The 57671-nt window shown below is 48.5% G+C and carries 52 protein-coding genes; 20 read left to right on the top strand and 32 right to left on the bottom strand.

Annotated features, from left to right (window positions below):
• Positions 1 to 29: 29 nt before the first annotated feature.
• The 4 genes from AC2A1E_RS02450 to AC2A1E_RS02435 form a co-directional block, all read right to left on the bottom strand.
• The gene (locus AC2A1E_RS02450; RefSeq protein ID WP_484382395.1) at positions 30 to 857 is read right to left on the bottom strand and encodes a DUF6708 domain-containing protein; all 828 of its coding nucleotides are present in this window, start codon (positions 855 to 857) and stop codon (positions 30 to 32) included.
• Position 858: 1 nt separating this feature from the next.
• Positions 859 to 1755: a hypothetical protein gene (locus tag AC2A1E_RS02445; protein ID WP_484382396.1), complete on the bottom strand. Its 897-nt coding sequence runs from the start codon at positions 1753 to 1755 to the stop codon at positions 859 to 861.
• Positions 1756 to 2095: 340 nt separating this feature from the next.
• Positions 2096 to 2923: a DUF6708 domain-containing protein gene (locus AC2A1E_RS02440; protein ID WP_484382395.1), complete on the bottom strand. Its 828-nt coding sequence runs from the start codon at positions 2921 to 2923 to the stop codon at positions 2096 to 2098.
• 1 nt (position 2924) lies between these two features.
• Entirely contained in the window at positions 2925 to 6044 is a 3120-nt protein-coding gene (locus AC2A1E_RS02435) for a T6SS effector BTH_I2691 family protein (protein WP_484382394.1), read from the bottom strand.
• Between the two features lie 589 nt (positions 6045 to 6633).
• On the opposite strand from AC2A1E_RS02435, the gene hemF reads away from it, so the two are divergent.
• The 4 genes from hemF (at position 6634) to mmuM (ending at position 10633) form a co-directional block, all read left to right on the top strand.
• A complete protein-coding gene (gene hemF, locus AC2A1E_RS02430; RefSeq protein WP_484382393.1) occupies positions 6634 to 7554 on the top strand; it encodes an oxygen-dependent coproporphyrinogen oxidase in 921 nt (306 codons plus the stop codon).
• Positions 7554 to 8009 carry a YaiI/YqxD family protein gene (locus tag AC2A1E_RS02425; protein WP_459401820.1) on the top strand — a complete coding sequence of 152 codons (456 nt, stop codon included), beginning with the start codon at positions 7554 to 7556 and terminating at the stop codon, positions 8007 to 8009. The genes hemF and AC2A1E_RS02425 overlap by 1 nt, the downstream gene beginning before the upstream one ends.
• A 280-nt stretch (positions 8010 to 8289) precedes the next feature.
• Positions 8290 to 9705, top strand: coding sequence for an S-methylmethionine permease (mmuP, locus tag AC2A1E_RS02420; protein ID WP_484382392.1), 1416 nt, complete (start codon positions 8290 to 8292; stop codon positions 9703 to 9705).
• A complete protein-coding gene (gene mmuM, locus AC2A1E_RS02415; RefSeq protein ID WP_484382391.1) occupies positions 9695 to 10633 on the top strand; it encodes a homocysteine S-methyltransferase in 939 nt (312 codons plus the stop codon). The genes mmuP and mmuM overlap by 11 nt, the downstream gene beginning before the upstream one ends.
• A gap of 47 nt (positions 10634 to 10680) precedes the next feature.
• Here the strand turns inward: mmuM and maeB are convergent, their stop codons facing one another.
• From maeB to AC2A1E_RS02380, 7 genes are all read right to left on the bottom strand, one after another.
• Positions 10681 to 12960, bottom strand: a complete 2280-nt coding sequence (gene maeB, locus AC2A1E_RS02410; protein ID WP_484382390.1) for an NADP-dependent oxaloacetate-decarboxylating malate dehydrogenase — start codon at positions 12958 to 12960, stop codon at positions 10681 to 10683.
• Between the two features lie 267 nt (positions 12961 to 13227).
• Positions 13228 to 14190 carry a sugar-binding transcriptional regulator gene (locus AC2A1E_RS02405; protein WP_484382389.1) on the bottom strand — a complete coding sequence of 321 codons (963 nt, stop codon included), beginning with the start codon at positions 14188 to 14190 and terminating at the stop codon, positions 13228 to 13230.
• 105 nt (positions 14191 to 14295) lie between these two features.
• The gene (dhaL, locus tag AC2A1E_RS02400; protein ID WP_484382388.1) at positions 14296 to 14952 is read right to left on the bottom strand and encodes a dihydroxyacetone kinase subunit DhaL; all 657 of its coding nucleotides are present in this window, start codon (positions 14950 to 14952) and stop codon (positions 14296 to 14298) included.
• A gap of 3 nt (positions 14953 to 14955) precedes the next feature.
• Complete coding sequence (locus AC2A1E_RS02395; protein ID WP_484382387.1) at positions 14956 to 15957, bottom strand: dihydroxyacetone kinase subunit DhaK; 1002 nt, start codon at positions 15955 to 15957, stop codon at positions 14956 to 14958.
• Between the two features lie 18 nt (positions 15958 to 15975).
• Positions 15976 to 16734, bottom strand: coding sequence for an SDR family oxidoreductase (locus AC2A1E_RS02390; RefSeq protein ID WP_484382386.1), 759 nt, complete (start codon positions 16732 to 16734; stop codon positions 15976 to 15978).
• 22 nt (positions 16735 to 16756) lie between these two features.
• Complete coding sequence (locus AC2A1E_RS02385) at positions 16757 to 18025, bottom strand: MFS transporter (protein WP_484382385.1); 1269 nt, start codon at positions 18023 to 18025, stop codon at positions 16757 to 16759.
• A gap of 58 nt (positions 18026 to 18083) precedes the next feature.
• The gene (locus AC2A1E_RS02380; protein WP_484382384.1) at positions 18084 to 19196 is read right to left on the bottom strand and encodes an MDR/zinc-dependent alcohol dehydrogenase-like family protein; all 1113 of its coding nucleotides are present in this window, start codon (positions 19194 to 19196) and stop codon (positions 18084 to 18086) included.
• Positions 19197 to 19512: 316 nt separating this feature from the next.
• Between AC2A1E_RS02380 and rpiB the strand changes: the two genes are divergently transcribed.
• Positions 19513 to 19971 (top strand): ribose 5-phosphate isomerase B, encoded by a 459-nt coding sequence (rpiB, locus tag AC2A1E_RS02375; protein ID WP_459401807.1) that lies wholly within the window; start codon positions 19513 to 19515, stop codon positions 19969 to 19971.
• Positions 19972 to 20216: 245 nt separating this feature from the next.
• Entirely contained in the window at positions 20217 to 21167 is a 951-nt protein-coding gene (gene tal / locus AC2A1E_RS02370) for a transaldolase (RefSeq protein WP_484382383.1), read from the top strand.
• A gap of 16 nt (positions 21168 to 21183) precedes the next feature.
• Here the strand turns inward: tal and AC2A1E_RS02365 are convergent, their stop codons facing one another.
• The 9 genes from AC2A1E_RS02365 to napF form a co-directional block, all read right to left on the bottom strand.
• On the bottom strand, positions 21184 to 22884 hold the full coding sequence (locus AC2A1E_RS02365) for an SWIM zinc finger family protein (RefSeq protein WP_484382382.1): 1701 nt from the start codon (positions 22882 to 22884) through the stop codon (positions 21184 to 21186).
• Between the two features lie 77 nt (positions 22885 to 22961).
• Positions 22962 to 23537 (bottom strand): GDP-mannose pyrophosphatase NudK, encoded by a 576-nt coding sequence (gene nudK, locus AC2A1E_RS02360; RefSeq protein ID WP_484382381.1) that lies wholly within the window; start codon positions 23535 to 23537, stop codon positions 22962 to 22964.
• Positions 23538 to 23660: 123 nt separating this feature from the next.
• Positions 23661 to 24278, bottom strand: coding sequence for a cytochrome c-type protein NapC (napC, locus tag AC2A1E_RS02355; RefSeq protein WP_459401803.1), 618 nt, complete (start codon positions 24276 to 24278; stop codon positions 23661 to 23663).
• An 11-nt stretch (positions 24279 to 24289) separates the two neighbouring features.
• The gene (napB, locus tag AC2A1E_RS02350) at positions 24290 to 24739 is read right to left on the bottom strand and encodes a nitrate reductase cytochrome c-type subunit (RefSeq protein WP_484382380.1); all 450 of its coding nucleotides are present in this window, start codon (positions 24737 to 24739) and stop codon (positions 24290 to 24292) included.
• Positions 24736 to 25644, bottom strand: a complete 909-nt coding sequence (gene napH, locus AC2A1E_RS02345; protein ID WP_484382434.1) for a quinol dehydrogenase ferredoxin subunit NapH — start codon at positions 25642 to 25644, stop codon at positions 24736 to 24738. Before napH ends, napB begins: the two co-directional genes overlap by 4 nt.
• Entirely contained in the window at positions 25644 to 26396 is a 753-nt protein-coding gene (gene napG / locus AC2A1E_RS02340) for a ferredoxin-type protein NapG (RefSeq protein ID WP_484382379.1), read from the bottom strand. Before napG ends, napH begins: the two co-directional genes overlap by 1 nt.
• A 10-nt stretch (positions 26397 to 26406) precedes the next feature.
• Positions 26407 to 28893 carry a nitrate reductase catalytic subunit NapA gene (gene napA, locus AC2A1E_RS02335; RefSeq protein WP_484382378.1) on the bottom strand — a complete coding sequence of 829 codons (2487 nt, stop codon included), beginning with the start codon at positions 28891 to 28893 and terminating at the stop codon, positions 26407 to 26409.
• Complete coding sequence (gene napD / locus AC2A1E_RS02330) at positions 28890 to 29156, bottom strand: chaperone NapD (protein WP_459402739.1); 267 nt, start codon at positions 29154 to 29156, stop codon at positions 28890 to 28892. The genes napA and napD overlap by 4 nt, the downstream gene beginning before the upstream one ends.
• Complete coding sequence (gene napF / locus AC2A1E_RS02325) at positions 29146 to 29640, bottom strand: ferredoxin-type protein NapF (protein WP_484382377.1); 495 nt, start codon at positions 29638 to 29640, stop codon at positions 29146 to 29148. The genes napD and napF overlap by 11 nt, the downstream gene beginning before the upstream one ends.
• A gap of 365 nt (positions 29641 to 30005) precedes the next feature.
• Here napF and narQ point away from each other — a divergent pair, with 365 nt between their 5' ends.
• Positions 30006 to 31688, top strand: a complete 1683-nt coding sequence (gene narQ, locus AC2A1E_RS02320) for a nitrate/nitrite two-component system sensor histidine kinase NarQ (protein WP_484382376.1) — start codon at positions 30006 to 30008, stop codon at positions 31686 to 31688.
• A gap of 137 nt (positions 31689 to 31825) precedes the next feature.
• A complete protein-coding gene (gene narL / locus AC2A1E_RS02315; RefSeq protein WP_484382375.1) occupies positions 31826 to 32458 on the top strand; it encodes a two-component system response regulator NarL in 633 nt (210 codons plus the stop codon).
• Positions 32459 to 32484: 26 nt separating this feature from the next.
• On the opposite strand, the gene AC2A1E_RS02310 is transcribed toward narL, so the two are convergent.
• The gene (locus tag AC2A1E_RS02310; RefSeq protein ID WP_459401796.1) at positions 32485 to 32763 is read right to left on the bottom strand and encodes a winged helix-turn-helix domain-containing protein; all 279 of its coding nucleotides are present in this window, start codon (positions 32761 to 32763) and stop codon (positions 32485 to 32487) included.
• A 202-nt stretch (positions 32764 to 32965) separates the two neighbouring features.
• On the opposite strand from AC2A1E_RS02310, the gene acrD reads away from it, so the two are divergent.
• Positions 32966 to 36103 carry a multidrug efflux RND transporter permease AcrD gene (gene acrD / locus AC2A1E_RS02305; RefSeq protein WP_484382374.1) on the top strand — a complete coding sequence of 1046 codons (3138 nt, stop codon included), beginning with the start codon at positions 32966 to 32968 and terminating at the stop codon, positions 36101 to 36103.
• A gap of 120 nt (positions 36104 to 36223) precedes the next feature.
• Here the strand turns inward: acrD and ypfM are convergent, their stop codons facing one another.
• Complete coding sequence (gene ypfM, locus AC2A1E_RS02300) at positions 36224 to 36283, bottom strand: protein YpfM (protein WP_100396732.1); 60 nt, start codon at positions 36281 to 36283, stop codon at positions 36224 to 36226.
• Positions 36284 to 36501: 218 nt separating this feature from the next.
• Between ypfM and AC2A1E_RS02295 the strand changes: the two genes are divergently transcribed.
• The 3 genes from AC2A1E_RS02295 to AC2A1E_RS02285 all read left to right on the top strand — a co-directional run bounded on the left by AC2A1E_RS02295 (position 36502) and on the right by AC2A1E_RS02285 (position 38654).
• Positions 36502 to 36981 (top strand): tetratricopeptide repeat protein, encoded by a 480-nt coding sequence (locus AC2A1E_RS02295; protein ID WP_484382373.1) that lies wholly within the window; start codon positions 36502 to 36504, stop codon positions 36979 to 36981.
• Between the two features lie 9 nt (positions 36982 to 36990).
• Complete coding sequence (locus AC2A1E_RS02290; protein WP_484382372.1) at positions 36991 to 37422, top strand: GNAT family N-acetyltransferase; 432 nt, start codon at positions 36991 to 36993, stop codon at positions 37420 to 37422.
• Between the two features lie 170 nt (positions 37423 to 37592).
• Positions 37593 to 38654 (top strand): hypothetical protein, encoded by a 1062-nt coding sequence (locus AC2A1E_RS02285; protein ID WP_484382371.1) that lies wholly within the window; start codon positions 37593 to 37595, stop codon positions 38652 to 38654.
• 439 nt (positions 38655 to 39093) lie between these two features.
• Here AC2A1E_RS02285 and AC2A1E_RS02280 read toward each other — a convergent pair whose 3' ends face one another.
• Positions 39094 to 39315 (bottom strand): DUF2188 domain-containing protein, encoded by a 222-nt coding sequence (locus AC2A1E_RS02280; RefSeq protein WP_223499424.1) that lies wholly within the window; start codon positions 39313 to 39315, stop codon positions 39094 to 39096.
• Positions 39316 to 39931: 616 nt separating this feature from the next.
• Between AC2A1E_RS02280 and AC2A1E_RS02275 the strand changes: the two genes are divergently transcribed.
• The 3 genes from AC2A1E_RS02275 to AC2A1E_RS02265 all read left to right on the top strand — a co-directional run bounded on the left by AC2A1E_RS02275 (position 39932) and on the right by AC2A1E_RS02265 (position 41553).
• Positions 39932 to 40510 (top strand): hypothetical protein, encoded by a 579-nt coding sequence (locus tag AC2A1E_RS02275; protein WP_484382370.1) that lies wholly within the window; start codon positions 39932 to 39934, stop codon positions 40508 to 40510.
• A 29-nt stretch (positions 40511 to 40539) separates the two neighbouring features.
• The gene (locus AC2A1E_RS02270) at positions 40540 to 40956 is read left to right on the top strand and encodes a hypothetical protein (protein WP_484382369.1); all 417 of its coding nucleotides are present in this window, start codon (positions 40540 to 40542) and stop codon (positions 40954 to 40956) included.
• 159 nt (positions 40957 to 41115) lie between these two features.
• On the top strand, positions 41116 to 41553 hold the full coding sequence (locus AC2A1E_RS02265; RefSeq protein ID WP_484382368.1) for a lysozyme inhibitor LprI family protein: 438 nt from the start codon (positions 41116 to 41118) through the stop codon (positions 41551 to 41553).
• A gap of 157 nt (positions 41554 to 41710) precedes the next feature.
• Here AC2A1E_RS02265 and AC2A1E_RS02260 read toward each other — a convergent pair whose 3' ends face one another.
• Together AC2A1E_RS02260 and AC2A1E_RS02255 are read right to left on the bottom strand one after the other, a co-directional pair.
• Positions 41711 to 43000: a hypothetical protein gene (locus AC2A1E_RS02260; protein ID WP_484382367.1), complete on the bottom strand. Its 1290-nt coding sequence runs from the start codon at positions 42998 to 43000 to the stop codon at positions 41711 to 41713.
• A 129-nt stretch (positions 43001 to 43129) separates the two neighbouring features.
• A complete protein-coding gene (locus AC2A1E_RS02255) occupies positions 43130 to 43699 on the bottom strand; it encodes a recombinase family protein (protein WP_484382366.1) in 570 nt (189 codons plus the stop codon).
• 259 nt (positions 43700 to 43958) lie between these two features.
• On the opposite strand from AC2A1E_RS02255, the gene AC2A1E_RS02250 reads away from it, so the two are divergent.
• The gene (locus AC2A1E_RS02250; RefSeq protein WP_484382365.1) at positions 43959 to 44987 is read left to right on the top strand and encodes a phospholipase D-like domain-containing protein; all 1029 of its coding nucleotides are present in this window, start codon (positions 43959 to 43961) and stop codon (positions 44985 to 44987) included.
• Positions 44988 to 45085: 98 nt separating this feature from the next.
• Here the strand turns inward: AC2A1E_RS02250 and AC2A1E_RS02245 are convergent, their stop codons facing one another.
• The 6 genes from AC2A1E_RS02245 to AC2A1E_RS02220 all read right to left on the bottom strand — a co-directional run bounded on the left by AC2A1E_RS02245 (position 45086) and on the right by AC2A1E_RS02220 (position 54535).
• Positions 45086 to 47212 carry a DNA methyltransferase gene (locus AC2A1E_RS02245; RefSeq protein WP_484382364.1) on the bottom strand — a complete coding sequence of 709 codons (2127 nt, stop codon included), beginning with the start codon at positions 47210 to 47212 and terminating at the stop codon, positions 45086 to 45088.
• Positions 47213 to 47238: 26 nt separating this feature from the next.
• Entirely contained in the window at positions 47239 to 48009 is a 771-nt protein-coding gene (locus tag AC2A1E_RS02240) for a hypothetical protein (RefSeq protein ID WP_484382363.1), read from the bottom strand.
• A gap of 610 nt (positions 48010 to 48619) precedes the next feature.
• Positions 48620 to 48778, bottom strand: a complete 159-nt coding sequence (locus tag AC2A1E_RS02235; protein WP_484382362.1) for a hypothetical protein — start codon at positions 48776 to 48778, stop codon at positions 48620 to 48622.
• Complete coding sequence (locus tag AC2A1E_RS02230; RefSeq protein WP_484382361.1) at positions 48775 to 48957, bottom strand: hypothetical protein; 183 nt, start codon at positions 48955 to 48957, stop codon at positions 48775 to 48777. The genes AC2A1E_RS02235 and AC2A1E_RS02230 overlap by 4 nt, the downstream gene beginning before the upstream one ends.
• 99 nt (positions 48958 to 49056) lie before the next feature.
• Complete coding sequence (locus tag AC2A1E_RS02225) at positions 49057 to 51996, bottom strand: DEAD/DEAH box helicase family protein (protein WP_484382360.1); 2940 nt, start codon at positions 51994 to 51996, stop codon at positions 49057 to 49059.
• A gap of 805 nt (positions 51997 to 52801) precedes the next feature.
• Complete coding sequence (locus AC2A1E_RS02220; protein ID WP_484382359.1) at positions 52802 to 54535, bottom strand: recombinase family protein; 1734 nt, start codon at positions 54533 to 54535, stop codon at positions 52802 to 52804.
• On the opposite strand from AC2A1E_RS02220, the gene AC2A1E_RS02215 reads away from it, so the two are divergent.
• Genes AC2A1E_RS02215 through AC2A1E_RS02200 form a run of 4 tightly spaced genes read left to right on the top strand, consistent with a single transcriptional unit; the run spans position 54534 to position 56900 of the window.
• Complete coding sequence (locus tag AC2A1E_RS02215; protein ID WP_484382358.1) at positions 54534 to 54920, top strand: ArsC family reductase; 387 nt, start codon at positions 54534 to 54536, stop codon at positions 54918 to 54920. The genes AC2A1E_RS02220 and AC2A1E_RS02215 overlap by 2 nt on opposite strands.
• Positions 54917 to 56044 (top strand): succinyl-diaminopimelate desuccinylase, encoded by a 1128-nt coding sequence (dapE, locus tag AC2A1E_RS02210; RefSeq protein WP_459401790.1) that lies wholly within the window; start codon positions 54917 to 54919, stop codon positions 56042 to 56044. The genes AC2A1E_RS02215 and dapE overlap by 4 nt, the downstream gene beginning before the upstream one ends.
• On the top strand, positions 56041 to 56712 hold the full coding sequence (locus AC2A1E_RS02205; protein ID WP_484382357.1) for a M15 family metallopeptidase: 672 nt from the start codon (positions 56041 to 56043) through the stop codon (positions 56710 to 56712). The genes dapE and AC2A1E_RS02205 overlap by 4 nt, the downstream gene beginning before the upstream one ends.
• A gap of 2 nt (positions 56713 to 56714) precedes the next feature.
• A complete protein-coding gene (locus AC2A1E_RS02200; RefSeq protein ID WP_459401788.1) occupies positions 56715 to 56900 on the top strand; it encodes a YpfN family protein in 186 nt (61 codons plus the stop codon).
• 31 nt (positions 56901 to 56931) lie between these two features.
• Here the strand turns inward: AC2A1E_RS02200 and ypfH are convergent, their stop codons facing one another.
• Complete coding sequence (gene ypfH / locus AC2A1E_RS02195; RefSeq protein WP_484382356.1) at positions 56932 to 57621, bottom strand: esterase; 690 nt, start codon at positions 57619 to 57621, stop codon at positions 56932 to 56934.
• Positions 57622 to 57671: the final 50 nt, after the last annotated feature.

The following is a 57671-nucleotide window of genomic DNA, read 5'->3' as shown; positions in this document are numbered from 1 at the left end:
TTTCACTTCGCGCTAATATTTACCGTAGGTCATGGTGCAGTCGTAGATTCCCTGTCCAGGTCTTCGGGCCAGCGGTACTGATACTCTTCAGGTGTCCAACTTACCGGACTGTCTTTGAACATCGGCGTGGCGGGTACATTACGCCCTTGCATATACTGGCAGATATGGCTCCACTCGGCCCAAATCATGCGGATATCACCAACTACGCTGGTCACGTTAAAGCGGTGGAGCACCTGATGAGAACCCGGGCTGCACACGGCGCAGGACAGTTGGCTGCCGAAGGTGTAACGCCCGCTCCAGAATAGCCGTTCACCGTAGATGTCTTCCCAGTCAAACACCTTTACAATGACAGGCCAGTGTTTCCAGGGATTCCAGCTACGCTGATATTCATACACGTAGACCTTCTGCCGCTTACGGTTAAAACGTATGGGGGTTGAGCGAGGGCTGTACATCACTGCTCGAAATGCAAAGACAATCAAAGATACGAAAATAAAAAGGCTACATAAAGTCACAACGAATGTTGGTACATATAGAAACATTCCAGACTTAATCGTAACGCAAAGTAGAGTAATTACATAAATTGAAAGCAATATAATCAGAAACCACAACACCCCCCAAGACTTATTGGTGTAGCAGGGAATTTCCATCCAGGTGCCGTTCATTTTATTCACCCAGATGAGTTGTGGTTTATAGGTCTGCAATTCATCACGCCCCGGCAAGTCCTCTTCCCAGTAATCCGCCTGCGGTTGCAGTATCGAATGTAACGGACGGTGACGCTCTGCCAGTTCAATGGCGGCCAGCTCTTCTGCCGTAATCGGCGGCAGCTTATTGCTCTTTCGTTTTTTCTGCATGCTCATTCTACCATTGCGCCTTAACGGTTAATCCTTCCCGATACTCAGTATCCGTTATATCCGGCCAGAAGCTGACAGTCAGTGTGGCGGATTGGCACAGAGACTCCTTTACAGTGAAGCTAACCAGTAGGAGTAGCCCCTCATCCGTCACTACCCGTTTGGCTTTCGGGCTCTGACAGAATGGACTCACCGTGGTGCTGTCTGAAGCTCCATTGACATGCCGTGACTCCGCGACCAGTTCTGCCCCATCTCCGGCCAGACGGTATTGTAACGCGGAAGTCCCTTCCTGATACCCTGGTAGCACCAGCTTCACCTTCACTTCACGGTAATACTCACCATAGATAATGGTCGGAGCACTGAAGGCCACTTCAGCCACCATACCTGACATCACTGCATACCAGGCGTCCAGCATTCTGGCCAGATCCTCCTTAGCTCCGGGATGCCAGACAATATCACTGCCGTGGCGGTCTTTTCCGAAGCAGCTACATCGCAGCCAGACTTCCAGCGGCGTGCTGCGATATTGCCCGGCAGCATAAGCAATTCCAGCTCCAACCAATATCAGTAGCGCGCCTAGCCCAGCCATGCCCCCCAGAGCAAACACGCCATTCCATGAACTGATAACCCCTAAAGCTCCTCCGGTTATGGTACTAATGCCACCAAACAAATATAAGCCAGAGGATATGTAATCCCCTGATTTATATGAGTCATAGGACTGTACAAACATCCTCACACCATCAAGCACCGCAGCCGCCCCGGCAATAATCCCGCCCAATCTAATCAGGGGATGCACGTAGCCCTGTTTTTCCAGCACCTTCCAGCTCATTCGGGTTGCCAGCATATCGCTGAATCCTGCGATTTCAGACAAGGCGCTCAATACCATCAGACGGTTAATCGCCAGAGTCATTGAGGCATCGGTGTGATGGCTGACGGCCTGTTCGAGATTCTGTGTATTCTGCCCCCAGTCACGGTGATGAATATAACGGCATGTTACCTAGGCGAAAATCAATTGGAATGTGAGTTCCCCGCACCATTACGATGGAGTGATCGGTTTCTTCAGTTATTATGACGCCCATGAACGAAAGCCGCGCTGAGTCTGAATCACACCCTCGATAGCGCGGCTGCCGATACCTCCGCTGCTGATGATATTGACCTAGGCAACGTTGCCAGCAGACCTGCGCCTTGAAAACCATGCTCCCCATTCAGCATCCGTTCCATTTTCACTTCGCGCTAATATTTACCGTAGGTCATGGTGCAGTCGTAGATTCCCTGTCCAGGTCTTCGGGCCAGCGGTACTGATACTCTTCAGGTGTCCAACTTACCGGGCTGTCTTTGAACATCGGCGTGGCGGGTACATTACGCCCTTGCATATACTGGCAGATATGGCTCCACTCGGCCCAAATCATGCGGATATCACCAACTACGCTGGTCACGTTAAAGCGGTGGAGCACCTGATGAGAACCCGGGCTGCACACGGCGCAGGACAGTTGGCTGCCGAAGGTGTAACGCCCGCTCCAGAATAGCCGTTCACCGTAGATGTCTTCCCAGTCAAACACCTTTACAATGACAGGCCAGTGTTTCCAGGGATTCCAGCTACGCTGATATTCATACACGTAGACCTTCTGCCGCTTACGGTTAAAACGTATGGGGGTTGAGCGAGGGCTGTACATCACTGCTCGAAATGCAAAGACAATCAAAGATACGAAAATAAAAAGGCTACATAAAGTCACAACGAATGTTGGTACATATAGAAACATTCCAGACTTAATCGTAACGCAAAGTAGAGTAATTACATAAATTGAAAGCAATATAATCAGAAACCACAACACCCCCCAAGACTTATTGGTGTAGCAGGGAATTTCCATCCAGGTGCCGTTCATTTTATTCACCCAGATGAGTTGTGGTTTATAGGTCTGCAATTCATCACGCCCCGGCAAGTCCTCTTCCCAGTAATCCGCCTGCGGTTGCAGTATCGAATGTAACGGACGGTGACGCTCTGCCAGTTCAATGGCGGCCAGCTCTTCTGCCGTAATCGGCGGCAGCTTATTGCTCTTTCGTTTTTTCTGCATGCTCATTCTACCATTGCGCCTTAACGGTTAATCCTTCCCGATACTCAGTATCCGTTATATCCGGCCAGAAGCTGACAGTCAGTGTGGCGGATTGGCACAGAGACTCCTTTACAGTGAAGCTAACCAGTAGGAGTAGCCCCTCATCCGTCACTACCCGTTTGGCTTTCGGGCTCTGACAGAATGGACTCACCGTGGTGCTGTCTGAAGCTCCATTGACATGCCGTGACTCCGCGACCAGTTCTGCCCCATCTCCGGCCAGACGGTATTGTAACGCGGAAGTCCCTTCCTGATACCCTGGTAGCACCAGCTTCACCTTCACTTCACGGTAATACTCACCATAGATAATGGTCGGAGCACTGAAGGCCACTTCAGCCACCATACCTGACATCACTGCATACCAGGCGTCCAGCATTCTGGCCAGATCCTCCTTAGCTCCGGGATGCCAGACAATATCACTGCCGTGGCGGTCTTTTCCGAAGCAGCTACATCGCAGCCAGACTTCCAGCGGCGTGCTGCGATATTGCCCGGCAGCATAAGCAATTCCAGCTCCAACCAATATCAGCAGCGCGCCTAGCCCAGCCATGCCCCCCAGAGCAAACACGCCATTCCATGAACTGATAACTCCTAACGCTCCTCCGGTTATGGTACTAATGCCACCAAACAAATATAAGCCAGAGGATATGTAATCCCCTGATTTATATGAGTCATAGGACTGTACAAACATCCTCACACCATCAAGCACCGCAGCCGCCCCGGCAATAATCCCGCCCAATCTAATCAGGGGATGCACGTAGCCCTGTTTTTCCAGCACCTTCCAGCTCATTCGGGTTGCCAGCATATCGCTGAATCCTGCGATTTCAGACAAGGCGCTCAGTACCATCAGACGGTTAATCGCCAGAGTCATTGAGGCATCGGTGTGATGGCTGACGGCCTGTTCGAGATTCTGTGTATTCTGCCCCCAGTCACGGATTTGTAGCCCCAGCATGACCGCCGAAAGCACCAGACCGACACTGCTACCGCTGAGGAAACGGCGACTACGCTCCGTCAGCAGGTTTTCCGGGCTTACCGATGTTACACGGGCACCGACATCCTCCCGTAACGAGATAGCGGAAATTCGCAGATCGTTAACCGCCGACACCATTCGTGGGTCTGTGACTGGTAATGCAGCGCCGCCAGTGGCCGCCTCAAGAGCCGCTTTACCCTGGGCAAAATCAAATGCCGTAATATTGAGTCTGACAGGCAAGGCCAGAATTTTCGGGTCATTGATGTTCGTTATCCCCCCTATCGCAGCAGCGTATCCACCCGACCCGTTTCGCGTGAGGGCCCCACCAAATGCGGCATTATTCTCAGCCATGGAAAAAGCACCAAAAGAGGCCCCGTTCAGCCTGATGAGGCGCTGAGCGCCCCTGACGGTGGTGTCCAGTTGTAAAAGCGCAGGGGATGCCCCTGTTGTGCTGTACGCTGTCCCCTGAAGCATCCGGCCATATCCATCGCGGGCAGCATCGTCCAGTTGATTCATTAAGCGGCTGAATGCGGCATTCAGTGCCATAATGCGTCCGGTGATAAGCTGTTGAATAGGTTCATACTTCAGGAAATCGGCAAACTCATCCGATGCCCCAGCCGTTTTCAGATAGGAATAACCTGCTGCACCATCGAGAATAGACGCGGTATTTGGTGCCAGCTCTTGCAGAGCGTCAGCACCTTTCAGATCTTTATAACTTGCCGAGCCGTCAAAGATGGCGGGAGCCTTTGTGGGGTTGCGGGCCAGCAGGCCAATATAGGCCAGAGAGTTTGCCGTCTTCATCCATCCCAGCCAGACTTTATCACTGTGCTTGCCAACGGGGCCGCCCTGAAGGCAGACGGTCAGGGTTTTCATGTGCAACAGCCAGTCCCGAGCATGCTGCTCTGGGGCATAGTCGTGTGCCATGACCGTCAGCCAGTCCTTGCTCAGATACCAGGCGGATAAATCGGCATCCACCGCCGTGATTTTCTTCTGCCAATTATCCACGTAACGCTTGTACGTCTGCTCAAACGCCACCCGGTCGGCTTCACTGTAACAAGTATTCAATCTGGCAAACTCGAAAGCTGAATTCCTTGCAGCCACTTCTTCAGCCGAAGCGCTCTGGTGCATCGCCATAGGATAGCCAGAGTCTGGGCGTCCGAATTCAGGCTGGCTGTTTTTCTGAATCGCTTCCTGGATGAGTTCCATGGTACGGGAAATCGCCCCGGCGGTCATATGCTGGTGGCGGATTTCAGTGCGTGAGGTATAGGCATGACAATCCTCTATCAGTTGCAGACGGCCACTGTTCAGTTCCTGAATCACCCCCACTGTATCATCAAGAATAATGGCTCCCGCACTGCCATACAGCCTGATAATATTCGCCACCTTGTCACGCATGGCATTAAGCTTTTTGACTTCCTTGCGGGGGTAAAATCCGTGTATCGCATCCACAATCGGCTTGCTGTACGGGCCTACCGCCGCCCCCGGAGACGGGTAAAGTTCAGTCTTAAACTCCAGCACTCGCTCCGTCAGTGATGACAGGCTGGCGTCCAGCGCTACACCACAGGGTTGCCCACCAGGGGCGGTCTGAAAGGCTTTCAGGTCGATATGCGTAAAACGTCCTGCCGGGCGTTCAGTCTGGTACTGTTGTAATACTGCCGGGCTCCACGGATCGCTGCTGAAGGCTAGCTCTGCCTGGCTGTATTGCCTGGTATCGATATTGATGAAGCTCGCGATAATGTCATGGTTCTGTGTCCGGCACGCTTCGGCAAGGGGGACGGCGGTTTCACTTTCGGGTCGGTGCCCGTAGAAGAACGACCGCATATGACCTTCTGCGGTGACCTGATACGCCTGCCAAACGCGGTTATCCAACAGGACATACAGATAGCCTTCACGTAGGGTACGCAGGGCATACTTGTACTCACCCCCTGTCAGCTTGATTGTCTGCTCCGGCACTTCGGGTTGCCACGATGAAACACCTGCCATTCTCGGCACGGCTGCTACGCGTAGTGGGAAGATAGCTAATCCCTCCCGACGACAGGCTTTGCAGTCAGAGGGAAGAATGCCGGCCTGCTGGCTTAGTTCAGCATTACGTGCAGTTTGTTCACGGATCGTTAGATTTTCCATCTCTTACTCACTTTGATTAGTCCCTGATACCGTCGCTTGAAGCGTTTGTATAAAGCTACGTGTCGCGCGTGTATACACCAGAGCTATTTGGGAGAGAACTGAGTGGGATAGCAATAGCGTGGAGTTCTTGGCAGCGGATAGTCTACAGACCGACAGCGTAACTGGCGATACTAACCAACTGAAATCGCTATGTGGAATCTGAAAAGGCGCGTAAATCAAACGAATTACACCCAGAGTGTAGTCAGTAGCGGTAGCGCTATCCCCACTCAGGCTATCCATTCTGGTCAGGGACAAGGGACGGTGCAGCAAAGTTGACCATATTCAGTTCGACCTCAATCACCGACACTTATCCAAAAGTGTGCTGTGCGGCAATAAACAGCGGTGACAGATTGTCGCGGTGAGTAGCAGCATGGCGAATACAGAAGGGTAGACACTACCGCTTTCCATGAGCTGACGGGATGGTAGACACGTTGATCAGCAAATTGCAGTTTCACGGTTTGACTGCCAGCAAGGAGGCACTTGCTGCAACCCCAATGACTTTATGTATATACTTAGCGCCCTGTTCCGCCACCCGTTGTGAATAACCTGTATGAGTTTACCCACCATTGCCGCAGTAAAATCCTTTCTGCTGGCGCTGCAAGATCACCTTTGTGAACAATTGGCACAGGCCGACGGCAGCGCCAATTTTCATGAAGACCGTTGGGAACGCGCAGAAGGCGGCGGTGGCCGCAGCCGAGTGCTGACCAAGGGCGCGGTGTTTGAGCAGGCCGGGGTTAACTTCTCCCATGTTTCCGGTGCCGCGCTGCCCGCCTCTGCTACTGCCCATCGCCCTGAACTGGCCGGGCGCAGCTTCCAGGCGATGGGGGTTTCGCTGGTGATCCATCCCCTCAGCCCTTACATCCCCACCAGCCACGCCAACGTGCGGTTCTTTATTGCCGAGAAAGCGGGTGAAGAGCCGGTCTGGTGGTTCGGCGGCGGTTTCGATCTGACGCCGTTCTATGGCTTTGAAGAAGACGCCATCCACTGGCACCGCACGGCGCAGCAGCTCTGCGCGCCATTCGGTAACGATGTTTACCCGAAATACAAAAAATGGTGCGACGACTATTTCTTTATCAAACACCGTAGCGAAGCACGCGGCATTGGCGGCCTGTTCTTTGACGATCTGAACACGCCAGACTTTGACAGCTGTTTCGCCTTTACCCGCGCGGTGGGCGAAGGCTTCCTGGATGCCTATCTGCCGATTGTGGCAAGGCGTAAAACATTGTCGTGGGGCGAAAGCCAGCGCCAGTTCCAGCTTTACCGCCGTGGCCGCTATGTGGAATTCAATCTGGTGTGGGATCGCGGTACGCTGTTCGGCCTGCAAACCGGTGGCCGCACCGAATCGATTTTGATGTCCATGCCACCGCTGGTGCGCTGGGAATATAACCATCAACCGAAAGCAGGTAGCCCGGAAGCCGCACTGTATAGCGACTTCCTGCCGGTACGCGACTGGTTGCAGGAGAAACAATAATGCAGATTTGGGTCGATGCGGATGCCTGTCCGAACGTGATTAAGGAAGTGCTGTTCCGTGCCGCAGATCGTGCCGCCATGCCGGTCACGCTGGTGGCTAACCAGCCGTTGCGCACACCACCGTCTAAATTCATCCGCACCTTGCAGGTTGCTGCGGGTTTTGACGTGGCGGATAACGAAATCGTACGCCGCTGCGAGCCGAACGACCTGGTGATCACCGCCGATATTCCACTGGCGGCCGAGGTGATAGAGAAAGGGGCGATCGCGCTGAATCCGCGCGGTGAACGCTACACACCAGATACCATCCGCGAGCGCCTGAATATGCGTGATTTTATGGATACCCTGCGCTCCAGCGGCATCCAGACCGGTGGGCCAAATACCTTAAACCAGCGCGATCGCCAGCAGTTTGCCAACGAACTGGATAAGTGGCTGCAACAGGCGAAACGGGCGCAGTAACGCCGTAATGCCGGTCAGTTAAGTGCAAAACTGCATAATCATGCACAATTGCTAAAGGAGTTGCCTCCTCTCCCTGTGGAAGAGGGCCTGTAGCACGCTGATCGTCCCTAACCCTCCCCAAGAGAACTGGTTAGCCTTAACTGACAAGCATTACGCAATAACTCAGCCGGTTATTTCTACCGCGGCTATCCTATATTTGGCATCACGTTGATTTTATCCACTATTGGGGGTATAACCATTAGCCATCTGGCTATTTAGCCGTCTATATGGATATAAAGTCATGCAAACAGCGCCTCCTGTTGAAGGGCAATTCAAGCGCACCATGAAGGCCCGGCATCTGGTGATGCTGTCATTGGGTGGCGTGATCGGCACCGGGCTGTTTTTCAATACCGGCTACATCATTGCCACCACCGGGGCCCTCGGCACTCTGCTGGCTTATCTGATCGGCGCACTGGTGGTCTATCTGGTGATGCTGTGTTTGGGTGAACTGGCGGTCGCCATGCCGGAAACCGGCGCATTTCACGTCTATGCTTCGCGTTATCTGGGCCCGGCAACCGGTTATACCGTGGCCTGGCTGTACTGGCTGACCTGGACGGTCGCCCTCGGCTCCAGCCTAACCGCCGCCGGATTCTGTATGCAATACTGGTTCCCCCAGTCACCGGTCTGGTTGTGGTGCCTGATCTTTTGTCTGGCGATCTTCCTGCTCAATATCATCACCACCCGTTTCTTTGCCGAAAGTGAATTCTGGTTCTCACTGATCAAGGTGATCACCATTCTGGCGTTTATCGTGCTGGGCGGTGCGGCTATGTTCGGACTGATACCGATGAAAGACGGTACGCCAGCACCATTTCTGCATAACCTCACCTCATCCGGTTGGTTGCCGAACGGCACGTTACCAATCCTGATGACCATGGTGGCGGTTAACTTTGCCTTTTCGGGAACGGAGTTGATTGGTATCGCCGCCGGTGAAACGGAAAACCCGGAGAAAGTGGTGCCTTGGGCGATCCGTACTACGGTGATCCGCCTGATGCTGTTCTTTATTGGTACGGTGTTTATTCTGGCAGCGCTGATCCCCATGGATCAGGCCGGGATCGTCAAAAGCCCGTTTGTGCTGGTGTTTGAACGTATCGGCGTGCCTTATGCCGCCGATATTTTTAACTTCGTGATCCTCACCGCAATTCTTTCTGCTGCCAACTCTGGCCTGTATGCCTCGGGCCGCATGCTGTGGTCGCTGGCCAATCAGCGCACGCTGCCAGCGTATTTTTCGCGGGTCAATGCGCGCGGTATCCCGATCAACGCACTGACCTTCAGCATGCTCGGCGGAGTCTTGGCGCTGCTGACCAGCGTGATCGCTCCCGATACGGTGTTTGTGGCGTTATCGGCCATTTCTGGCTTTGCGGTCGTCGCGGTCTGGTTAAGCATCTGTGCGGCGCATTATGCTTTCCGCCGCCATTATCTGCGCAGCGGCCAGCCGCTGGCTGGGCTGAAATATCGCGCCCCCGGCTATCCGTTGACGCCAATTGCTGGCTTCCTGCTGTGCCTGCTGGCCTGCGTTGGCCTGGCGTTTGATCCTGAACAGCGCGTGGCCTTGTACTGCGGCCTGCCGTTTGTCGCGCTGTGTTACCTGCTCTATTACCTGACCCACCGGGCCGGGCAGAAAACCTTACTGAAGACCGGAGAAGACCATGTCGGTTAATAATCCTATCGCTCCTCTGTTGGCAAATAACCGCACGTTGATTCTGGACGGAGCCTTGGCTACCGAGCTAGAAGCGCGTGGCTGCGATCTGACCGATCCGCTGTGGTCAGCCAAAGTGCTGATCGAGAACCCGCAACTGATTTATCGCGTCCATCTGGACTATTTCAACGCCGGGGCACAGTGCGCCATCACCGCCAGCTATCAGGCAACGCCGCGGGGTTTTCTGCGCCGTGGGCTTGATGAGCAGCAATCACTCGCGCTCATCGCTAAAAGCGTGCAGTTGGCACAGCAGGCGCGCGCGGATTACCTGGCCAAGCACCCGCAGGCCGCGCCGTTGCTGGTTGCCGGTTCGGTCGGCCCTTACGGTGCCTATCTTGCCGATGGTTCTGAGTATCGTGGGGATTACCATTTACCGCAGGAAGAGATGATCGCGTTTCATCGCCCGCGCATTGCGGCCTTAGCCGCCGCAGGGGTCGATCTGCTGGCCTGTGAAACCCTGCCGTCTTTCGCCGAATTGCAGGCATTGCTGGTACTGTTGCGGCAATTCCCGACGCTGGGTGCCTGGTTCTCGTTCACACTGCGTGATAGCCAGCATCTGAGCGACGGTACCCCGCTGGTTGAAGCGATCGCCGCGATGCAGGGCAACCCACAGGTATTAGCGATCGGGATTAACTGTATTGCGCTGGAAAACGTTACCCCGGCGTTGCAGCAGTTTGCCGCGCTGAGCGATAAACCGCTGTTGGTTTATCCTAACTCCGGTGAGCACTACGATGCGGTGAGCAAAACCTGGCACCACTGCGGCGATGAGCAACATCATCTGATCAATCAAATCGTAGACTGGCAACGCAACGGTGCCCGCCTGATCGGTGGTTGCTGTCGAACCACCCCTGCTGATATTCAGGCGATTGCCGAACGCTGCAAAGCATAAAAAAACGCCCCCTGCTGTCACAGCAACAGGGGGTTTTTATTACAGCCTTATAGCGGTTCGGTCTGCGCTTCTACCACCGCCAGCGCCACCATGTTCACGATGCGGCGTACTGAAGCGATCGGCGTCAGGATATGCACGGGTTTGGACACCCCCATCAGCACCGGCCCTACGGTGACGCCTTCAGAAGAGGAAACGCGCAGCAGGTTATAGCTGATACGCGCCGCTTCCATATTCGGCATAATCAGCACGTTGGCAGAACCTTTGAGCGGGCTATCCGGCATCAGATCGTGGCGAATGCTTTCCACCAACGCCGCGTCGCCGTGCATTTCACCGTCAATCTCCAATTCCGGTGCCATCTGATTCACCAATTCCAACGTTTTGCGCATTTTCTGCGCCGTTGGGCTATTGGAAGAACCAAAGCTGGAATGGGACAGCAGCGCCACCTTGGGCTCGATGCCGAAGCGGCGCACGGTTTGTGCGGCCATCACGGCGATTTCTGCCAGCTGTTCCGGCGTCGGATCGTCGTTAACGTAGGTATCGGCAATAAAGGTGTTGCCGCTCGGCAGCAGTAAGGCGTTCATTGCCCCGGCTACGTGTACCCCTTCACGGAAACCGAACACTTTCTCCACCACCTGATAATGCTCATGGTAGCTGCCGATAGTGCCACAAATCATGGCATCGGCTTCACCCCGGTGCAGCATAATGGCGGCAATCAATGTTGGATTGCCGATCACCGCACGGCGTGCCTGCTCCTGCGAAACGCCACGGCGCTTCATGATCTGGTAGTACTCACCCCAGTATTCCTTGAAGCGCGGATCGGATTCGTTGTTCACCACTTCGAAATCTTTACCCGGCGTCAGCTGCAAGCCCAGTTTCGTCAGGCGTTTTTCAATCACGCTCGGGCGGCCAACCAGAATCGGATAGGCCAACCCTTGCGATACCAGCTCCTGCGTGGCGTGCAGTACGCGCTCCTCTTCCCCTTCCGCCAGCACAACGCGTTTCATCTCTTTTTTCGCCTGGGAGAAGATCGGCTTCATAAACAGGTTGGTTTTGTAGACGAACTCGCTCAATTTCTCGATGTAGGCATCAAAATCTTCAATCGGACGCGTCGCCACGCCGGAATCCATCGCCGCCTTGGCTACCGCCGGGGCGATTTTCACAATCAGGCGCGGATCGAAAGGTTTTGGAATGATGTATTCCGGGCCAAAGGAGAGCTCCTGGCCGCCATAGGCCGAAGCCACCACATCGCTCTGCTCTGCCAGCGCCAGATCGGCGATCGCATGCACACAGGCCAGCTTCATCTCTTCGTTAATGGTCGTCGCGCCCACATCCAGCGCACCACGGAAGATGAACGGGAAGCACAGCACGTTGTTAACCTGGTTCGGGTAGTCGGAACGCCCGGTACAGATAATCGCATCTGGACGCACCGCTTTAGCCAACGGCGGCAGGATTTCCGGTTCCGGGTTAGCCAGCGCCATGATCAGCGGATCTCTGGCCATGGTTTTCACCATTTCCGGCGTCAATACGCCTGGGCCGGAGCAGCCGAGGAACATATCAGCATTGGGTATGGCATCCCCCAGCGTGCGCTGGCCGTTGTCTTCGATCGCGTAGGCCGCTTTGGTCTCCTCCATGTGGGCATCGCGACCTTTGTAGATCACGCCTTTGGAGTCACAAACGGTAATATTCTGCTTGCGCAGCCCCAGTGCTACCAGCAGGTTCAGGCAGGCAATTGACGCCGCGCCCGCGCCGGAAACCACCAGCCGCACGTCAGAGATATTCTTTTTCACCACCCGCAGGCCGTTCAGCGCTGCGGCGGTGGTGATGATCGCGGTGCCGTGCTGATCGTCGTGGAATACCGGAATTTTCATGCGTTCGCGCAGTTTTTTCTCAATGTAGAAACATTCCGGCGCTTTGATATCTTCCAGGTTAATCCCGCCGAAGGTCGGCTCCAGCGAGGCAATAATGTCGATCAGTTTGTCAGGATCATGCTCATCAACTTCGATATCGAATACGTCAATACCGGAAAACTTCTTAAACAGCACACCTTTGCCTTCCATCACCGGTTTACCGGCCAACGCACCGATATTCCCCAAGCCCAGCACCGCAGTGCCGTTAGAGATCACCGCCACCAGGTTCCCGCGCGCGGTATATTTGTAAGAGGCGAGCGGATCGGCCGCAATTTCCAAGCAAGGTGCAGCCACGCCTGGCGAATAAGCCAAGGCCAGATCGCGCTGCGTTGCCAGCGGTTTGGTCGGTGATACCTGGATTTTCCCTGGAATAGGAAACTGATGGAAATCAAGAGCACTCTGTTTGAGCTGTTCGTCCATTATGGGTTCCTTTACTTGCTACTTTTTATGTTGAGGTAAGACGTTAAGGCTGAACCAGTATAGTGAGAGAATCGTCACAAACTTTGAACCGTGCCATAACCTTGATTGAAACTAACAAATAAAAGTTAAAAAGGCATTTCATTGGATGAAAAAGCAGCAGAACTAGCCAATTCCCTAAACCGGATTCGCTATCTCACTGAACGCCAGCCATAAAAAAACCCCGCGCTATCAGCAACGGGGCTTAAGATTAACAACCAGACAGTGCAGTTACTGCGACATATTAAGAATGGTGCGGATATTCAAGGCGCTGGTGGCGATAATATCGATCGCCCCGGTACGCAGCGCGCCCAATATCGCCAACGCCTTGGTGTTTTCCGACGCAATGGCAATCACGCAAGGGATACGGCGCAGTTCATCGATACTCAGGCCGATAACGCGATCGTTCATTACCGTATCCACATGCTGCCCCTGCGCATTAAAAAAGTCGTAACCGGCGATATCGCCGATCACTCCTTGATTCAGGCTAGCATCAATAATCTCATGCGGCGTAAACCAACCCAACTTCACCATATAGCTGTTCTCGTTCATATCGCCAATGCCCACCAGCGCCACGTCCGCCTTGCGTGCCCGATCGAGGGTTTCCTTGATGGTGCCGTTCTGCATAAAGGCTTCTTTTAGCGCCCGGTTCTCGACATAGGCCGGGGCGTACAGCGTTTCGCTGCTGCCGCCGAATTTCTTCGCTAAGCGGCGGCTGATATGGTCGGCGTTAATCGCATCACCGGGGCGGTGCGTGCCGCCAATGCCACAGATAAACTTGCAGTTTTTCTGTGCCACGCTGCCGATGTGATCGGCAATCGCCGCCACATTGCGCCCCTGCCCGACCGTCAACACCATATCGTCTTTCAGCGACATCGCCAGATAGCCAGAAACCAAGGCCGCCACCTGACGCCGCTGTTCTTCTTCGTCCTGATGATCGAGTGCAATCAGCGCACGGCTGATGGGGAAACGCTCCAGCATCTGCTGTTCCAGGCGGGTGCTAAAGACGGGATGGTAGCGCACGGTGATCTCAACAATGCCCTCTTCTTTGGCACGCTTGAGCAAACGCCCCACCTTGATGCGTGAGATACCGAATTTTTTTGCAATCTCTTCCTGAGTAATTTCGTCCTGATAATAGGCAACGGCAATTTCAGTCAGCAGTTCGTTATCTTGGGACACAGTGTGTTTTTCCATCCGTTATACATTTCCCCACGGCAAGTGTGAGCGGTTATCCCCTTGGTCGAACTGCAGTATATACCCAATGGATTTCCAGATGCAGCAAGCCAAGGGGACAGCCATTCACGCACTCACGGTATTTAAGCCTTGTGTGACCTGATCGGCCAATTGACACAACAGCAGGCAGCAGGAAACCGCACCGGCATCCAGTGCGCCGCGCGAACGCTCGCCCAACCGGCTGGCGCGGCCAATCTTCGCCACCAGATCGCGCGTGGAATCACGCCCGGCAATCGCCGCCTGCTTCATCTGTGCCAAGGCATCGCTGAAGCTCTCCCCTTGCTGAACCGCCTGCTCGAAACGGGCGATTGCCGGGAGCAAGGTATCCATCAGGCATTTGTCGCCGACGCCTGCGCTGCTGATGTCTTGCAGTTCACTCAGGCCATGTTGCAACATAGCTAAAAATGCCTGCTTATCCAGCACCGGTTGATCACGCACGCTGTCGGCCATGCCCATAAACAGGCTGCCATACAGCGGCCCCATTGAACCGCCAATCCCTTCCATAAGCGCGTCAGAAACCGCATCAAACGCCTGTGCCAAGGTCAGTTGCCGGCCTTTGATAGCCTCACCACACATGGCAAAGCCTTTCGCCATATTAATGCCGTGATCGCCGTCGCCAATCGCGCCATCAATTTCACTGAGATACTCGCGATTGCTGACGATCACCCGCACCAGGGCGGCCACGATGTCATTGCCGTGCTGCGTCGAAATATGTTCTTCCATGGTTTACTCCACCTGAGTTAAGCCTAATGAATGGGCGGGCATGTCGATTAGGGTTTTCAATTCATCGTCGAGCTTCATTAACGTCAGCGTCACCCCCATCATTTCCAGCGAAGTAAAATAGTTGCCCACATAGCAGCGATGCACCTTCACACCTTGCGCGGTCAGGCGCTTTTCGATCTCGGCATAATAGATGTACAGTTCCATCACCGGCGTCGCCCCCAGCCCGGAGACCAACACCACCGCCTCCAGCCCTTTAGCCAGCGGCATATCGTTAAGCACGAAGTCGAGCATCGTGCCGGCCATCGCCGCCGCGGACTGGATCGGCGAAACCTCGATCCCCGGCTCGCCGTGGTGACCAATGCCGATCTCCATCTTGCCGTCTTCGATATGGAAATTCGGTTTACCGACAGCCGGGATGGTGCAGGAACTGAGGCCAACGCCGATCGAGCGGCAATTGCCGATAGCCTTTTGCGCAGCACCGATCACACCGTCCAGATCGTAGCCTTGCGCCGCAGCGGCTGCACCCACCTTCCACATCAGGATCTCACCGGCCACGCCACGGCGCTTTTCAATTTCGCTGGCGGGTGCCGAGGCCACATCGTCGTTCGCTACCACGGTTTTCACCGCCATACCGGCCACTGCTGCCTTTTTCATCGCCATTTTGACGTTCATATTATCGCCAGCGTAGTTGCCATACAGGCAGGCAACGCCCGCACCGCCGTCGGCCGCCTTGAACGCATCCAGAAATGCTCCGGCGGTTGGGGAGGAGAAGATTTCCCCAATCGCTACCGCATCCAGCATGTTTTTGCCGATATAGCCCAGAAACGCCGGTTCATGCCCTGAACCGCCGCCGGTGACGATCCCCACTTTGCCCTTAATCGGAGCCGCCGGGTATTTCAGCACCCGCGCATTGTCAGTGGCGGAAAAATAGTTCGGATGAGCTAGCAAGTAGCCTTGGATGGCGTCTTCCACCACGCGATCGGGATCGTTAATGATTCTGTTCATCGTTGCCTCTCTTGCGGATTATTGAATGGTGTAACCGCCGTCAACCAGCAGGTTGGCACCGGTGATCATGCTAGCCGCATCGCTGGCCAAAAACAGCGCGCTGGCGGCAATGTCCTGCGGTTCGGCAAAGCGCCGCAGCGGGATTTTCTGTTTCATCTGCTCGGCCACATCGCCCGACCAGGCTTTACGCCCCAATTCGGTTAACACCACGGTGGGAGAGATGGCGTTGACCCGCACGTTGTGCGGCCCCCATTCCAGGGCCAATACTTGGGTTAAGCCGATCACTCCGGCCTTGCTGGCGCAGTAAGCCAGGTGATTGGGTAACGCCACCACACCGGCTTGCGAAGCCAGGTTGATAATGCTGCCGCTCCCCTGACGGAGAAAATAGTGGCCCGCCACCTGGCTGGCGAGAAACACGCCTTTTAGGTTGACCGCCATGGTGCGATCCCAGGCTTCTTCCGGCAGTTCTTCTGCCGGGTGCAGCGCGACGATCCCGGCGCTGTTGACCAACACGTCCAAGCGGCCAAAATGGGCCTTCGCCTGGGCAACGGCCTGCGTTAGCGCAGCCTTGTCGGTCACGTCCGTCACTATCCCCAATGCTGATACGGCATCCAACTGTTGGGCGATCGCCACCACCTGCGGCGTGCGATCCAGTAATACCACCCTGGCACCGCTTTGCAGATAACGTTCGGCGATGGCAAAGCCGATGCCTGCCGCGCCCCCGGTGATCAACGCCACTTTTCCTTGCAGGGAAAATTCATTGCTTTCAGTCGACATGATTTGCTCCTTATCCCACGAGTCAGGATATGTTTGCCAAACGGGGGTTACCCTCTTCGGTGGTTGCGGCGCGCTCTTTCGGTAAGGTGACAAACTTCATCAGCGCACCGGCGAACAGATACAAGCCGGTGAAAATCCAGATCACCCCACTGCTGCCCAGGCTACCGATAAACAAACCCACCACCGCCGGGCCAACAAAGGTACTCAGCCCGGCGCCAAGATTGAGGATCGACATGGCAGCGCCTTTATTCTCTGGCGCCAGCGTCGGCATAATCGCCGAAAGTGGCACGAATGCCGCCAAACAGGCACCGAATAGGCCCGCAGCGCAGACGGTCAGCAGATAGCTTGGCCCCAGGAAATAGGGTACGTAGTAGAACAGCAGCGTGGTGATCGCACAGCCAACGCAGCCAAACCACATGACGACGTTGCGCCAGCCCAGGCCGTCGCTGATTACGCCGAAGATCAGGTTGAAGATGATATTGACCGTCCACAGCGCCGCGTACATCTGCAACCAGTCGGTGCGGCTAAAGCCGATATCCATCATGTACATCGGCATAAACACCACAAAGCCATACGCCGCCGAGGTGTTGATGGTACGCACAATGCCGCCCAGGCCGATTTTCGGGTTTTCAAACGCGATGGTGATGCCTTTCAGCACATAGCTGAGGGAGGCTTTTTCTCGGTTGTCCGCTTCGGCATGGCCGGGCGTGCGGTTGAGCATCAGCGCGATCATTGCACCCAGTACCACAAAAATTAACGCGCTCCACAGGGTATGGATCTCGCCCAGATACGGCAGCATGATGCTGGAATAAAGCACGCCCAACACGCTCAGACCGCCGCTGTAGACAAACCAGAAGATCCCCACCGCCGATCCCAACCTTTCCGGCGGTGCCTCATAGGCCACCCACACCAGAAAACCATAGGCAAACAACGGATAACCCAGCCCACGCAGTGCATAGGTCGGCACCATGATCGCCAGGTTATTGCTCGGTAACCCCCACACCAGAAAGCACACCGAACCCAGCAGGAACAGCAGCAGCCCGGCCATCATCACCCGGCGGGCGGTGAAAATCTCTGCCAGCACGCCAGAAAACCAAGCGGCAATCGCCGCAGCAAAACCGTAGACACTGAACACCAGCGCCGATTCCTGAATGGTTAATCCTTTGCCGATCAGATAAGGCGAGAGCCAGCCTTGTTCCAGCCCTTCCCCCATCATAAAGACCAGCACACCGGCATAACCGAGCATTAATTTTGGCGAAAGACCAATGCGATGAATCAGTCCATTCCACATAGCACACCTCAGTTTGATATCAAGGTGCAGGCTCCCCCGCACCGGAACGATGCAGGCATTACAGGTTCGGGTTAAGCACCACTTTGATCGAGCCGACGCCGCGTTTCATCATTGCGAAGCCTTCGGCAAACTGCTCGAGCGGCAGCGTTTGCGTGACTACGCCTTCGGTGGGCAGATCGCCATTGCGGATACCTTCGATCACCAGCGGGTAACAATAGGGCCCCAGGTGTGAACCCAGCACGTCCAGCTCTTTGCGATCGCTGATAATGCTCCAGTCGACGGTCACCGGATCTTTAAATACCGAGAACTCAACAAAGGTGCCCAGTTTGCGGATCAGCATCAGCCCTTGTTCAACGGACTTCTGCGCGCCGGTGGCTTCAATGTAGATATCGCAGCCGTAGCCTTCGGTTATGCCTTTGACGATGGCCATCACGTCGTCACGCAGCGGGTTCAGCACCACGTCGGCACCAAATTTTTTCGCCAATGCTAAGCGCTCGTCAGACAGATCGAGCACCACCAGCTTGGCCGGGCCGGATTTTTTGATCGCCCCGATCATGCCCAGGCCGAGCGTCCCAGCACCGGCCAGCACCACCACGTCGCCCAGTTTGATATTGGCGCGCTGCACCGCGTGGAACGAGCAGGCATAAGGTTCGATCAGGATGGCATCTTCGATCGGCATATCCGCAGGCACGTGATAGTTGATGGCTTCTTTGGTGAACTTCATGTATTCCGCCATGCCGCCGTTGACGTTTTTCTGGAAGCCATACAGATCGTGTTTTTCACACATCCAATACTGACCTCGGTTACAGAAACGGCATTCCCAGCACGGGACAATCTGTTCAGAGATCACCCGATCGCCCAGGTTAAATCCTTCAACCCCTTCGCCATAGCCCACCACATGGCCGATAAATTCATGACCGGGGATCATCGGCGCTTTGATATAAGCCGGTTGCTTGTCATCGCCCCAGAAACTGGCGGCCCCTTCAAACGCTTTAACGTCACCGGCACAGATCCCACAGGCTTCGACCTTGATCAGGATCTCTTTCGGGCCAATTTTCGGTACTGCCACTTCCTCCAGGCGGTAATCATGCGGGGCATAAGCCACTACCGCTTTCATGGTTTCAGGAATTCCTTCGGCCATTTTTGCCGGTGTTACGCAGTTCTGACACATAGTTCTCTCCTCTGGTAGGGTTCGCCATTATGATCATTAATACATTTAAAGAACATATGAACACTACTCACTATGCACCAAATTGCCCACCACCAACTTTTCAAACTGTGATACCGCTCAAAAAGACCTCAATAAATGACTAAAAGTCCATTTAATACCTATTTTTTGGTATTTAAGTCACTTTTCATGCCTGTAAACCCTGAACACCATAAAAACAAAAGAACATTAGTTGAACATTTGATGATCTATAGTTATGGTAACCCCATGACGCGCTATCGAGATCGTCAACCCTATTGCTATCAACCTGGAGATCTTTATGTTGCCTATCGCTATCGGCGCCGATGATGCCGCCATTGAACTGAAGAATGTGATCGTTGCCTGCCTGCAACAGCGCAATATCCCCGTTACCGACTACGCGCCAGAAAACAATGGGCGATCAACCAGCTACCCGGATATTGCCTTTGAAGTAGCGCAGGCGATCAAGGATGGAAAGCACCAACGTGGGATCCTGCTGTGTGGCACCGGCATTGGTATGAGCATCGTGGCTAACAAAGTGCCAGGGATCCGTGCCGCGCAGTGTCATGACACCTATTCCGCCCAGCGGGCACGCAAGAGTAACGATGCGCAGATCATCACTCTGGGCGCACGCGTGATCGGGCCGGAATTGGCGAAATCGATCGTCGAAGCCTGGCTGGCCTCGGAGTTTGAAGGGGGAGGATCGGCACCCAAAGTGGCAAAAATCGGCTATTACGAACAGGTTATCGGCCAGCGCTGATTGTTATTGTCCATCATAGCAATCAGTAAAAGCGCATGTGAATCATCGGCTTTATGAGGCACTGTATTAGCCTATATGAAAAATATTCTCATTTATACTCGTCATACTTCAAGTTGCATGTGCGTTGGCTACGTTTGCTCACCCCAGTCACATAGTGGTCTATGCTCCTGGGGATTCGCTCACTTGCCGCCTTCCTGCAACTCGAATTATTTAGAGTATACTCACATTGAGCAAGGAGCTTATAGATGAACCAGTTAGACGCACTCAAGCAGTTGACCGTTGTGGTTGCCGACAGCGGCGATATCGAGTCGATCCGCCAGTTCGAACCGCAGGATGCCACCACGAACCCTTCGCTGATCCTCAAAGCCGCTGCGCTGCCGCAATACAGGCCGCTGATCGTCGAGGCGCTCAACTACGCCCGTCAGCAAGGTGGCAGCAAGGAAACCCAGTTGATTAATGCCAGCGATAAGCTGGCGGTCAATATTGGCGTAGAGATCCTGAAAAGCGTACCGGGCCGGATTTCTACCGAGGTGGATGCCCGCCTGTCGTTCGATCGCGGCATGTGCGTGGCCAAGGCGCGCAAGCTGATTGGGCTGTATCAGGCGCAAGGGATCGCGAAATCGCGCATTCTGATCAAGCTGGCCGCCACCTGGGAAGGGATCAAAGCGGCTGAAGAGCTGGAAAGAGAGGGGATCAACACCAACCTGACGCTGCTGTTCTCCTTTGCTCAGGCACGTGCCTGTGCCGAAGCAGGCGTATTCCTGATCTCCCCGTTCGTTGGCCGTATCTATGACTGGTATCAGGCCAAACAGCCAACGGCGGACTACGATGCCAAGCAGGATCCCGGTGTGAAATCGGTCCGCGCGATTTATGAATACTACAAACAGCATCGCTACCAAACGGTGATCATGGGGGCCAGCTTCCGTAAGGTTGAACAGGTTCTGGCGCTGGCGGGCTGTGATCGTTTAACCATTGCGCCCAATCTGCTGGAGCAGTTGAAACAGAGCGAGCAACCAATTGAACGCCAACTGACGCCATCGATCGAAGCCTTCCACCCACCCGCTCCGCTAGCCGAAGCCGAGTTCCGCTGGCTGCATAATCAAGATGCGATGGCGGTAGAGAAACTGGCCGAAGGCATCCGACTGTTCGCCGTTGACCAGCAGAATCTGGAAGATAGGCTGGCCGCTGAACTGTAATTCCGGCCCGGCGGAGCTACAGGCAATCGGCAAAATGCGTATTCAACAAGGCCAGCATATTGCGCTTACGCCGAAACTCCGTGGCCAATTGCGCCACGGAGTGGTTGAAATCGTTTAAAGGATGCTGGCTTGCCTTGAGCTGAGCCTGTAGTTGCAATAATACCTGTGCTGCCTGTTCATACGACGGTGCATTGCCCTGTTCGATAAGCTTTTTTACTACCCGCAGATAGAGTGCCAGCGCCTCTGCCGGTTGCTTGGCAACGGATAAATCGGCCAGTTGCAGTACTTGTTCTCGCGAGCCGCCCCCGCTCCTGATACTAACTTTCGCTTTTTCAAGCTCATGGTTTGCCAGATAAAAATCGACCAGATCCCTCTGCTGGCTTGGAGCGTTGAGCAGCACCTGTTCCACTTTGGTTAACAGTTCGGGTTCTGGCCCCCCGAGTTCCTCATGAACAGTGAGCAGATATTGATATTCATGATAACTAGGGTGTTGTTCAAAACCGCACCAGGCAACCCGCCATGCTTGCTGATGTTCCCCAAGGGCCATTTTTACTCGCACCTCTTGGTGGGTACAGGCGGTTTGCTCATAGGGTGTCGCCACTTTTTTCGCTTTCAGCAACCAATCTTCCGCATCCAGTTCTTCCTGATGCCCTAGGCAAAGCTTGCTGAGATCCAGGTAGTCATGGCAACGGTGAGCCAGCATCGACAGCAAACGCACCTCTTCACGCCAGTTACCGTTTTGTTGGGCGGCCTCTAATAAGGGGTTGGCATAGCTTCTCATTTGCCATGCCAGCTCAAACGGCCGATCGTCGCCCTTGAGCTCGGTTGCCATCGTTTCGATAGCATCATTACATAATTTCAGCAGGCAATTTTTCACCTCACCGATGCAAGGGAAATGCTGAAGCACCTCTGGGAATACGTCATATTCCGTCTGATTTAGGTGTTCAAACAGCCATTGCGCCTTCTTTGCAGCAGACCAGTCGAGTTTTTCAAAAATTGCAGGCATTTTTTTAAAAAGTTGGCTTTCAATGGCAAAGCGATAACCGCCAGAATCGTCAATGCGCCCTAACACGTTATTCAGGCGTTTCAACACATGCTCTGTCAGTAACCACTGTTCTGCGACGGGTAACTTCTCCATCGCCGTCCAGATACTCCCCAACTGCGTTTCTGCGGCGGAGAAATAGCCAGACACCTCATGCCAGTTCCAAAGCGCACGTGCGGGCATGGCCTTGGTCACCATTTTTTTCAGCTGTGCCAGTGAGGGCGGTTCAAATGTCAGCGTGGCCTCAAATAACCACGCCTTGGCCAAGCTTTCATTGCCCCTCAGCGATTGCAGCAACAGCGAAATGAGTTCATCGGGCTGTTTTTGCTTAAAGTAACGGCGCAGCAGCTGTTCATCCTGATCTTCTTCTGACACCTTATCGGGCTGATTCAGTTGTAATGCGACGGCGACGGCATGTTTGCAAATATCCATATAATCAGCCGCGGGGCAAGTGCAGTCGCATCGTAATTCAGGTTGAAAGGAGAGCTGAACCTGATAAATGTAACTACCTCTAACATCAGCGGTGATCTTATTTGGCCGAATCAGCAGGTTACTGACGCATTTTTTCTCCATCAGTTGCGTACCTTTCTTCAAGGTCTCTTGGCTAACGGATGCCAGCAGTTCAGCCACATCATTCAAAGGTAAACCAGCGGTATTATGATCATTTGATTTCATCAGGTGTTCCTGCGCCCGTATTTATGTGGTTACATCCCGTCCCACTTTAAGAATATTTGCCCAACCTGGATGAGAAATTATTCCATCAGCCGATGGATTTGCAGATACTGCAGCAGCATGATGGTTTTGCCATCCTTGATGCGGCCATCGGCGATCATCGCCACCGCTTCGCTGAACGGCAGTTCCACCACTTCAATATCTTCATCTTCAATGCCGCCACCAACGGTTTGGCGCTCGTTATCCTGATATTCGGCAATAAAGAAATGGACGATCTCCGTCACGCCCCCTGGCGACATATAGGCTTCGAAGATTTTCTGTACTTTATCCACCTGAAAACCGGTTTCTTCGATCGCTTCGCGGCGGGCGCACTGCTCGGGGGAATCCGCATCCAGCAGCCCGGCGCAGGCTTCCAGCAGCATACCGCTGGCATTACCGTTGACGTAGGTCGGCATACGGAATTGATTGGTCAGCACCACGCTGCCTTTGGCGCGGTTATACAGCAAAATGGTGGCGCCGTTACCACGATCGTACACTTCACGCACCTGCTCAATGGAGCCGCCATTTTTATTTTTTAAATCAAAGGTATATTTATTCAACACATACCAGTTATTCGACAACAGCTCTTTCCTGATATTTTCAATCTTCGATGACATAAACCTGGTTTCCGTTAGCTGAGCAACCCAATCCTGTGCCAATAGCAAAACGCAGCTAGGGTGGATTTGCAACAAAAAACCCCGCAGGCTTTGCAGCACTGCGGGGTTTTTAACACTCATGGTTTAGAAACCGCTCGGCACTTCGCGCATATCCGGCAACTTATGCGCGATCCCTTTATGGCAATCAATACAGGTTTTGCCTTCGACGATCGCTTTGTCATGCATCTTCGCCGCCACGGTTTTCTGTGCGCTGAAGTCCATATACTCAAAGTTATGACAGTTACGGCACTCTTGTGAGTTATTGGCCTTCATTCGCGCCCATTCGTTCGTGGCCATCGCCAACCGGTGTGTTTCAAATTTCTGCGGCGTGTCGATCACGCCAAACACCTTGCCATACAGCTCTTTGCTGGCCTTCAGCTTGCGCAGCATTTTCGGTGCCCACTCGTGCGGCACGTGGCAATCCGGACAGGTGGCGCGAACGCCGCTGCGATTGTTGTAATGCACGCTATCCATATATTCTTCGTAGACGTTTTCGCGCATTTCATGGCAACCGATGCAGAACTGCTCGGTGTTAGCCGCTTCCATACCCGTGTTGAAACCGCCCCAGAAAATAATCCCAGACACAAATCCCAGCAACAGCAGCGTGCCCAACGCCAAGCGGCTCGGCCTGCGCCACCAGCGCCATAAACGGCGAATCAGCCCGGCCTTTTTCTCAGATGTTTCATTATTACGTTCGGCCATAACTCCCCCGCTTATTGCCCAAAGCCCGGCATGGGCTTGAAATCGTTACCGATGATCGGTGCAGCATCGGTTTGTGGTACGTGACATTGCAGACAGAAATAGCGGCGCGGTGCCACTTCACCCAGCACTTTGCCGTCACTGTCCATAAAGTGCGTTGGGCTGACACGCGGTGCGCCGGTCGTGCGATAAGTATCCACACCGTGACACTGCAAGCAGCGGTTGGTGTTCTTGGTTACCTGATAACCATCAATGCTGTGCGGGATCATCGGCGGCTGGTTAACATAGTTCAGCGCCATTCTTTCCTGCTGTTTCGGCATTTTGATCTGCCCTTCGACAGTGGCGGAAACCTCTGGCGATTGCTGAAGGTCCACATCGCTGGCGGCAAACGCGAAGCTGGCAACCACCAGCGACAGCAGCGCACCACACAGGGAAAGCGGCTTGTTCAGGACATTGCTTTTCATTTTTTGGCTCCCGAATAATGAAATTTGGTCTTAATTTCGAATACATTTTCTGCACAGACGTCGATACAACGTCCGCAGGCAATACAGGCATCACTGGCCACCTGTGGCGCGCCTTTTTGCAGCAATAACGGCTCACGTAAAATTTGCGGTTCCGGGCAAACATGGAAGCAATCCATACAGCGGGTGCAGTTTTCGCGCTTCTCAGCGCTGATCTGCACCACGCCCTGGCTACCAATAACGCCGTATAAGGCGCCCACCGGGCAAAGATGACCACACCAACCGTGCTCAACGACCAGCAGGTCGAACAGGAACAGCGCCACAATCAGCCAGATCCCGGCACCAAAAGCGGCAACCAAGCCTTTCAGCCAGCTCAGCGCCCCCTCTCCGATGCCATGAATCAAACCACGGCCCATCAGGGCAACCGGGTTGAACCATTCCCACAGCAGCGTGCCGCTAACGGCGCTGCCTACCAGCACGGCGATCAAAATGCCGTAGCGCAGACTGCGCGGTAGGCTGGCCGACTGCCGCAGACCCAACTTGCGCCGCAGCCAGGCAGCCAGATCGGTGACCGGATTCAACGGACAAACCCAGCCACAGAACACCCGATTGCCGATCAGGCCGTAGATCAACACCACTGCGGTGCCCACCCACATCAGCCAGGCTGGCCAGTGCCCAGCCAGCAGGCTTTCCAGCATCATCAACGGATCGGTGAGCGGGATCGTCTCCAGCAGCAGGCTGGCACTGTAGTTACCGCGCAGGATCCAGACGCCCCACAACGGTCCAGACAAAAACATCAGCAAGATCAGCAACTGGCTGCTGCGCCGCAGGATCAGAAAGCGGTTGCTACGCCACCAGCCGTGACGCAGGCGCGCATCACGCCCGGCTTGTGCGACAGGATTAGCCATCATTCACCTCCCTTTGCACCGCGTACCGGTAACGTCAGCCCTTCCGGCACCAGCGAATGCCCTGCACGCTGTTTTTCCTGCCAGCCCCAGCGGTAATGCTCACCCAACTGGCCGCGTGCCAGTTCCATTGGCAATACCTTGATGGCGGCCTGTTCCAGCACGCAGGCCTGTTCGCACTTGCCGCAGCCGGTGCAAGCATCGCTGTGTACCCTAGGCAGGAACATCGCGTGCTTGCCGGTACGTGGGTTGTGCTGTAGATCCAGCGTAATCGCCTTGTCGATCTGCGGGCAGACGCGGTAACAGACGTCACAGCGCAATCCCTGCCAGTTCAGGCAATTTTCATGATCCAGCAGCACCGCCAACCCCATCCGCGCCTGATCGATATCGGTCAGCAAAGGATCCAGCGCACCGCTTGGGCAGGCCACCACGCACGGAATGTCTTCACACATCTCGCAAGGGATATCCCGCGCCACAAAGTACGGTGTCCCCGCCGCCAGCGGCGAAAGCAGCGTAGCCAATTTCAGCGTCTGATACGGGCACGCCTGCACGCACTGACCACAGCGGATGCAGGCGCTGTCAAACGCCCCATTCGCCAGCGCGCCCGGTGGCCGCAAGGCCAAGCCGTCACGCGCTTGCGATTGCTTCTGCTGTAACCCGAGCAGTACAGCGATCCCTGCCAACCCGGCGGCGCTGCGGGCGGCATCACGCAGGAAGCGCCGCCGCGCAGGGGTTTTATCTCGTTGCTGGCTCATGGCGTTAGCCTTATACCTTCTCCAGTTTTACCGCACACTTCTTGTAATCGGTCTCTTTTGACAGCGGATCGGTAGCATCCAGCGTCAGGTTATTGACCAACTGCGCCGCATCAAAGAACGGCATATACACCAGCCCCTTCGGCGGGCGGTTACGGCCACGGGTTTCCACGGTGCTCACCACTTCACCACGGCGTGACAGCACTTTCACTCTGTCACCCCGGCGCAGGTTGCGCTCTTTGGCGTCCAGCGGATGGATAAACAACACCGCTTCCGGGAAGGCACGGTGCAACTCTGGCACGCGGCGCGTCATGGAACCGGTATGCCAGTGCTCCAGCACGCGGCCGGTAGACAGCCACAGGTCATATTCCTGATCCGGGCTTTCGGCCGCCGGTTCGAACGGCAGCGCGAAGATCACCGCTTTGCCGTCTGGCTTGCCGTAGAAACGCACGCTCTCACCTGCTTTCACATAAGGATCGGTGCCTTCGCGGTAACGCCACAGGGTTTCTTTGCCATCGACCACCGGCCAACGCAGGCCGCGCGCCTGGTGGTACATGTCGAACGCCGCCAAGTCGTGACCATGGCCGCGCCCAAAACCGGCATACTCTTCAAACAGCCCTTTCTGGAGGTAATAGCCGAAGTCACGCGCTTCGTCGTTCAGCTGAGCCGCCGGGATCTCTTCCAGCTTGTATTTGTTGACTTCGCCGTTGGCAAACAGCACGTCATACAGGGTTTTGCCACGGTATTCCGGCTTCTGATTCAGCAGTTCCGCTGGCCACACTTCTTCCACCTTGAAACGCTTGGCGAATTCCACCAGTTGCCACAGGTCAGATTTGGCCTCGCCCGGCGCTTTCACCTGCTGACGCCAGAACTGGGTGCGGCGCTCGGCGTTACCGTAAGCCCCTTCTTTCTCGACCCACATGGCGGTTGGCAGGATCAGATCCGCCGCCAGCGCACTCACCGTCGGGTAGGGATCGGAGACCACGATAAAGTTGCGCGGATCGCGCCATCCCGGCATACGTTCTTCGTTGATATTCGGCCCGGCCTGCATGTTGTTGTTACACATCACCCAGTAGGCATTCAGCTTGCCGTCTTTCAGCGCGCGGTCTTGAGCGACCGCATGCAGTCCGACTTTTTCTGGAATGGTGCCAGCCGGTAGCTGCCAGATTTTTTCGGCGATCTGGCGGTGTTTTTCGTTGGTGACCACCATGTCTGCCGGCAGGCGGTGGGAGAAGGTCCCCACTTCGCGCGCAGTGCCGCAGGCAGAAGGCTGGCCGGTAAGCGAGAACGGCCCGCAGCCCGGTTTGGAGATCTTGCCGGTCAGCAGGTGCAGGTTGTAACACAGGTTATTGGCCCACACGCCGCGCGTATGCTGATTAAAGCCCATGGTCCAGTAAGACACCACTTTCACCTTCGGGTCGGCATACAGCTTCGCCAGCGTTTCCAGTTGATCTTTCGGCACGCCGCTCATTTCGGCGGCTTTTTCCAGCGTATATTCCGCAACGAAGGCTTTGTAATCGTCGAAGCTCATTGGCTCCGAGGCGTCGCTACCCGGATTCTTGGCGGCTTTTTCCAGCGGATGCGTCGGACGCAGGCCGTAACCGATATCGGTCGCGCCCTTGCGAATATTGACGTGCTGCTTGAGGAACTCCTGATCGACCGCGTTGTTCTGAATAATGTAGTTGGCGATGTAATTCATGATCGCCAGATCGGTCTGCGGGGTGAACACCATGGCGTTATCCGCCAGCTCAAAGCTACGGTGTTCAAAGGTCGAAAGCACAGAGACGTTGACCTTGTCGTTGCCCAAGCGGCGGTTGGTGATGCGCGACCAGAGGATCGGGTGCATTTCCGCCATGTTGGAACCCCACAGCACGAACGCGTCGGCCTGCTCGATATCGTCGTAGCAGCCCATCGGCTCGTCCATGCCGAAGGTGCGCATAAAACCCACCACTGCTGAAGCCATGCAGTGGCGCGCGTTCGGATCGAGGTTATTGGAGCGCAAACCGGCCTTGAACAGCTTGGCAGCGGCGTAACCTTCCCAGATCGTCCACTGGCCGGAACCGAACATGCCCACCGCATCAGGGCCCTTCTCTTTCAGCGCCCCTTTGAACTTCTCGGCCATGATATCGAAAGCCTGTTCCCAACCGATTGGCGTGAACTCGCCTTCTTTATCATACTGGCCGTTTTTCATTCGCAGCAGCGGCTGCGTCAGGCGGTCTTTGCCGTACATGATTTTCGGCAGGAAATAGCCTTTGATACAGTTCAGGCCACGGTTGACTGGCGCATCCGGATCGCCCTGCGAGGCGACAATGCGGCCATTCTGTGTACCCACCAGCACGCCGCAGCCGGTGCCGCAGAAACGGCAAGGCGCTTTGTCCCATTTGATTTCATCGGCACCACCGACCACGGCCTGAGCGACCGTTGGGATCGTCAGCCCGGCAGCCGCAGCGGCGGCCGCTGCGGCGTTAGCTTTCATGAAGTCTCGACGACTGAGTTTCATGGCGTTACCTCATCTTGCTCATCCTGCTGGTGATAAACCAGCGACACCGCCAGTACGCCATCCAAATCACGCACCGACTCAATTTTTTCCAGCAACGCCTGTGAGCGTGCTGCCTGCATCACTACCACCAACTTGCCCTGCTGTTGATCTTGTACCGGAATTTCCGTCTCTGGGATGGCCAGCAGCGCTGGGATCAACCCTGGAAACTTTTCCGGCCGGGCCTGAACCATCAACCCGCTCACATGCCATTCGTTATTCATTATTTTCACTCCGGGTTATCGCAATCGCCGCCGCCGGGCAACCGGCGACACAAGCACCACAACCGCTACAGGCCGCCGCATCAAGCTCCGGTTTAGCTATCCCGCCCAACTGTGGTCGGAAACGGATTGCCTGAGTTTCACAGTTATCCTGGCAACTGCGGCACTCAATGCCCTGCAACGCCAGACAGCGAGCGGTAAAGGTGGCCACCTGCTGCCAAGGCGGGTATTGCGGCGGATAAAACAGCGGTGCTTCACACGCTTTTGCACACTGGCGGCAAAAGGTGCACTCCGCACGTTGGAAATCAACTTCAGGAAAACCACCGCTGCCGACGATCAACACGCCGGTTTCACAGGCGTTGATACACGCCTGGCATCGGGTGCAACCAGCAAGAAAGAGAGGAGCTTCGCGCGACCATGGGGGACGGATCGCATCAGAATGATGACGCCATTGTCCGCTGAGCAGTTTGCGTCGCGACAATTCGGCCATGCGGTTTATCCTTAGTGTTAGAAATACGCACTGCGTATAAAAATGACTCGGTAATTTTGTTATTTTTGTCTCAAAACCCCTGTAGGGGCAGGGACAAAATAGGCTGAACACCAGGGGGAAATAATCACTCTTTATGGGTAAATCACTAGGTTGATTGCGCCAGATCAATCTCTGGCAATGCTTAGAGGGGTTTCTTGCAAGGATTTTTACGCGACCGTTATTTATTTAGTTATATAGCGCTCCCCTATCGATCCGCACCGACAGTTTGACGAAAATCGCGGTGATTTGGTGCCGTAAAGGTTATCATTCTGCTTACGAATGAAATTCGATGGCTTGGCCCGCTCATAGAAGATAAGGACGCTTAATTGCTCGTAAAACGCTCAGTGATAGGAAGCATGGCCAAGGCGCTGATCGGTATCGTGATACTATCGGTGCTGTCTACCGGGCTGGCGCTGACCACCGTGGCCGATAGCCTGCGCGATGCGGAGGCCGTAAATATTGCCGGTTCCCTGCGCATGCAAAGCTATCGCTTAGCATATGAACTGACCAACGGTTCCGCTGAGGTGAACGAGCACCTGTTGCAATATCAGCAATCGCTGCTGGCACCTGCCCTGCTCAAGCTCGATCGTTTTTACGTGCCAAGAGACGTGCGGGAAAAATACCTGACGCTGCGTCAATCCTGGCTGACGCTGGAAAAGCAGATCCAGGCCGGACATGCAGAAAACTATCAGGCCAACGTGGCCAGCTACGTCAATCAGATCGACCATTTTGTGCTGGCACTACAGCGCTATTCCGAAACCAAACTGAGCATTGTGGCGACGATCAGCGTCATGGGGTATATCGCTATCGTGGCCCTGGTGCTGTTCTGCATCCGTTTTATGCGCCGCCAGGTGGTGACGCCGCTGAAACGTCTGGTGGATGCCAGCCAGCATATGCAGCAGCGCGATTTTAACCATCCGCCGCTCGACATATCGTTACCGAATGAACTGGGGGTATTATCGCAGGCGTTCACCGCTATGTCCGGCGAACTGGCCAAGCTGTATAAGTCGCTGGAATATAAGGTGCAGGAAAAAACCGAGCGCCTACAGCAGGCCAACCGCACGCTGGAAGTACTTTACAGCTGTTCACAAGCGCTGAGCGCCGGGCAACTTGACCAGCGGGCGTTCGAGAAGGTGTTGCGTATTGTGCGCCTGAGTGAACAACTGCAATGCATTCGGCTGAATGTGGAAGACAACCTCAGCCAATGGCAGATCGGCAGCGGTGAACCGCTGGCGGAGCAGGAATGGCAGGCGATCGCCATTATGCAGGACAACAAACCGCTGGGTAGCCTCAGTTGGCAACAACAACAGCAACCGCCCCACCCGCACCTGATGCAGAGCGTGGCGAATATGCTCAGCCGCAGCGTCTACTTCAATCGCGCGCAGAAGCAGCATATGCAATTTCTGCTGATGGAAGAACGCGCCACCATTGCCCGCGAACTGCATGATTCACTGGCCCAGGCCCTGACGTTTCTGCGTATCCAGCTCACCTTGCTGAAACGTACGCTGGTGGATAGCCCGCCTGCCGCTCACGAGATTATTGATGACTTTGACCGGGCACTGGCCGATGCTTACCGCCAGTTGCGTGAATTGCTGACTACCTTCCGCCTGAGCATTCAGGACGCCGATCTCAATGCGGCGCTGAAGCAGGTGCTGGAGCCATTAAAGCTTCTGACCAGCACAAGGATTCAGTTACACTGCCGACTAGCCTCGCAGGCGCTGAATGCGCAGCAACAGGTTCACGCACTACAGATCGTGCGTGAAGCGGTACTGAATGCCATCAAGCACGCCGATGCGCAGGAAATTGTGATTCGCTGCGAACTCTCGCCAGAGGGCGATAATCAGATCACTATCTGCGATGATGGTTCCGGCATCGACAGCCTGGACGAACCGGAAGGCCATTACGGCTTGACCATTATGAGCGAACGGGCGACGCGCCTGGGGGGGAAGTTACACATCCGGCGCGGTAAAGAAAAAGGCACAGAGATCTGCCTGATTTTTCCGCCTTAAGGGATGGTTTATCCGTTGCTGCTGAGCAGTAGTAACCCTTTAAAAATATCTGCGGCACCCAACGCCGCTCTGTGATTAACAGCCAAGTGCCCTCTCCGGCACTTGTGTGGTTTTACTCGCTACAGGGAGCATGTTTCATGGTGATGAAAAATTACAAGGTCATGATCGTTGACGATCACCCACTGATGCGCCGGGGCATCAAACAGTTGCTTGGGCTGGACCCCACGTTTACCGTCGTGGCGGAAGCCAGCAATGGTAACGAAGCCATCACGTTAGCCGGGCAATTGACGCCAGAAGTCATTCTGCTTGATCTCAACATGAAAGGCCTCTCCGGGCTGGATACGCTGAAAGCCTTGCGTGACGATGATGTGGATGCCCGCATCATCGTGCTGACGGTCTCCGATGCGCGCAGCGATGTGTATGCGTTAATCGATGCCGGTGCCGATGGTTATCTGCTGAAAGACAGCGAGCCCGAGCAGTTGCTGGAGCATATCCGTGAAGCCGCCGAAGGCAAGAATGTGATAAGCGAAGCGGTGGTCGACTATCTGGCATCGCGCAGCGAACAGCACGATCCGTTTGCCGATCTGACCGAACGTGAATTGGATGTGTTACAGGAAGTGGCGCGCGGGATGTCAAACAAGCAGGTGGCGGCGCAATTGCACATTTCTGAAGAAACGGTGAAGGTGCATATTCGCAACATGCTACGTAAGCTCAACGTGCGTTCGCGCGTGGCGGCCACCGTCTTGTATCTGGAATACAAGAGCCAATAATGCGTCCCCGGCGTGCCGGGGAACATTTATTCGATCGCAGCCAGCAGCGCCAGATGATGTTGGTTAACCCAGCTTTTATTTAACGGCCCCCAGTTTTCAAGCTGATAGAAACCGTCGTTATTACGCACTCCCTGCTGAACAAACTGCAATTCCACGCCCAAACCGGGCAAGGCTTTTAACACATCCTGTAATGTACGGCGCGGCCAACCGGTCAACTCCATCAGGCGCGGAACATTAGGCCGTTCAGTGTGGTTGATTAGCCAACAAAGATAAAGACGACGGGCAAATACCGGGTTAATTTCCATGCCAAACTCCTGCTGCGATAATTTCATTCACTCTGCAATAAATGTAGATGACGAGCACTGTTATTTACATTATCTCCATTTTTTCTCCACGCTTTCCCTGCCTATCACGAGTAAAGTGCAATGGCGTCTGGATCCTGCCAGGCGGTATAAGCATAACTGCTGCTATCAAAAATATAACAAGTCATAACGAGGTTCATGCTGCATGGCCAATTTTTTCATTGACCGCCCTATTTTTGCCTGGGTTCTGGCAATTATTCTTTGCCTGACAGGCACCTTGGCGATTTTTTCGCTGCCTGTCGAACAATACCCGAATCTCGCTCCGCCTAATGTGCGTATCAGTGCCACTTATCCTGGGGCTTCAGCGCAAACGCTGGAAAACACCGTTACCCAGATTATCGAACAGAACATGACCGGCCTCGACAACATGATGTATATGTCGTCGCAGAGCACCAACACCGGTCAGGCCAGCGTGACGCTGACGTTCAACGCCGGCACCGACCCCAATCAAGCGATGCAGCAGGTGCAGAACCAGCTACAGGGGGCGTTAAAGCGCTTACCGCAAGCGGTGCAGCAGCAAGGGGTGTCGGTCTCCAAATCCGGCGATACCACGCTGATGATGGTGGCTTTCGTCTCTACCGACGGCAGCATGGATAAGCAGGATATTGCCGATTACATCGTCTCTAACCTGCAAGACCCACTCAGCCGGATCGACGGTGTGGGTAGTATGGACGTTTACGGCTCGCAGTACGCGATGCGCATCTGGCTGGATCCTAACAAACTCACCAGCTATCAGTTGACCACGCAGGATGTGGTGAGTGCGATCGGCTCACAGAACGCCCAGGTGGCGGTAGGCCAATTGGGGGGGACACCGTCAGTAGACAAACAGGCGCTTAACGCCACTATCAATGCGCAATCCCAGTTGCAGACGCCAGAACAATTCCGTGAGATCACCCTGCGCGTCAACCGGGATGGTTCACTGGTCACGCTCGGTGATGTGGCCACCGTTGAACTCGGCGGTGAAAACTACAACTTCCTCAGCCGCTATAATGGCCTGCAGGCCGCCGGGATGAATATCAAATTGGCTTCCGGCGCTAACGAACTGCAAACCGATCAGCTGGTAAAAGATAAAATCGCTGAGCTGGCAAAATTTTTCCCGCCGGGGCTGGAGGCGAAGGTGGCCTATGAAACCACCCCGTTCGTCAAAGCCTCGATTAGAGACGTAGTGAAAACGCTGCTGGAAGCCATCGCGCTGGTGTTCCTGGTGATGTATCTGTTCCTGCAGAACTTCCGCGCTACGCTGATCCCGACCATCGCCGTGCCGGTGGTGCTGCTGGGCACCTTCACCATTCTTGCCGCTTTCGGTTACAGCATTAATACCCTGACGATGTTCGCGATGGTATTGGCGATCGGCCTGCTGGTGGACGATGCCATCGTGGTAGTGGAAAACGTTGAGCGCGTAATGAGTGAAGAGGGGCTATCTCCGCGCGACGCAACGCGTAAATCCATGGGGCAGATCCAGGGTGCCTTGGTGGGGATTGCCATGGTGCTTTCAGCGGTGTTTATTCCCATGGCTTTCTTCGGCGGCACGACCGGCGCGATTTATCGCCAGTTCTCGATCACTATCGTTTCCGCCATGGTGCTTTCCGTGCTGGTGGCGATGATCCTGACTCCGGCGCTGTGCGCTACCCTGCTGAAACCGGTAACCAAAGGCCATCATCACGGCAAGCGTGGCTTCTTCGGCTGGTTCAACTGGATGTTCAACCGTAACGCCGAACGCTATGAGCGCGGCGTGGCGCGCGTGCTGCACCACAGCCTTCGCTATCTGATGATTTACCTGCTGTTGCTCGGCGGGATGGCGTTGTTGTTCCTTAAGTTGCCCACCTCGTTCCTGCCACAGGAAGACCGTGGCGTCTTCACCGTACAGGTGCAATTGCCAACGGGTTCAACCCTGCAACAAACCACCAAAGTGGTGGAAAAGATAGAGCACTATTTCCTGAGCAAGGAAAAAGATAACGTGCTGTCGGTGTTCGCTACCATTGGCTCCGGCCCCGGGGGAAATGGGCAGAATGTGGCGCGGATGTTTATCCGCCTGAAAGCGTGGGAATTACGTACCTCGGGGGACAATAGCTCGTTCGCTATCATCGATCGCGCCACCCAGGCTTTCAGTAAGATTAACGAAGCCAGAGTCATCGCCAGCAGCCCGCCGGCGATTACCGGGCTGGGTAACGCTGCGGGCTTTGATATGCAGTTGGAAGATCATGCCGGGCAAGGCCACGATAAACTGATGGCAGCGCGCGACCAGTTGCTGCAACTGGCGGGGAAAAACCCTCAGTTGTCCCGCGTGCGCCATAACGGCTTGGACGATAGCCCGCAGTTGCAAATCGATATCGATCAACGCAAAGCACAGGCGCTGGGCGTTGCCATTAACGATATCAACAGCACGCTATCCACCGCCTGGGGGTCAACCTACGTGAACGACTTTGTCGATCGTGGCCGGGTGAAGAAAGTATATGTACAAGCCGATGCGCCTTTCCGCATGCTGCCGGAAGACATCAATAAGTGGTTCGTGCGCAACAGCAGCGGTGGCATGGTGCCATTCTCCGCCTTTGCCACTTCGCATTGGAATTTCGGCTCACCGCGCCTGGAACGCTATAACGGCAGTTCAACGGTCGAAATTGTCGGTGAAGCCGCTGCCGGTGTCAGTACCGGCACCGCGATGATCGAGATGGAAAAACTCGTCAGCCGGTTGCCGGTCGGTTTTGGCCTCGAATGGACCGCCATGTCTTATCAGGAACGGCTGTCGGGCTCCCAGGCTCCGGCGCTGTATGCCATCTCGCTGCTGGTGGTGTTCCTGTGTCTGGCGGCCCTGTATGAGAGCTGGTCGATTCCTTTCTCGGTCATGCTGGTCGTGCCGCTTGGGGTGATCGGTGCCGTAGCGGCAACCTGGCTGCGCGGGCTGGAGAACGACGTTTACTTCCAGGTTGGGCTATTGACGATTATCGGGCTGTCTGCCAAAAACGCTATCCTGATCGTCGAATTCGCCAATGAACTCAATCACAAAGGGCAAGATCTGATGGCCGCCACGCTGGAAGCCTCACGCATGCGTTTACGCCCGATTTTGATGACCTCACTGGCCTTTATCTTCGGCGTGTTGCCCATGACCATCAGTTCCGGTGCCGGTTCAGGCAGCCAACACGCTGTCGGTACCGGCGTGATGGGCGGCATGATTTCCGCCACGGTATTGGCCATCTTCTTTGTTCCGTTGTTCTTTGTTCTAGTGCGCCGCCGTTTCCCAGGCAAACCTGCCGTGCAAAAACAGGCAGAGAAACGCAGCGAATAATGCACGTAAAAAAAGCAGCATCAGAGAACCGATGCTGCTTTATTACAACTTATATTTTGTACCCAAGGTGTTTTAAGTAAAAAACCAATCAACTGCCTTGTTGTAAGCTTCAAGCCGGTGTTAGTTACCTAACATCTCGTCAATGAAGTCTTTCCAGTTTCCTAACTCGCGATCAACCATAATTACTTTACTGCCTCCATTAAAAATCACTTCAAATTCTACGCCCATTTTTTAACCACGTGAAGCCTTTTGGGAACGGTGCCATTCATCAAAACTGGGGACAGCGCACATTTTCAAATTAATCAGCATGCTGGGTAAATTTTATCTTCCCTTGTGCGATTAATTCTTCCGTAGTAGCGTGCCAAAGGGTTAAAAAAACCTCCATTAAAGGCAATGTCATGTCCCCGACGTTCACTATCGAACAGCTGAAAGAGCAGGGCCGCTATCAGGAAGCCAGCGAGCTCGTGCAACTGATGCTGCAACAGACACCAGAGGATGCCACGCTGCACTATCAGTTAGCCTGTCTTTACGATGTGCAGGGCTTTGAACAGCAGGCCATTCCCTGCTATCTCGCCGCGTTGCAATACGAGTTGCCAGCACAACAGCGCCAAGAGGCCTGGCTCGGCTTAGGCAGCACCTACCGCGCACTGGGGGATTATCAGAAATCACTGGCTACTTTCGACAGTGGCTTAAGTGAATTTCCTCAGGCCAAAGAGATCACCCTGTTCCGCGCCATGACGCTCTATAATCTGGGTGAAACCAAACAGGCCATAGCCGATTTGCTACTGCTGTTGGCAGAAACCTCCTCCCACAGCGCTATCAGCCACTACCAACGCGCGATCCGTCAATATGCGACGGATCTGGATCGCATCAGTTAGGAGCCAACCGTGGAGATAATTGTTGACCTCAATCGTTGCCGCATTGACTGGCAACGGTTGGCAGAATTGCTGGAAGCTGCCGGATTAGGCAAACGTGACCCGCAGGTGATGCAGCAGGTCTATCAAAATAGTCAGTTTTGTTATTTCGGGTTTATTAATGGTGAACTGATGGCGACCGCTCATGCCATCAGCGATATGACGTCGGTCGCTTATCTGGCGGATGTGGTTATCCACCCTCGTTTTCAGGGGCATGGCTATGGCCATCAGTTAATGACGCGCGTGATGCAGGATCTGGCTCCACTCGGCAAGGTATTCATCTATTCGGTGCCGGACAAGCTGGCATTTTATAACAAATACGGCTTCCACGATCTGACAACCGGAATGGTCTACGCAGCAGGAACAGCGCTTGAACGTTTGCAGAATGGCGGTTATGTTCGCTGAAACTCACATTCTCTCCTCCTGACATTTGCTGAGAATTTGCCTTCTGCTGTTACGTTTAGTATCATTTTTCTGTAAATTAAGGTTAATAAATTAACAATGAAGTTAAGAATTTTTAATTCTGAGCCAATGGCTAAGAAATTCTCAGCATCAATTTATATAGTGAGCAAACAATGAGTATTATAGTAATTTACATTGTAGCTATTACTTATGTGATAATAACTACTTTTTCCGATCGGGAGAGTAAAAGATCAGGTGAACGTATCACCAAGCATAACTTCAAAAAAGTCATTTGGTTTGAACTATCGAATCACATATGGGATGATCTCTGGAACGCCCCCGGGAATGTATGGCGACGAATGCAACTAAATGAAAAAAGCTTGGATAAGCAACCTCTTTTTTGGTGGTCAATTTTATTACCCCTTATCATCTCCATTATCTTAGAATATTTAATCACAAAAGATAACAACTACTCATTGACAACCAATGGATTAAATAATTTATTAAAGGACAGCGCAGTTCCTTTATATATCTCCGCGCTCAGCGCAGCTTTAGCAGTGATTATTTCAAACATCCATAGAACCATTCAAACCAAAAAACAAATCGAGACAATAGAGTTTAAAAATATCGCGGATAGCTACTATAGCCATCATAAGTACATTACAGAAGAATTCAAAAACTTACTATTGGAAATAAATCAGCAGTCAACGATAAAGATCTTGAAAGAAAATAGCATATCAATAATAAGACCAAGCAAGTTGTATCAGGATATTTTTCCGCAATCATCTATAACTCATGGCTATAATAGTAAATACTCAGAGGAGTTTATAAAAAACCTTACTGAAAAAATCGTCGATTTCAATAGGAAAAACCACATTGAAAAAAAAGATGCTTTAGATTTAATGAATAAAAATAAAACCAAAGATATACAAGAAAAAATAACCATCATGAATGATGGAATGGAGTCCATCCTCTCATTGTTCTATGCTTATTGTCGTAATGGAAGAATTATAAAAATGATATATTCAGAAAAACCACCAATAAAATTAGATATAGAGAAAACTTATTCAGAGGTCAATTGGGCGATCAGGAAAATTTATGATTTTATTATTTACGTACTAGACATTACCAGTATAAATCTCAAGGAAAATAAAGAATTAAAAGAGTCCATGCTAAAGTATATGTCGCTATTAAGAACGTATGTAAATGCAAGAAGAGAGTACCAAAAAAAATAACCATCCAGTCTTGCAAAACTATCCTAACCAACCACGCAAAATATTATTCAGTTGGAGATATTTTTTCAGGCGGAATTTTAAGCACTCTTAGATCAAATTATAATACCCGTTATCTGGATCTAAACCCCGTTTTCCAGCATTATCTCTTACATCACCGAGCGACATAAGTTATGGGGCGTATTAGCACTATCACCGCTCGATACAGATTTTGACGATAAGATAAGGTAGCATTTACTCCATGGCAGACAAACCGCACCACACATTACTCACTATGTTTGGCATAAAAATACATTGAACATTACACAAACTTTAGTGAAAGGCGTTTTATGCAAAAGAAACAAATAATTACGGCATGATGACTAAAGAGAAGTAGTTAAAGGTTCGTTGTTAAGTAACATCATAAAATGTATGAAAAAAGGAGCCTTTCGGCTCCCTCAGCTTAACCTTTTGGTGGGTATGGATCTTTTCCGTGAGAATCCTTATCACGAATCTGACCATTGGGGCGGTGGATCACCAGCTCACTTTCTTGATTGCGGGATATCTCTCTCCCCGCATCAATCGCTTGCTGTTGTGTCGAATGAATAGATGTCACTTTCTGATTACCTTCCCCACGAACAGCCCACTGACCATTATGTGGTACAACATGCTGATTTTTACCCATTGGTACATCCTCATGCCAAGTAGAAATCACATAATATTGTGCCAATAAAATAAATCAATACTACATGTAGTTTTTTGTGTTCAATTCAATATCTAATGCAGTCCTCTGTAGGCTTGCACCACCATGATCCTACCCTCATTACGAGTAACAACACCAATTCAGTACTGAAGCGTTATCGCTTCCTTAAATCTACCATTGCAGAAGCTAAAGTGACCGATTCAGCCACTTCTGCACTCCTCTGAAAGCTACTGCCTGCACTAAGCAATCACCCCTGAAAAAACCAGATTGAATACTGTTGTACTGACAAACCCTCACTTACCACTTTCATAGATCAAATCGATCGTTACGATCGAAAATATTGCTAGATCAATTTTTATCCGTTATCATTGTGACAATGATTTATCAAACAAAATCAATAAAGTAAGGGGAAATAAAATGTCTATCAGTTTTACAATCAGTTGCCCACACTGTGGGAGTACTACCACTGTTCAAACAGGTGTTTCAAAAAATGGTACTGGTGTAGGCCAATGCCGCAATTGCCATAAGACAGTAAAAGTTACTGTTGATCACAAGGGTAACGTGATTCGCGTTAGTTAACTTAGGGGGATAGTTTTAAATGGTTGGATTCGTAGTTATTATTTTTTGCTTCGCCTTATCAATTTTTTGTTATAAAAAAATGGCAAAAAGATCTCGTGCAAAAGGACGCGGAAAATTAAGTACTTTACTAATTGCTTTATCATCAAGTAGTTTAGTTTTTATAGTTTCTATGATGATTGGCATAAGTAACTTTTTCCCTGATGCTAAAAGTAATAAATCTCTAAAAATCAAAGATACAGTTTCACAGTATGATTGCACACTTACATACTTAGGTGTAAGACCGGGAGCAAAAGAGTCTTGGCAGACACCAGCAATTTTGACAATTACGAATAATGACTTCAGTATTTCATTTATAGATCCAGAAAAAGGCGGAAACGGCTTGATAAGGTCACAACCATTAGGAGAGACTCTTTGTGATGATGAAAACATTTGCACACGAAAAGGCGAGTCAGAAGACACACAAGAATCCAAAATCTCTAAAACAAAAATAAGAAGTATTTTAAAGATTAGTAATAGCCCTACTGCAATGAATATGTTAACAAGCTTAGATGCTATAATGATTACACATGCAGTAAATGAGTGCCATAAAAAACAGTAACAGTAGATAGATAAAAGGAAATACAAGTAATGACTAATGCAATGAAAGTACTTTTGGCTGTTCTTATAATGTATATACTGTCATTTAGCAATTCTACTTTAGCCTCTGAGTATACTGCATTAATAAACTGCGGCCCAGTTAGTTCGGCAAAAGAATTAGGAGCTTTATATGTCGATAACTGTTTTTATGAGTCTGACTTGAAGATAACTGTTAACAAAACCTCTACTATATATAACATGCAAACTGGAAACCATCCGAATAAAGCCGGGTATGATGAAAATGGTTCTTTAGCTATTGATTTAGGTAGTAGCTTTTCAATAAAAGCACGAAATAGCTCTGATAATGATATTTTAACTATCAGGATCTTTGATGACAAGGGAAGAATGGTGTTTCAAGATCAAGCATCAAAATATCAATCCATATATGTAAAACACGAACCAGAGTAACATTACTATCTACTACATTATTGAGCCAAAGGATGTTAAATCTTGATATTGTCAAAAACACATTAACAAGAGGCTCTAAATACTGGATAGTATCTTTATAGGAAAACATACAAAGATCTGTTAGAGAAATAACCAGAAATTGAGAATGTAGGGCAAACCATGAAACAACGTATGATGGCTAAAAAACTAATTATGACTGCATTGTTACTATCATTAAGTACTACTGCCTATTCAAAGGAGTTAAGAAAAGATATTGATGATAAATTAGCTAAATGTAAGGTATCAGCGGTTTCAACAATGGAAACTGCTGATTGCTATGTCTCGGCTACTGACTCTTGGGAGGCAGAGTTAAATAAGCAATATAAACTACTTCTTCAAGATCAGCCAAAAGAAATTCAAGCCAACTTACGCAACTCACAACGGGCATGGGTAAAATATAAAGAATCATACATTAGTGCTATGAGCGACTTCTATAGCCAAGAACGTGGTTCAATCTGGGGCATCGTAATGTCAGAATCTAAAATGAATGTGACTCGCGACAAAGCTATTGATTTGTACAGATCAAGAAACAGTACAAATATGTCCGGCGAAGAATAATAATAGTTAGTACGTCAACACCAAGGAAATGTAGTTATAAAAATAATAATGCAGTACTTTAATGCGGAGACTAAAAATCTCTGCATTTTTTATGGATATCGAAAGGACGAAATTCATTAAAACCAATACGTCACTATGTCAGTTATGAATATACTCTCTATTCGCAATCAATTATTTTATGCAATTCTATCATTTTAGTAACTTCAGGAATCAGAGCAACAGGGACATGCATGACTTTAGTTTTGCTATCTATCTTCCTTTCATAGAGTCCACCATAGTTAAGTACGCATTCTTTTAGTATTTCAAAAAGAGAGTAAATAGGATCTATACCATGCATATCTACAAACTTAAGATACTTTCCATGATCTGAAAGCTCTGATATTTCTCCATGAATAAATTTGCACCTAAGGTCATATATTATTTCTATTTTTGACTGGATACTATCAATAGCAATAGCATCCCTACAAACCCCACCTTTAATCGAGGCTTTATTCCCATTTGCAGTACCATACAAAGCATCTAATGCTATAAATTGATTCAGAAATCGTTCGCGTTTATCGTTTGTCCATCCATGCGAAATGAACGAAAGTGCAGAATTAACTCTTTTATTGGATGATGAAAAAATCTTCACAAGATTATCGATAACTAAAGGAGTTATATTCAATTTATAAATGGCCGGAATATTCACTCTAAATTCGCTTGTATGTAGCTTTGTTTTTTCAAACGAATTTATTCGATTATCTACATCCAACATATTAATTTTAAATGGAAAATCAACATTAAGGCATAATGCACCAAACAACCTATTAATCAATATTATTGCTTCTTCTTTTGAATATGCATAAATTAGTACTGCTGATGCATCTGGTAGCCGAACATATTTTCCAATAGGATCGTTTTGGATATATTCTTCAGCTAAAAAATCACGAGGAATTTCGATTCCAGATTTATTTTTAATATGATCAAGTAGTTTGTCAACTTCACCAAATCCATAGATATATATATTATCGCTTAGATTAATTACACCCTTTGCATTAGAGTACCTGAGAGTATAAAGGTACGGTTGAAGTTTTCTTTCCGACTTAATGTAGTCATCGAACATGATACAAAGATTACTTTTGTGCTTTTCTGAAAGAATATCACTAACAGATTTTTCTTCGGAATTTAATGAAAAAAAATCGGCATCGATAGCATTAAAAGCATATGAAGAGAACTTCAAAATTATATTTTTAGCACTCTCAATATTGCTTATCCCTAATTCATTACCAAACTCTCTAATCAAGATGCTGGCACATTTGTTTATGGCTTCATCACTGTATTTAAGCCAAAAAATGAAGTCTCCTTCATGTGGCTTTCCTACTTGAATACTTGGAGAGCCATTTGCAGGACAGTAAAAAAAACTTTTAGATAAAGCAGTTATCATACTGCGATTAAATGAAGCATCCAATGATTAGTCCTCTGAGATCCCCTTGAGTCAATAGAGGTTACACCCGTTATCAAAGTTTGGTCAAGAAATACCAATAGTATAATGTATACTAACTTAGAATGATGTATAAATGAGTTTTAATCAAAATGATTAAGTACTACGTTCGATACTTAACATATCCTTTTTCACTCGAAACACTGTAGCCCTGCCACAGTCGCAAAGTTTAGCTATTTCATCAGGTGAATACTTGTCTGTTTTAAGCATATCAATGATCTTAACATGAAGGGTTTGGTTTTTTTGTTTTCCTTTATATTTGCCAGCCTCTTTAGCTATGGCGATGCCCTCATCACGACGAGAAGCAATAATTCCGCGTTCAAATTCTGCGACAGCCCCCATAAGAGTCAAAATCAATCGTGATGAAGGGGTGTTGTCAAAACTCATTGAGTTATCCAAGAACTTAACCGTAACGCCCTGTTCAATCATCTTATCAACCAACTCAAGCAGATCCTTAGTATTACGGGCTAAACGATCTATGGACTTTACGATCAGCGTATCACCTTCTCTTAGGTGTGAGATCAATCCTTGAAGTTCGGGCCGTTCGCTGGTGGACTTACCTGAAGCTTTTTCAGTTATGACTTTATCACAGACAGAATTCAGTACTGAAAGTTGACGTTCAAGATTTTGATCCTTTGTCGATACACGAGCATAACCGAAAATCATTATCCTGTTCCTTTTGTCTCATTTAGATTACCTTTATGATAAAGTATCATATAGATTGGTTCAATGAGTAAATGATACTAACTTAGACAACGTTACTGAGTATCAGTAGGGAGTGCCTAAAAGATATTCGATTTGCCCCTCCCATCTTTTTTCAACTATTGACTATCACCTGCGACTGAAATATTTCTTAGGAAATAATTATCTTGCTAATTATAAATTAATGTAGCTATTTTTAAAAAATTGTAGGGTAGATTAATATATGGCAGTATACAAAGTAGAGGAGCATAAATCATTATACTTCATTACACATAATACAGACATAAACAATATAGGGTTGCCCTCCCTTAAATTAAATAAGGAATTTATTGCAATGAGCAGGAATATAGTAACCCGAGCTTACTTTGATAATATTGAATTTGAAATCAAAGAACTACTTAAGAATGCTAAAATATCAGTTGAAATTTGCGTAGCCTGGATAACATATCACTTATTTTCTGATATTTTTTCTGAGTTATTGAAAAAAAATGTCAAGATTGATATTTTATATAATAAAGACATGCTTAATAGTAAGAACAATGGTAATGGGTTGGGTTACATGTCAGGGATAACAAATCCTTTTCACCGTTCTTTAATGCACAACAAATTTTGCATTATCGATAATGAGATTATTATCACAGGAAGCTTTAATTGGTCTAAATCAGCAAGATATCATTTTGAAAATATAGTGGTTATACGAAATGATTATGAAATAGTTAAATCATTCAAACACGAATTTGAAGATTTAAAATTTCTTTCCAATTTACCCTCATCACATCCTCTATCTCCTATGTTATCTAAGAGCACTAAAATATTTAAGTTAGGCATGATCGGTACAAAAGAAGGGATATATGAAGAGGTGCCTTTACGAATTTGGGAAGTTGACCTATCAAAAAAGAAAGCCACAATGATAACTGAAGAGTATCACCAATTTCTTTTCACTACTTTACTTGACTATGAGTTTAATAATCAACATATCGAAGAGGATCCAAAGCAGGCGATGATAGACGAGTTTTTCAATGAGCGTAGATTAATAGATAAGTTACAAAATTATTTTATAAACTCCAAAACTGATGTTCACGCGATCGGGAACGTGGTTCTTACAAATGCCAATGGGCATATAGAGTATGGTGAATCAGAAGATTTGGAAATTCATATGATTTGGACTGATATTTGTTATAGAAAAATAATCCCAACAGTGCTTTATAATGATGGGCCAGCTGAAAAAATAATATCAGAAACATATTCTTGAATAGGAAGCCAGTTAATTATATACTTTAGAAATAATTATGGCTGGCATATAAAATCCAGCCTTTTTAAATCATTATTAAAAATCGTGCTTACTGTTTATCATTGCATTCTTTCATTTTCATCATGGATTATTTCATAAACTCCCTGTAACCGTTCCTTTATATCACTATAGTTAATACTGTTTTGTGATTCAATCATTAAGATAAGTGATGCACCTATTACAAATAAATCTCCTTTCGAAAGCTTCATACCTGATTCTTCAAGCTCTTTGGAAATAATATTTATATCTTTTATATCATCAACATTACACTTAACTACTTGTTCTGTTGATTTTTTACATACTATGATTGCATCTAAACTAATAGGCGACTTAGCTATTGTTTTAGGACTCGCAGAACGTGACTCAGCATGAACAGGATGGACTGCAACAATTGTAAGTCCTGATTTTGATATTGCTTCATATATAGCGGCCCACCCCTCAGGTTTAGAGTGATGGAAGCTAAAAGTCAATGTACCATTATCTTTTAGCACCCTATGGCATTCTTTAAAAACAAATGATAACTGATTGGCAAAAATCTCAGGATCTTTTTGTTGAACTTCACCAATATCATACGAGCAATCCTTTTTGAACCAATCATATTGTTTATTTAATACAGGGGATAACCAAGCATAGAAGAAATCGCTCAACTCGCTATAATGAACAAAGTCAAAGTATGGAGGATCAGTAACCACAGCATCGACAGAATCAGATGGAATATTGAGTTTAGCACTATCTCCATTTAAAATCATCATTGACTTAGGCGTAGAATTCAACTCACCCCATGAATTCACGACTATAGATCTGATAGGATCACTTGCAATAACCTTATTAGTGATCGTTTTGCCAGTGTTTTTATTAAATTCCAAACTTAATTCAAATGGTTCATTTAAATAACGCTTTGCTTTGATCAATCTTGACTCAAATAAAGTAGAGAACGTTCCACTACTTCTCTTGGTTCCCCAGATTGAATTCTCTAACGGTGTTCTTTCAGGCTTTAGAATATGATTTGAAAACATATGTCTAACAGCCCCAGTCCCTTCACCTTTATAACTACAGAATAAATTATTAAACTCAAGAGTCCCTGAAAAAAGACATAAAAATTGCTCTTTAACATCTTGCTCTTTAATTTTCAAAATCTCTTTCAATAATAATCCTAAGCAAAGTAATTGCCGGTGGTTGAAGAAGTCACTCCAGTTATTATAATTATACCCTAATGCTTGGTTTGTATTGTGTCCTGTTCTTACTTTCAAGTTAGGCAGGGGCAATTCCTCTTGACTCAATCTCAACTTTGCACTTCTATATATTGATAGATCGTCAGAACTAATAGGAAGATATACTTTTTCTCCAATTTCGGTTAAAGCTAAAGACGCATACATTTTTTCTTTTAACAATTCTCCGTTAGACGATAGCAAATCTTTAATTTTATATTTACTTCCACCACGAGAGGTTACATATTGCCCTTTTACCGGACCATTTTGAGGATTAAAGTTATGTCCACATTCATTACATGTCAAATTCGTACAATCATATCTATCTTCAATAACATCCCAGCATTCAGGACATATGATTTGAGCTTTGGGTTTTTTCTTAGGATAGGCATCCTGAGAGAATATATATTTAGAGAATAGAGGAATATCCTCACCATCTGGAGTGCTTACAAATTTAACCCAAAAATAATGTAAAACAGGAATATAACTTTCAGATTCTTGATGGTAAGTTCTATAATATTTTTTAATTTCATCGGCAACTGAACTTTCCAACAATTCATATGCTTTTCTTAGTTTCGTTTCAGAAACGTATGTAAAAGCTTGTTTTACTAAGAATGAGCTAACCGGATTAATATCACAACCGATAGCTTTAGCTCCTAATTTTACAGCCTCACCGAGAGTTGTACCACTTCCCATAAATGGATCTAATATAATTTTATCATTAAAGTCATGTTTATTATAAAACCCAGCCCATATGTCATATTCTGGTTTACTTAATGCAGATAATACAATTGCACGGAATACAGTTCCAAGCCGAGTAGCCCACCACTTATGAATGTGATAAATAGGTCTATTAATCTCTTTACGCCAACTTTCTTGCTCTGCAACTTGGCTTATTTCTTTAGCAGGAAAAGAACATTCTAATGCTGAACTTTTCTTGAAAGGCATTACCAAACTATTTTCTTTAGCCAAGGTCATTTATACATTACTCCTAATAATCAGAATCAACTCAAAGATACGGATCGCGAGGTTTGCTCTTTTAGTCTATAGGCTACAAACTCATGACACTCCCCTGATCTCGGATTAGGAACTTTCTCTGCAATTAATTCATTTGTGCGTAAATCAAAGCTATATCCAACAACTATCTTGTCTGCCTCAGTCCTAATAATACGCCCAACCTCTTGAAATCTTGGGTCTGTAGGAAAAGCAGCGGGCACAATTAGAGTCTGAAGACCAGTAGTGCCTTCTGTTAACGCAAAAGGAGTGGGTGCTACATACATCTTCCTATCACGAATCATAATATCGCCATAGGTTCCAAAACCTTTTACGCTTTTATTTTTATGGACATAATCATGTTCTGCATTTAGAAAATCGCCATGGCAGATCACCAAATCAACAACAGGATATTGCTTATTTCCTTCACCGTTAGAACCATACTCTTTCAAGACAGCAGGATAACGCCCAAATATATAAAATATCTGTCGCCCATTGTGCAATCCAGTAGGAACCTGACTATTGGAATCATAATCTTTTTCTCTTCCAGGCCAAGCAAGACCTTTTACTTCATAACCTTCCGTTTTCTCAACAAGTGAAAAATCAGGATATGTATTGCGGCCACCACCTTCGACATGAAAGCCTAATTCTTTTATCCTATTCTCCACCCAATTTTGAAAATGAAACTCCTTGTCTCCTGAGCTAACAGCCGTAATCAACTCACCGTCTTTTATAGCTTCGACACACCGTTTGAAAACATCATAGCAAGATGTAGTTGTCATACTTAACTCCGTAATCATATGAAATAATTATATTTTACATCAATAATCTTCAGTTGAAAACAACTTATGAAAAAATAATAGCATAGATATAATTTTGTCTATAGATATTTCGTTCTTAGTAAAGTATGAGAATTAAATACTGTATATGAAAATAACTCAATTTTACAAAAAATATAGTTTTAACCGATAAGAAAGTAATATACATTATCTATCTCGACATTAAAAAAAAACTCTAATATCCATTGCATTATAATATATTACCTTTCCATTAATCTCATAACGCCACTTAATTATCTGAATTAAATATTAGTACTATACAGTACTATGAACATTGAAATACTTTATAAAATAACACCCTTAAAGCTTTAAACAGATATAATTAAAATCCAACTCATATAAAAAGCACTATAATTTTTAAATGAATAGGTAATCCCTTTAACTTTTCATTTCAAACATATCAGTACTGGCTTTTTAAATTTTAGCAATATAAAGCCCAGTTACTTAGCACCAATTTTTTATTCGCGAGAATCCGATAACGGGCAAGGCTGGCTCGTTAATGCCACAAGGGGAGGGCTTTATACTAATATATAATCCTCCCCTTGTGGCAAAATTATAACTTAAACCCAGTCAATGTAGTTGCTTCAATCGGCGTAAATCGATTTTTCTTCCCATTTATTCTCACAGAAGTAGATTTTCCTAATGTAATAAACTCATTCAATACATTACTGCTTTCACTATTATCCTTATATATTACATTCAATCCCATCATTCTTTTTTTCCTTTATACGATGAATATCTTATCCTTTTTATTTCGGCTATCTCTTCCTTTGTCGGCATATCTTTATGAGTAATACCCAATTCACTTTCAAAATACTCACCACTTTCAATCAATTTCCTTGTGTGCTCTTTCCTCCACTCAAAGAAACTTCTGTGTTTATTTACATCCATTTTACACCTCTACTTATATTAATAATATATACCATCGTTACCTATCATAACCACAATGATAGGTTGCGATTCAAAATAATTTTTACAATATTTTTTAAATTACTCAGACTTACCTTTCTTCTTGGCAGCAACAGCATCTGATAATCTCTGTTCCTCACTGCGTTTATCGAACTCCAACCCAGTAAGCGAGTAGTGAACTACTTTATATGTTCCTTGTCGTTTTCCTTTTATTTGAATTTTCTCTGACCGAGAAATGCAAATATAGCGATTTATAATAGCACTTGCTCTTTTGTCCTTCACCTCAAAAGTGTCACTTGGGTCATCTATTATATTAAGAGAATTACTATCCCCATTGGACACTTTTCGGATGTCAGAACTCCAATTCTCATCTGCAAGCATTATATTCAAATCACCTTGATAGAAATCTTTCAATACTTTCCCTGCTATCTCTTTAGCGATAGTTATAATATCTTGACTCAATAAATATCGCTCTCCTTTAACACTTACTAAAGATTTTTTCACTTCATTACATAACACAGAACGAATTGAAGTATCGAAATGAACATAATTTATATCACTCCATACTTTTTGAATATAGGAGCTATCATCAATGATTTTTTTAATAACATACTCTCTATCTTCTGGTTTTAATCCTGCATCTGTCATGTTTAATATTACATCCTTGATGCTATCATACTCAGAACTATAGTCTGGTTCTAAGCTGTTATTTTCGAAGTCATCTGCTAACTTAAGTAAATCAGTACAACGTTTATATTCACTTAGTTTCTTTATTTCTTGCATCTCACGTTCAAGACTTTCTTTATCTTTGGTTTCATGCCTCCAAATTGGATAATAAACGTCATAGCCATATTCAATCAATCTGCTACTGAATATGCTAAAATCATTTGATGCCTTTTCTTCTCGATTTAGATAACTCTGATGGTCAATAGCACAGTAATTTACTTTAAACTCACTATCTGCATAATATACACTCGCATGTGTTATCTCCTTACTGTATTGAGTAATATACCCCTTACGTTCTATATCGCTGCTCGCAAGTGATAAACATATTGTAAGAGCCTCAGCAAGCTTTTGAGCTGCTTTAATCTTGGCTGGAACATCGTTATCAGAAACTTCCCTTTGTGGCTTAGAATCAATGTAATACCGCACATTTTTGATGTTCTTTATCTTTCTGAATCGATTGCTAATCTGTTCTATACGATCAGGATCAGTATCTCCCCAAATAAATACATCAACCTCATCAAGCTCATCGATTAAACTCAGCCCTTCAGCAATGCTATTTGTTCCAATAATGCAGTTGTAATCACCCATTTTTCCTGTTTGAAATAAATTCACTACTGTAGCATCCTTCTTAAGCATAGCATTCACATATAGACATTCTTTTCCCGAGTTATTCCCTATAGTTTGACCCCATTCTATATGATTCACTAATACAATCGATCGATTCTTAGTCTCTCGCAAGTCATTAATTAAAGACTCTTCCTTTGATTTGCATATATATGTTTGAATTTGTTTTTTTTCTTGACTGTCCTTCCTTACTCGATGGATAGTTTTAAATTCAAAACCACTAAAATACTCAGGAACAACAGTGCCAGACATTAAGATAACCTTGCGGAACATAGTGCAAGCTTTAGTTAATTGGCGAATGGTTGAGTATCTATAATTATAATCCATAACCATTCCATGAGCTTCATCAATAACTAAATCCCACTTTTTGCACTCTTCTGGATTTCTCATCATTTTTTCTATTTGATTCCAAGTCGCAACATTTTCATCCTGAATATTATTACTGCTACCTGACTGCACGACTATTGAAGTTAGCGGTACTACTAATTTAGTATATTTACGGCCTTTCATCGCTGTGTTTTTCCCCCCTCCAGTAGGCACCATTAACAAATTCATGCCCTCTTCAAAGATCATTTGATCAATTACATCAGAAAGATATTGGTTAGGTTTCAAAGTAATATCAGTATCGTATTTTGGTATTGTCACATTTTTAGGTGTGTAAATTACTGTTGGTTGCACTAATAAATTGAGCTTGAATCCATCAGGTAAGTTCTTTCGTAGCCCCATAGCATGACCATATGAAGCATTTGCCATGTTTGCAATATCGGATCCTGTATGACGTGCTCCCATTCTGCCAACTGCATCTAAGACTCTAACCATATCGAAATCATTTATACCAAAAGCGAGTAATCTATTAGCAAGAATTCGACGTTCTTCATATTCCATAGATCCACGGTTATGCTCAATGATAGCATCTAAAATACGCCCAATATTATCATCTTCGAACTTAGGTTTTTTAAACACTACATTAGATAGAATATCCCGACTCTTTACTGGAATATATTCGATATATTCAAAATTAAATAAATCACCATTATTATGGAATACCTTGAATTGATCTTTAAATAATTCATTATATGTAGGTAAGTATTGAATCTGTAAAGCTTTGCTAAATGAATCATCTGAGTACCAAAATCTTTTACGTAATGACTCTGAAAATTCGTTATACATATCCGCACTAATAGGCCGACTTAATGGCAATATAACTCTAAAACGTTCTCCTGCCTTAATCCCTTGTCCACCGGAAGAATAGATAATATATTCATAATCGTTTAAATCAGCACGAACAGAATCCATTGTAGTACCACCATCAATATCAAGAGCTATTGCATAATGGTTTATGACATTGGTATGGCTACGAGAACCGTCTTTTATCATTTCTGCAAAGACTACAGCATCAAATTTTTCCTTTGCTTTCTCATATTCATCTTTATCACACGCATTGAAGGAACCCCAGTTTTCCTTGTTTAAAAAATACTCTACAAGTTCCCCCCATTTATCACTTGCATGACTTGTTCTTGCAATTTTTCTACCTTTTTTAATTGCTTTTTCCTTGACTACTTTATTATCTGATGCATATTTGTTTTCAAAGTGGGTAAGTTTTATTGTTAAATCATGATAAATAGTTTTAGTTATTAAATTACTTTCTTTTTTAAAATTTTTATTGTTCATTCCATGAACTCCCTTGTTAAATGAAGCATCCAGCTTCGGTTTATTGCCAGTAATTAACTACTGGCATTTTACTTTACATCCAAAAATCGCATCTTATTAATAAGATATTGCAATCCTTCACTACGGTTTTTTAAACCTATATTAGATACTATTGAATCTACAAATTTCATCTGCGAATCAGATAATCGCACACCAACTTGATGTATTTTATTTTCTTTCATATTTGTTAGCATTTCCTGAATTAAATTAAACATAAAAAAACCACAATTGCTAATATGGTGTTTATTAAGCAGGATGAAACCGACTTAACTAATATATTTAGTTGATTATTCTTAAAGACATGATTAACTACTCAAATATTAAGAGTAAAGGCTTTTCATTGAGGTTTTAGAGTGCAAGACAGGAACTGCTTTGAATGCGTATATTATAACACATTATTTCAAAGTGTTTCATTTTTTTATGAAGTAACTTATGAAGAAAGCAACTGCGTTAATCTTTAAGGACATTACGATTATAACACAAAAAATCGTATTATTTCATCGAACTTCACAAAAACTTATAATAGAGTAGCCTTTGTTGAACAAACTTTTATCGGCTGGTAGAACAACTATATATGTTCCTGTATGTTCACTTGGAAGATGTGGTTTACTATTCCCTTAAATGCTCTATAAACCACTATACGGTTTTTTACAAAGAATTGATACCGCGTACTACCTGTAGTATTTAAACCTCATAGTGAGCATTCTACGAGGTTTGACATTGAAAGATAATAATCTACTTTCAGTACTTATAAGTCATCTATCTATTAAATCCACTCAATATACTCTTCATTAATTTGAGAACAAAAATCAATGGGCTCATGCCCGACCACTATTCTCATATACTCTTGAATGTCAGTTATACTCTTACCTTTACGTGCTTTCAATGTCCAAAAATCCCCATCAGATTCCACCTCAAATACTAACTGTCCCTTCTCAGAGAATTTATAAACTCTCCATCCATCTCGTTGTTCTATTTCTCCAACCACCTCAATTGTTGAGTTTTTCTTGTGGATTGCAAGAGCATGCTTGATACAATCATCATTGTGATAATGAATGTTAGCCATGACATAACCTTCATTAGCTAATACATCAATGCGTTTAATAACCTTACGCAATTCAAGTTCAAGTTTTGAACGTTCGACAATATTAGCAATATTATGTATATCATCAGAGAACTCAATATTTTCGAAACTTATTGTATCTTTTTTTTCCGCCAATTTGCTTTTAGCACTCTGTAATTTCTCTTCTGCTTGAGACTTTTGATCTAAAATATCAAAACTTGGCATTTTTCCCTGTTGCTTTATTTTTTCAATACCTTTTTTAAAACTTTCTATATACTCCTCTAATTCTACCACTTCGCTTTTCAAAACATCAACATCACTGATAATGCTTTTTACACTATTAAGTACATTGGCTACGTCAATTCCTTTTATATGTCTGAGAATACCTTTTTCGAATGACATGTATGGCATCATCAATGCCTTGCAACCTTTATTATTCCTTGCGTTATCACACTTTATATACGTATAACCTTTAGTACTGCTGGCAGTGAGTGCAGCACCACATAACGAACATTTTAATAAACTATTAAACACTGTTTTTTTCAAGTCGTTACGTACACGACCTATATAGTTATGACTTGATAAACGTCTCTGTACCTCCAGAAACTCCTCTTCACTAACGATTGGTGGGTATATTTTGAACACTTCAGTTGTTGATGTAATAGTGTCATTATCAAAACTTCTTTCATTTCTATTAGAAGTATAGTCACCTTTACACCGCTTATTTCTTAACAAATGGCATATTTTAGTACCATCCCATTTGGTACCATTAATTAATTTTCCAACAGCGTTTAATCGTTGAGCAATAGTAAAGCTACGTATTCCTGAAAGATATAAATCGAAGATCTCTCTTACTATTATATGATTATCATTCAGTACATATTTTCCATCAACTACATCAATCCACTTCGGACAGTTTTTAATCATGTACTGTCCTTTATCTTTCGCCTCTCGACGTCGCCTATCCCAGCCCTTTAGAATACGCTCAGATTTTTTACAAGATTCCTCATAGGCTCGTTCAGCTATCATAGTGGCAAGCGTTAGGCTGTTTGAGTACTTTCTGCCGATGAGCAAATTCTTACTGACATCATGTAATTCGATGTGAGCACGATCCAATTGAGAAATGTACTCAACACATTTGAAAGGGTTTTGGCGAGAAAAGCGATCGAGACTTTCAACGATGAGTACCGAACCTTTCGTGATGTCACCATCATTTACTCGTTTAAAAAATCGCCCTAACCCTGCATTCTCACGTAAATGCTCGGCTTTGAATGCTGAACGCCCTTCATCGATAATTAGCTCGTAGTCTGGATCGAAATCCTGCACTGGGGCATTATCTTCAAAATATTTAATGAGCGATGATTCCTGACGATCCAAGCCATCACCAGTTGTCTGTTGCTCTGAACTAACCCTGATGTATAGGTAACATTTTTTCATGAAAGACAATGACTCAAAAAGTTTGCTTAAGCTCTATGGTATCAAAAATTGTGACACCATCAAGAAAGCGCGCCGCTGGCTGGAAGAGCAGGGTGTGGCTTATCAATTCCATGACTATCGCGCTGACGGGCTGAGTGAACAGCAACTGCGTGGTTTTGTCGAACGCCTTGGCTGGCAACCGTTGCTGAACACTCGCGGCACCACCTGGCGCAAGCTGGACGAAGCACAACGCACTGCCTGCGATAATGCTGATGCCGCCATCGCCCTGATGCTGGAGCAGCCCGCCATTATCAAGCGCCCGCTGTTGGATGACGGCAACGGCCATGCTCTGCTGGGTTTTAGCATCGACAGCTATCAGCAATTTCTCACCGAGGTTAAATCATGATCTGCCCTGTTATTGAACTGGCGCAACAGTTAATCAAGCGCCCTTCCCTCAGCCCGCACGACGAAGGCTGCCAGGAGATCATGATTGCCCGCCTGAAGGCGGCTGGTTTCACCATTGAGCCAATGAACTTTGGCGACACGCAGAATTTCTGGGCCTGGCGCGGCCAAGGTACAACGCTGGCCTTTGCTGGCCACACCGATGTGGTGCCCACCGGTGATGAGAAAAATTGGGCGATCCCCCCCTTTGAACCGACGATCCGCGACGGCATGCTCTATGGGCGCGGCGCAGCGGATATGAAAGGCTCATTAGCCGCAATGGTGGTGGCTGCTGAACGTTTTGTGGCAGCACACCCGGATCATCAAGGCCGCTTGGCATTCCTGATCACCTCCGACGAAGAAGCCAGCGCCACACATGGCACCGTGAAAGTGGTGGAAGCCCTGAAGGCACGCAACGAGCGCCTCGATTATTGTCTGGTAGGTGAGCCTTCCAGTACCGAGCGCGTGGGTGACGTGGTAAAAAACGGCCGTCGTGGGTCGATCACCGCCAATCTGCACATTCACGGCATTCAGGGGCACGTCGCTTATCCGCATTTGGCAGACAACCCGGTTCACCGCGCGATGCCAGCGTTAAACGAGCTGGTGGCGATCGAATGGGATCAGGGCAACGAATTTTTCCCACCGACCAGTATGCAGATCGCCAACGTGCAGGCAGGCACCGGTAGCAACAACGTGATCCCTGGTGACATGTTCGTGCAGTTCAACTTCCGTTTCAGTACCGAACTGACCGACGCCATCATTAAACAGCGCGTGCAGGAACTGCTGGATCGCCATCAGTTGAATTACACCCTCGACTGGTGGCTGTCTGGTCAGCCATTCCTGACCGCACGCGGGGCGCTGGTGGATGCGGTGGTCAATGCCGTGCAGCACTACTCCGAGATGACACCGCAGTTGCTGACCACCGGTGGCACCTCTGATGGCCGCTTTATCGCCCAAATGGGCGCTCAGGTGGTTGAACTGGGCCCGGTGAATGCCACCATCCACAAAGTCAACGAATGCGTCCATGCCGCCGATTTGCAGTTACTGAGCCGCATGTATCAACGTATTATGGAGCAGTTGGTCGCATGATCACGCCAGACATGCTGACCGGGCGCTCGACGGAACACTTGGCCGTGCTGAGCGGCAACCACCGCTTGCAACCCGCAGCGGTGGAGGCTTTCCTCGTTATGCAGCAGGCCGCCAAAGCGGCGGGGTTTGATCTGCAACCGGCCAGTACCTTCCGTGATTTCGATCGGCAGTTGACGATCTGGAACGGTAAGTTCTGCGGCGAGCGGCCAGTCTTGGACAAGGACAGCCAGCCGATCGACATCACGCCGCTGTCTGCTGCCGAACGCTGCGAAGCTATCCTGCGTTGGTCCGCATTACCCGGTGCCAGCCGTCATCACTGGGGCAGCGATCTGGATATTTACGATCCATCACTGCTGCCAGCCGGGGCTAAATTACAGTTGGAACCCTGGGAATATCTGGAGGGGGGCTATTTTTATCCGCTGAATCAGTGGATAACTGAGCATATGGCCGATTTCGGTTTTTACCGCCCATTTACCGCAGACCAGGGTGGCGTTGCGGTAGAACCCTGGCATCTTAGCTACCGCCCTTTGGCACAGGAGGCCGAACAGTTACTGACCCCTGCGCTGCTGCTCGCATCCTGGCAGGATAAAGACGTTGCCGGTGCGCAATGGCTTGCTCGCCATTTGCCAGCCATATTCTCGCGTTTTATACAGGTTGAAAGGAAGTAAGCATGCATTGGTTAGCGGACTACTGGTGGGTAATTCTGGTGATACTGGTAGGCATGGTGCTTAACGGGATCAAAGAGTTACGCCGTCTGGACCATAAAAAATTCCTGGCCAACAAACCCGAGTTGCCACCGCATCGCGATAACAACGCCGAGTGGGACGATGAAGAGGATTGGCCGAAGAAGAAATAACATCAGGGCGCAGCGCTTGGCGCCCTGAACCTTATTTAAACGCGATCAAATCCCCGCGTTTGCCAAACATCGCCTCTTCCCAATAGCGCTGCGGCACATAGTAATGCAAGCGTTCCAACGCCAGGTTCATCATGCCCTGATTGATGGCATGCCCGACCCCTTCTTCCACGTCCAGCGTAAAATCACAGCCAACAGCCTGCAACTGTGCCGCCGCCGCGCGCGCATGTTCTACCGCAATCACGGCATCTGTCTCGCCGTGGATCAAGTGCACCACGCTTTCGCCAAAGTTCGTTTCCGGCAACTGGGCAAAACGGCCGCTGAACGCTACTACGCGCCCGGCCAGTTTAGGTTCTGCTTTCAACGCTTCCAATGCCATGATCGAACCTTGCGAGAAACCGACCAACGCGGTTCCCGCATAGCTCACCCCGCTTTGCTGCTGCCAGTAACGCACGGTTTCGACAAACTTCGGCATCACTTCAGCAATACGTTCTGCGCGGTTTGCTTCCGTCACCGCCTGCACCGAAAACCATTGGCGACCATTGCCTTGACCGAAGGCGAACGGCCCGCCAATGCTCACCACCAGCGCCTGCGGAAAATCTTTGGCAAAGTAACTGCCGATCTCCCCCATCGCGACCGGGTTATCGCCCACGCCATGAAACAGCAGGATCAATTGCTCAGCCGGCGTTGCAGGGCTTTGCACTACAAAGTGTTCGTGTTTCATGGGGGAACTCCTCAGGTTAAATAGTGATCCGAACTGCCAATGACTATATA

Source organism: Serratia sp. HNCC26DJ206, from assembly GCF_057180605.1.
Note: the sequence above shows the minus strand (reverse complement) of the source record. Positions and strands in the feature narration are given on the sequence as shown.

What these genes read in the sequence shown, in the direction of transcription:
- ypfH (WP_484382356.1), bottom strand. Translation starts at nt 57,621, where the DNA reads ATGAAACACGAACACTTTGTAGTGCAAAGCCCTGCAACGCCGGCTGAG.
- AC2A1E_RS02235 (WP_484382362.1), bottom strand. Translation starts at nt 48,778, where the DNA reads ATGATGGGATTGAATGTAATATATAAGGATAATAGTGAAAGCAGTAAT.
- maeB (WP_484382390.1), bottom strand. Translation starts at nt 12,960, where the DNA reads ATGGACGAACAGCTCAAACAGAGTGCTCTTGATTTCCATCAGTTTCCT.
- AC2A1E_RS02405 (WP_484382389.1), bottom strand. Translation starts at nt 14,190, where the DNA reads ATGGAAAAACACACTGTGTCCCAAGATAACGAACTGCTGACTGAAATT.
- napA (WP_484382378.1), bottom strand. Translation starts at nt 28,893, where the DNA reads ATGAAACTCAGTCGTCGAGACTTCATGAAAGCTAACGCCGCAGCGGCC.
- AC2A1E_RS02395 (WP_484382387.1), bottom strand. Translation starts at nt 15,957, where the DNA reads ATGAACAGAATCATTAACGATCCCGATCGCGTGGTGGAAGACGCCATC.
- AC2A1E_RS02275 (WP_484382370.1), top strand. Translation starts at nt 39,932, where the DNA reads ATGGTTGGATTCGTAGTTATTATTTTTTGCTTCGCCTTATCAATTTTT.
- AC2A1E_RS02365 (WP_484382382.1), bottom strand. Translation starts at nt 22,884, where the DNA reads ATGAAATCAAATGATCATAATACCGCTGGTTTACCTTTGAATGATGTG.
- AC2A1E_RS02250 (WP_484382365.1), top strand. Translation starts at nt 43,959, where the DNA reads ATGGCAGTATACAAAGTAGAGGAGCATAAATCATTATACTTCATTACA.
- AC2A1E_RS02425 (WP_459401820.1), top strand. Translation starts at nt 7,554, where the DNA reads ATGCAGATTTGGGTCGATGCGGATGCCTGTCCGAACGTGATTAAGGAA.
- AC2A1E_RS02390 (WP_484382386.1), bottom strand. Translation starts at nt 16,734, where the DNA reads ATGTCGACTGAAAGCAATGAATTTTCCCTGCAAGGAAAAGTGGCGTTG.
- rpiB (WP_459401807.1), top strand. Translation starts at nt 19,513, where the DNA reads ATGTTGCCTATCGCTATCGGCGCCGATGATGCCGCCATTGAACTGAAG.
- mmuM (WP_484382391.1), top strand. Translation starts at nt 9,695, where the DNA reads ATGTCGGTTAATAATCCTATCGCTCCTCTGTTGGCAAATAACCGCACG.
- AC2A1E_RS02220 (WP_484382359.1), bottom strand. Translation starts at nt 54,535, where the DNA reads ATGAAAAAATGTTACCTATACATCAGGGTTAGTTCAGAGCAACAGACA.
- hemF (WP_484382393.1), top strand. Translation starts at nt 6,634, where the DNA reads ATGAGTTTACCCACCATTGCCGCAGTAAAATCCTTTCTGCTGGCGCTG.
- napG (WP_484382379.1), bottom strand. Translation starts at nt 26,396, where the DNA reads ATGAGCCAGCAACGAGATAAAACCCCTGCGCGGCGGCGCTTCCTGCGT.
- napF (WP_484382377.1), bottom strand. Translation starts at nt 29,640, where the DNA reads ATGGCCGAATTGTCGCGACGCAAACTGCTCAGCGGACAATGGCGTCAT.
- AC2A1E_RS02435 (WP_484382394.1), bottom strand. Translation starts at nt 6,044, where the DNA reads ATGGAAAATCTAACGATCCGTGAACAAACTGCACGTAATGCTGAACTA.
- AC2A1E_RS02245 (WP_484382364.1), bottom strand. Translation starts at nt 47,212, where the DNA reads ATGACCTTGGCTAAAGAAAATAGTTTGGTAATGCCTTTCAAGAAAAGT.
- AC2A1E_RS02385 (WP_484382385.1), bottom strand. Translation starts at nt 18,025, where the DNA reads ATGTGGAATGGACTGATTCATCGCATTGGTCTTTCGCCAAAATTAATG.
- AC2A1E_RS02225 (WP_484382360.1), bottom strand. Translation starts at nt 51,996, where the DNA reads ATGAACAATAAAAATTTTAAAAAAGAAAGTAATTTAATAACTAAAACT.
- AC2A1E_RS02215 (WP_484382358.1), top strand. Translation starts at nt 54,534, where the DNA reads ATGAAAGACAATGACTCAAAAAGTTTGCTTAAGCTCTATGGTATCAAA.
- AC2A1E_RS02445 (WP_484382396.1), bottom strand. Translation starts at nt 1,755, where the DNA reads ATGACTCTGGCGATTAACCGTCTGATGGTATTGAGCGCCTTGTCTGAA.
- napC (WP_459401803.1), bottom strand. Translation starts at nt 24,278, where the DNA reads ATGGCCGAACGTAATAATGAAACATCTGAGAAAAAGGCCGGGCTGATT.
- AC2A1E_RS02310 (WP_459401796.1), bottom strand. Translation starts at nt 32,763, where the DNA reads ATGGAAATTAACCCGGTATTTGCCCGTCGTCTTTATCTTTGTTGGCTA.
- tal (WP_484382383.1), top strand. Translation starts at nt 20,217, where the DNA reads ATGAACCAGTTAGACGCACTCAAGCAGTTGACCGTTGTGGTTGCCGAC.
- AC2A1E_RS02270 (WP_484382369.1), top strand. Translation starts at nt 40,540, where the DNA reads ATGACTAATGCAATGAAAGTACTTTTGGCTGTTCTTATAATGTATATA.
- AC2A1E_RS02280 (WP_223499424.1), bottom strand. Translation starts at nt 39,315, where the DNA reads ATGGGTAAAAATCAGCATGTTGTACCACATAATGGTCAGTGGGCTGTT.
- dhaL (WP_484382388.1), bottom strand. Translation starts at nt 14,952, where the DNA reads ATGGAAGAACATATTTCGACGCAGCACGGCAATGACATCGTGGCCGCC.
- AC2A1E_RS02380 (WP_484382384.1), bottom strand. Translation starts at nt 19,196, where the DNA reads ATGTGTCAGAACTGCGTAACACCGGCAAAAATGGCCGAAGGAATTCCT.
- napB (WP_484382380.1), bottom strand. Translation starts at nt 24,739, where the DNA reads ATGAAAAGCAATGTCCTGAACAAGCCGCTTTCCCTGTGTGGTGCGCTG.
- AC2A1E_RS02285 (WP_484382371.1), top strand. Translation starts at nt 37,593, where the DNA reads ATGAGTATTATAGTAATTTACATTGTAGCTATTACTTATGTGATAATA.
- AC2A1E_RS02265 (WP_484382368.1), top strand. Translation starts at nt 41,116, where the DNA reads ATGAAACAACGTATGATGGCTAAAAAACTAATTATGACTGCATTGTTA.
- AC2A1E_RS02295 (WP_484382373.1), top strand. Translation starts at nt 36,502, where the DNA reads ATGTCCCCGACGTTCACTATCGAACAGCTGAAAGAGCAGGGCCGCTAT.
- AC2A1E_RS02200 (WP_459401788.1), top strand. Translation starts at nt 56,715, where the DNA reads ATGCATTGGTTAGCGGACTACTGGTGGGTAATTCTGGTGATACTGGTA.
- AC2A1E_RS02440 (WP_484382395.1), bottom strand. Translation starts at nt 2,923, where the DNA reads ATGAGCATGCAGAAAAAACGAAAGAGCAATAAGCTGCCGCCGATTACG.
- AC2A1E_RS02255 (WP_484382366.1), bottom strand. Translation starts at nt 43,699, where the DNA reads ATGATTTTCGGTTATGCTCGTGTATCGACAAAGGATCAAAATCTTGAA.
- acrD (WP_484382374.1), top strand. Translation starts at nt 32,966, where the DNA reads ATGGCCAATTTTTTCATTGACCGCCCTATTTTTGCCTGGGTTCTGGCA.
- AC2A1E_RS02230 (WP_484382361.1), bottom strand. Translation starts at nt 48,957, where the DNA reads ATGGATGTAAATAAACACAGAAGTTTCTTTGAGTGGAGGAAAGAGCAC.
- AC2A1E_RS02205 (WP_484382357.1), top strand. Translation starts at nt 56,041, where the DNA reads ATGATCACGCCAGACATGCTGACCGGGCGCTCGACGGAACACTTGGCC.
- nudK (WP_484382381.1), bottom strand. Translation starts at nt 23,537, where the DNA reads ATGTCATCGAAGATTGAAAATATCAGGAAAGAGCTGTTGTCGAATAAC.
- AC2A1E_RS02450 (WP_484382395.1), bottom strand. Translation starts at nt 857, where the DNA reads ATGAGCATGCAGAAAAAACGAAAGAGCAATAAGCTGCCGCCGATTACG.
- AC2A1E_RS02240 (WP_484382363.1), bottom strand. Translation starts at nt 48,009, where the DNA reads ATGACAACTACATCTTGCTATGATGTTTTCAAACGGTGTGTCGAAGCT.
- narL (WP_484382375.1), top strand. Translation starts at nt 31,826, where the DNA reads ATGGTGATGAAAAATTACAAGGTCATGATCGTTGACGATCACCCACTG.
- dapE (WP_459401790.1), top strand. Translation starts at nt 54,917, where the DNA reads ATGATCTGCCCTGTTATTGAACTGGCGCAACAGTTAATCAAGCGCCCT.
- mmuP (WP_484382392.1), top strand. Translation starts at nt 8,290, where the DNA reads ATGCAAACAGCGCCTCCTGTTGAAGGGCAATTCAAGCGCACCATGAAG.
- napH (WP_484382434.1), bottom strand. Translation starts at nt 25,644, where the DNA reads ATGGCTAATCCTGTCGCACAAGCCGGGCGTGATGCGCGCCTGCGTCAC.